Below are 57,671 nucleotides of genomic sequence, written 5' to 3' on the forward strand. Positions count from 1 at the left end.
TTAAGCAACGAGCAGGTGATAATTTCCAAAGCTGAATGGCGCGATATGAATCAGCGGTAGCTGACACAGGCCCTGATTTTGTTTCGTCATCTATATATTGCACTTTTTTTTCAACCGGTGTACCCTACAGCTTCCCAAGTTGAAGGAGCGATACACTATGTTTGGTCTCGGCACACAAGAACTGCTTATCATCCTGGTTCTGGTCATGATCGTCTTTGGAGCGGGGAAACTTCCGCAGGTTGGCAGTGCCCTTGGCAAGGGGTTGCGTAACTTCAAGCAGGGGGTCAAGGATGAACAGGAGACGCTAGAAGATGCCAAGGAAATAAAAGACGATAAAGAGAATAAAGACGTATGAAATAATTTTCAGCTTTGTTCAAAAAACCCGCAACCCTCTGGTGCGGGTTTTTTTATGCGTCCGGCGGGGTGCATGGCGCGCCGACGCCGGGAAGAGTGGTTAGTGGGCAACGGCATTGCACACCTGATTGACCAGCGCGGCCGGCGAGAACGGTTTTTGGATATAACCGTCGGCGCCGGATGATTCGACCAGCCGTTGCAACTCATCGATCGACTTGCTTGACATCAACAAGATCGGGATGTCACGGTTATTTCCCCGCTGCTTGATCAGCTTCACCTTTTTATCCCCTTGCAGCAAAGGCATCATGAACTCGACCAAGATCAGGTCTGGTTTGCGCGAAGAATAAATATGTCGGTTGGCGTCAATGCGCGATTCGGAGGTCAATACTTCACAGCCCGCTCCGCCGAGAATCTCGGAGACATTGCCAACACAACCTCGCTATCGTCGATCACTACCACCCTCTTGGCTTCCATGTGCTTCCCCTGTTGAGCATTTTTCGGTTAAATAATTGCCTGTTTTCACTAATGCTATAACCGTGGTTTCTATTTTATTAAAAACTAATTTTGTGTGCTGTTCGTTGACAACTGACCGCGACCGTGGGTAGAATTCAGCCGAGGTGTGATGATGATTAATCACAGAAAACCAAAGAAGCTTGGTGAGATTTTTGTCGAAAACAAGCTGCTCTCACAGGTTTCTGTTGATCGGGTTTTGAAACAGGCGTTTCACCTCGAACGCAGGTTCGGCGAGGTACTGGAAGACCTCGGCTTGATCACCGGCAGCGAGTTGGCGCATGCCCTGGCGGATCAATACGGCGTCAAGACGATAGATCACCTCGAACATATCGGTATTGATACGCAGTTGCTGCACCTGATTCCGGTGGAGCAGGCGATGCGCTGTATGATTTTTCCACTAAAACGGGACACTGAGCGATTGGCGCTGGCGATGATTGATCCCACCGACACCAGGACCATTGCCGCAGTCGAACACGCGACCGGTCTGCGCGTCGTTCCCTACGTTGCGACCAAGGATGAGATTCGTGCGGAGATCAGCCGCCATTATTTACATCGGGAGCCACATCGTTCCGAGACAAGAACCGTGCTGGTTGTGGATGATGACGAACTCGTCCGGACGATGTTGAAGGATTTCCTTGAGGAGCAGAAATATCGCGTACTTCTGGCCAGCGATGGGATGGAGGCCTTCAAGATTATCATCGCCGATAATCCGCATGTGGTGATTACCGACATGGAAATGCCGAAGCTCAACGGTTACGGATTGCTCAGCGCAGCACTGGCCATCCCCGAACTCAGGCATACGCCAATCATATTGATGATCGGCAAGGTAAAAAGTCCTGAAGAGGAACGAACGGCCTTTGAAAAAGGTTTTTTTGACGTTATTATGAAGCCGTTTTCCAAGGCGACGATTCAATCTCGCGTCAAGCGAGCGTTTCATTTTTACGATCACCAGTATCGACTCTACTGATCGCCCCGTAAAGGTCTTGCCTTGAATTTTCCCGGATTAAATGAAACCTTGATTGCATGTCGTACGCTCTTTGGTGCGGATGTTGTTTTGTCGGCCGACTTTCTCGATTACCTGCAGCCGGGCGGAGCAAAAGCGGCATATCGCCGGTGTGCCCGGGAGACCCACCCGGACATGTTGCCCGTGGCGGACACTGCTGACCGGCAGCGCGCAACGCACCGCTTTCGCCAGGTGAACGAAGCATACCGTCTGCTCGATGCCTATCTTAAAGAGCGTGATCATGGCCAGGCAGCAAAGCTTCCTGCCGCTGAAAGTGCCGCGCAACCTGCGACCGGAACACCCACCCCTGCGCGAACGGGACATTATTATTCCGGGCCGCTGCCGCCAAAGCCGCTGGAATTCGGTCGTTATCTGTTTTATCGGGGCAAGGTCAGTTTTCAGACCCTGCATGAAGCCCTTTTTTTTCAGCGTCGCCAGCGACCGAACTTCGGAAGCATCGCGTTGCGATGGGGGTGGCTGAATGAGGACGCCGCGCAACGTCTGGTCGCGCCGGGGAAAGTTTTTATGCGGATCGGGGAAAGGGCGGTGGGACTTAATCTGCTGAGCCCGCGCCAGGTAAAAACCCTGCTGATGTACCAGCGTTCCCAACAGACCCGTTTGGGGGAGTTGCTGGTCGAACGGGGCTGTTTCTGTCACGCAGAACTGGAGCTGCTATTGGCCGAATATCGGCTGCACAATTGGCAATATCGCACCGCCGACTGACCGCCGCATCCGTAGCGAAGCTACAACTCCTCAAAATCGGCATCCCCTTCGTCCTCGATCCGGTCATCTTCGTCAACGAAATCTTCATCCAGAAATCGATCGAGAAAACGCCGGTTGTCGCGCAATCGACGATCAACCTCCTGCTGGAGTACTTCCAGATCGGCGAAACGTGAGGGCTTCTCTTGATCGCCGCCGGACGGGTTCGGGTCGTTGTCGGGTTGGTCCGTCATCGGTCTCTCCTCAAATTAACCGTTGGTTCGATAATAATTCCCCGCGCTTGCGGAAATAGTACGGGGAGGGCTTGCTCCGTCAGATGACTCGTGGCATAGTGCCGCCATGCCTGAAAAACCCTACCTGCTTTTTTCCGATCACCTTAAAGAAACCTTTGGTGAACGAGTGTACAAGATTTCTGTTGATGCCGGATTCGGTTGCCCGAATCGACGTGCTGGCCGGGATCGGTCCGGCTGTATCTTCTGTGCCCCTGATGGTTCCGGTGCGGTCGGGATCGAGCGTGGCCGGTCGGTACGGGAACAGCTTGAATGCGGCCGCGAGGTGATGCTGGGGCGCAAGACCAAAGCGCGTAAATTTCTGGCCTATTTTCAACCATTTTCCAATACCTGGGCACCACCGGCAGAGCTGCGTGTCCTCTATGATGAGGCCCTCACGGTTGCGGACATTGTCGGACTCGCGGTCGGCACCCGCCCCGATTGCCTTCCTCCCGAAGTTCTTGATCTGCTGGCGGAATATGCCCGGCGCACCTATTTCTGGCTGGAGCTCGGCCTTCAGAGCAGTCATGACAGCTCGCTCGATTTTATCCGTCGCGGACATGACTATGCGACCTTTCTGCGCGCTTATCAAGCAGCAAAAGCACATGGTCTGCGGGTGTGTGTCCATGTGATTCTCGGGCTGCCGGGAGAAAGTCGCGCCGAGATCCTCGCCACCGCCGACGAAATGGCGCGACTCAACGTTGACGGGATCAAGATCCACTTGCTCCATGTATTACGCGGCACGCTCCTGGGTGATCTTTATACGGCGGGGGACATCGAAGTGCTGGCGCAGGAGGCCTATGTACAGCTCGCGGTTGACTTCATCGAACGGCTGCATCCCGCCACCCTGATCCACCGCCTGACTGGCGATGGGCCCCGCGAGTTGTTGCTGGCACCGCTGTGGTCGTTGAATAAATGGGAAGTGATCAACGCCATCAATGCCGAGTTTGTGCGGCGGGATTCACGGCAGGGAGCAGAGTGCCGATTTGCGACCGCCAATTCCGAAGAGGGCTAACGCCGAACAGACGCCTAACCGTGTCAGGAGTTCCGGGCAGAGGGTGTAACGTGCTCGACCGGAGCCGGGAGGAGGACCGGGCTGCTCCACGAAATTAGCACCAGCGCTCCCCAGAGAACTCCGATAATGATCACAGTAAAACGAAACATGGGGCGCAAGGTAGCAGAATCTCTGTCACGTGACAAGCTGGATTAAAATATTTCTGTCACCATTTTGATTCCTTGAGAGCTTTCCTCATTTCTGCTACTCTACGCCGCTCGCTCGATCAAGCACTCGCCAGAGTGAACAGCCCTTTTTACACTAACGGATGATCATGAAGCTCAGTTTACTCAACCCCCAACAGCGTGCCGCTGTGCAGCACACCGAAGGCCCGTTGCTGTTGCTGGCGGGTGCCGGTTCGGGGAAAACCCGCGTTATTACCAGTCGTATTGCTTATCTTCTGCAAGAGCTGAACGTCCCGGCAGAGCACATTCTGGCGGTAACGTTTACCAACAAGGCCTCCCGTGAAATGCAGGAACGGGTTCGTGCGCAGGTCGGTACCAAAGCCTGCAAGGGGGCGATCATCTCCACTTTTCATTCGTTGGGGATGCGTATTTTGCGCGAACACATCGAACGCCTCGGCTACAAAAAAAACTTTTCGATCTATGGTGCGGGGGATCAACGCGCGAAGATTCGTGAACTGGTCAATGCTTCAGTTCACGGGGGGAAGGGGTTTGAGCCGGATCAAATCCAGTGGAAGATTTCCGAAGCGAAGAACAAGCTGGTTCCTCCGGAGCGCCTGCGTGCCCGCAACAACAACGAAAGTGAACTGCTGCTGACCGATGTCTATACCCGTTACCAGCAGGCGCTGAGGGCCTATAACGCCGTCGACTTCGATGATATTCTGATGTTGACCGTGCAGCTGCTGACCGAACACACGGATCTGCGCGACCATTACCGGCAGCGGTTTCGCTATCTGATGGTCGATGAATATCAGGATACCAATACCGCCCAGTACCGTTTACTTCAGTTGCTCTGTGATGCGGGAGGGAATCTCTGTGTCGTTGGCGATGATGACCAGTCGATTTACGGGTGGCGTGGCGCTGAACCGGAAAATATCCTCGATTTCGAAAAAGATTTCCCCACCGCCCGGTTGATCAAACTGGAACAGAATTATCGCTCCAGCGGCACTATTCTCAATGCCGCAAATGCAGTGATCAAACACAATCGCCAGCGCAAGGATAAAGCCCTCTGGACGGCGGACGGGAGTGGCCCGCTGATCGATTACCTGCGTTGCGAGGACGATGAGGATGAAGCGCGGACGATCGTCGAGCGGATCCATGGCGAACGATTCAAGCGCAAGTGCGCCTATAGTGATTTTGCCATTCTCTACCGAACCAACGCCCAGTCACGGGCGTTCGAAGAACAGTTGCGCTACGAAAATATCCCCTATGTATTGATCGGCGGACAACAATTCTTTGACCGCAAGGAAGTCCGTGATGTCCTTGCCTATCTGCAGCTGATCGACAACACCCGTAATGAGGTGGCGTTGCTGCGGATTCTTAACTATCCAAAACGCGGCATCGGCGAAAGCTCCGTCGAAAAACTGATCAGAGCCTCTGCCGAGCGGGGTTGCCCGCTTTGGGATGTGTTGACTGGTGACGGATTGCCAGCGTTGGTCGGGGAGCGCTGTGCCAACGCACTCGCCGAATTTACCGCCATGCAAAAACGCTTCGGGGAACGGTTCGGCAAAAAGGTTGCCCTGACCGACACCCTGCGCGCCCTGCTGAAAGAGTTGCGACTGGAAGAGGAAGTTTATGGTGCTGCGACAGATCGGGCACAGGCACTCAAACGCTGCGAAAATATCGCCGAGGTCATCAATGCGATGGCTGCTTATGAAGAACGTGAAGGGCAGATATCCCTTGCCGATTTTCTTGAAAAGGTGTCACTGGGGGATCGGGACGAACCGCGGCCGAGCGACAAGGAGTCGAAGCTGAAGCAGGACGCGGTGGTGTTAATGAGTCTGCATTCAAGCAAAGGACTCGAATTCCCTATCGTCTTTCTGGCGGGACTCGAAGAAGAATTTCTGCCACACAAAAAGATTATCAGCGACGCTCTCGATGTCGATGAAGAACGACGACTCTGTTATGTCGGCATCACCCGCGCCCAACGGCAACTGATTCTGACCAACACGTTCCGGCGCAAAAAATACGGCAAATTTGAAGAGCGCATCCCGAGCCGTTTCCTTGAAGAAATTCCAGCTGAATTACTGAACGAGGTGTCCAGTGAAACCCCTCCCGAATCGACGGAAGAAGAAAAAAACAAGTTAGCGAACGATTTTTTCTCGGGGATACAAGGGCTTCTTGATTAGAAGTTGCCTCGCGAACGCAATTTCGACAAATTTTCTGGACAATCCCCGAAAAAGTAGTTGTGCGTGATATAATCTAATCAGGGAGTGGGTGTTTTTAAACCTTTGAATCAGCAATGGCACAACGAAGAGGGGCAAGAAAGGAGCATTGTCATGACAGATCGATTCACCGAGGCGACGAGTGAGCTTCAAGAAAAATCGGCGTTTGCGTGTTCGTCCTGTGGAACCGAGCATCGGCTTCACGACCGCTTCAGCGAAGCGTCCGTCGAGCTGCAAGAGCGATCGGCGTTTGTGTGTCGCAGCTGCGGAACCAGGAACACGGTCCATGATCGATTCACCGTGGCAACCGCCGAGCTGCAAGGGAAGTCTGCGTTTGTGTGTGTGTCCTGCGGTGCCAACAACACCGTGCATGACCAATATAGTGAGGCGAGCGCCGAAGAACAGGACAAATCGGCTTTCGTGTGTGTGAGTTGCGGTGCGCCGCACGCCTTGAAGCACTGACAGGTGTAAGCACTTTGGCTGGGTGAGGGCGGGGCGAGTGAAAATCGCCGGGGTGTTTCTGTGTCAAGCGGGGGCTGGTGCATGTGCCACTGGCGGAGGGGGCAGGCTTCAGTTCAAAGTGTATCCTGAGCCAGGGCCCGAGGTAAATTAATTGTTCAGCAAGCCCTGTTTAATCTGCTTCGCCAGAAACCGTTGTCCCCACCGGCTTTAACAACTCCAAAAGGTCCTCGGCACTCATCCCCGGCAACTCCTCCGCCTGATCCCGCGGCTGGAAAACCCCTCTTGCCAAAGCGCCTTTCTTCTCCTGGAGTTGCAAAATCTTCTCTTCAACCGTGCCACTGGCAACCAGCTTGTAGACGAAAACCGGTTTCTCCTGACCGATGCGGTGCGCCCGGTCAGTCGCTTGATTCTCCACCGCCGGATTCCACCAGGGATCGTAATGAATGACCGTATCGGCGGCAGTCAGGTTGAGTCCTACACCGCCGGCCTTGAGGCTGATCAGGAAGAGCGGCACGTCTCCATTCTGAAAGGTGGCAATCGCTGCGTCGCGCTTGCGGGTGCGACCGGTCAGTTTGCTATAGCTGATAGCGCTGGCGTTCAGTTCATCCTCAATCAGCCTGAGCATGGACGTGAACTGGGAGAAGATGAGGATCTTGCGCCCCTCCGCCAGCAGCTCCGTGACCATCTCCATCAACAGCTCCAGCTTGGCGGAATGCTTGACGCTGCGCGCACTTTCGAGCTTCACCAGCCGGGGGTCGCAGCAGACCTGCCGCAATTTTAGCAGGGCGTCGAGAATCTGGATATGACTGCGGTTCATCCCTTGCGTTTGCAGTAATTTGTCGATCCGCACGGTCATGGCGATCCGCAGCGTTTCGTAAAGTTTGGCTTGTGCCCCGTTCAGCTCGACCTCGCGTACTATCAGCGTTTTGGATGGCAATTCCTGTACGACTTCCCCCTTGTCACGGCGCAAGATAAATGGAACCAGGCGCTTTTGCAGCAGCTGTTGCCGTTCATGGTCGCGGTGTTTCTCAATCGGGGTGCGAAAGAGTTTATTGAATTGCTGCTGATCACCAAGGAAACCGGGCATCAGAAAATGAAAGAGCGACCAGAGCTCACCGAGATGGTTCTCCAGCGGGGTGCCGGTGAGGCAGAGGCGATGGCTGGCTTTGATTTCGCACGCGGCCTGAGCGGCTTTCGCATTCGGGTTCTTGATCGCCTGGGCTTCATCGAGGATCAGGCTGTGATAGTCACGCTTGAGGTGTTGTTTCAGATCACGGTTGAGCAGCGTATAACTGGTAATGATCAGATCGTAGTCGTCCAACCGGTCGAAATGCACGTTACGGTTGAGACCGTGCAACGCCAGTGTTTTGAGCTCGGGGGTGAAGCGCGCGGCTTCACGTTGCCAGTTACTGATGACGCTGGTCGGGGCAACGATCAGGGCGGGGCGATCAAGCCGCCCCGCCTCTTTTTCACGTTGCAGATGAGCCAGTGCCTGAATGGTTTTGCCCAGCCCCATATCGTCGGCGAGAATACCATTAAAGCTGTATTCACGTAAAAACTGGAGCCACGAGAGCCCCTGGCGCTGATAGTTGCGTAGCTCGGCATTGAGGCCCACGGGCGGGTCGAGGAGTTCAATTCCTTTAAAATTGCGCATTTTTTCCGCCAGTTGGCGAAGTTTTTTGCCCCCTTGCCAGTCCAGCCGCTGGCCGCCGACCGCCAACATGTCTTCGAGGTCGAGCAAACCGTGGGCCTGGGGGCGGGGGAGTTTCAGCTGTCCGTCGTTATTGAGTTGCGGGTCTTGAAAGAGTTCGACCAACGTGGTGACGACCGGTTCCAGTACCGAGGCGGGAACTTCCAGCCAGTTATTGCCGCCCAGATGGTACATCAGGGACTGTTCCGTTGCATTACTCTCAAGCCACTGTGTCAACAGCGGCAGCAACGGGAATTTTTGACCATTATGCTCAATATTCAAGCCGATCTCGAACCAACCGATGTCACCATCATCGATATCCGCCTGAAGGGTCGACACGGTTTCGAAAGTGAGTTGAAAGCTGTCATCGATCTCGACCTTCCAGCCCTCGTTCTCCAGCACGGGAATATCGTCAATCAGTTGCCGCCAAGCCAGCGCTGACGCTGCCAGGGTTTCCGTGGCGAAATAAAAATCATCTTCGCCCTGCTCACAAAGCAGTGGCGGTGCCGGGCACAGATCATGGCGGACGAGGGTGTCGTACGCATCCTTTTCGATTCGAGGATGACAGGTGATGCTCCAGTCTTCATCCTGATGGCGAATGAGACGGGAACCATTTTCCGCTGACTGCAAGGGGGGGACGCTGATCGGTCCATAAGTGAAGCGCAGCCGGGCCAGATGGTGGCGACCGCCGGTCGGGCCGATCGCGGAGCGCAGGATCAAGGTCGGAACGGGGGGGTGCTCCCAACACTTTATCTTTATTTCAATGGGCAGCGGAATGGTCTCTGGCGGAAGTTTTTCCAGCAGGAAATAACTGAGTCCCCTTAACTGTTCGGCGGCAACCGGGGGGAGCTTGTGCAGTGAATGATAGAGCGCCGCCGGGAGCGGCTGGTCAATGATCCCGCACTGGTGGGTTACGGGATCAAGGTACCAGGGCGGAGTCGTCGGAATCGGTACCCAGGCGTGGCCAATACCGTCAAGGTTGATATCGAGCTGGGTTTTATCCTGATCATTTTTATGCCAGCGAAAAGTGGCGGTCCGGTTGCGGCCACAACGCAAAGGCGGGTTTTCAGTCGATTGAAAAAAGCAGCGGCCACTTTGTAAAAGGCGCTTGAGTACCAGCACTCCGGTATCACCGTGCAGGGTGGGCAATGTCTGCGTAAAGACGTTTTGGGTCAGCAACTGGGCGATTTCAACATCAAGCGGTGCGATTTCAGCGGGAGTGTAGTAATGGTATTGTCTTGCTTGCGCCAGAGGGTAACTGGATGTTTTCCCCCACCCCCCTCTTTTGAGACGACGGCTCTTGAACGTCTGCACGGAAATGGCCTGAGAGGATTCGCGCCCAAGGAGTTGCAGCAGATAAAGCAGGCAAGGTTCGCCCGGTGCAGCATCCTGGGAGGCCTGCTCATTTTGCAGTCGCTGCACGGTTTCTTCTTGCCAGCGTTGTAAAGACGAGTGTCCAGCGTCCGTTTCGGATGCGGGATCAGTGATCTGGTTGCGCAGTTCGAGCCACTCCAGCAAGGCGGCGACCACATGTTTGCAATTGAAGCTGACCGGACAGGAACAATCGCCCACGAACCGGTCGTGATTGGTGGGTGGTGGAAAAAAGATTTCCTGCTGATAAAGATTTCGGCCACTCCCCGCGACTTCGGCAAAGAGGACCTGCCCGATTTCATCCCACTCCAGTGACTCAACCCGGCCTGCCGCTTGATAACTTCGTCCCCGACCGAAATAGGACGCGCCACAGGTGATCAGGATTTCATTTCGTGTTAAATTGAAAGGCATTAAAGATATCCCGGCCGGAAGAGATTAAAGAAAAAGGGGCTACGTCATTAACGTAACCCCCTTGATTCTTATGGTGCCCAGAGACAGAATCGAACTGCCGACACGAGGATTTTCAGTCCTCTGCTCTACCGACTGAGCTATCTGGGCGGAGGACGTTTTATAGCTAAAGCGCCTGTGAGTGTCAAGCAAAAACTTCGTGAAGCGCTGGCGATTGGCGGAAATCTTTGCCGATCCCCAGCGCGGAATTTTCCGTCTTGCCATTTTTGAGTGCTTTTGCTATGTACTAACGACACCAGTGATCCTTGTGGAGCGCACGATCCATGCCCCGTAACGACGCCCGATTTAGCGGATTTACCTTTTTTTGGCGCGGCTTTTATTTTAGGCCGTCTGTCCGAGGTACCGGTATATCGACGTAGGGGCTTGATCACGTCGCATCACCAAAACCATGGGCAGACCGTTTGCGTTTTTCCCATGGTTTTTTCGTTTGGCCGCGCCACGAAATCGACTTTGGGAACAACAGGGTCGGCCATTAAAAACTTGCCGGGCGCGCGCAACGAGGAGTGAAAAATGATTATCGTCATGAAAAAAGGGGCCAGCGACGCACAACTGGCCGAAGTCGAAAAACGGATCAGTGAGCTGGGCTACCAGTCCCATGTGATTCATGGAGAAACACGCAACGTCGTCGGCGCGGTCGGCGACGAACGCGGCAAGGAAATCCTGCAATCGCTCGAAGTCCTCCCCGGCGTCGAGAACGTGGTGCCGATCCTTAAACCGTTCAAACTTGCCAGCCGCGAGATCCGGGCCGAGCCGAGCTGTTTTGAACTGGCACCTGGCGTCATCATCGGCGGCGACAATCTGGTGGTGATGGCCGGACCGTGCGCGGTCGAAAGTGAAGAACAACTCCTGTCCGCCGCCATTGCGGTCAAGGCGGCCGGGGCGACGGTCCTGCGCGGCGGCGCGTTCAAGCCGCGCAGCAGCCCCTACTCCTTTCAGGGGCTCGAAGAAGAAGGGCTCAAGCTGCTCGATCGGGTACGTAGCGCCACCGGCTTGCCGATTGTGACCGAAGTGGTGAATCCGCGCGATGTCGAGCTGGTGGGACGTTATGCCGATATCATGCAGGTTGGTGCGCGCAACGTGCAGAACTTTGCGCTGCTCAAGATGCTCGGTCAGCTCGGTAAACCGGTGCTGCTCAAACGCGGCATGTCGACGACGATTCAGGAATTTCTAATGAGTGCCGAATATATCCTCTCCGAGGGGAACCAGCGGGTGGTGCTCTGCGAGCGCGGCATCCGCACCTTTGAGACCGCCACCCGCAACACCCTCGATATTTCTGCCGTGCCGGTCCTCAAGGAGCTGTCGCACCTGCCGGTGATCATCGATCCATCCCATGCCACCGGCCACGCCAGCCTGGTTGCACCGATGTCCTATGCCGCCGTCGCCGCCGGGGCCGACGGGTTGATTATCGAAGTCCACCCCCATCCGGAGCTGGCCTCGTGTGATGGCCCGCAATCGTTGCGGCCGGAGGATTTTGCCCTGGTGATGGCGAAGCTGCGCGAATACGCCGTGGTCGCCGGACGCAAACTTTAACGACCGGGACGCTACAGAACACAGCCACACCGGCTGGGCCGCTAAATCATCTGCAACTGATCAAATAGCCGGTCGCTGGCGACCGGACAGGGAGAGAGCCAATGGTCTTTGAAAAGATTGCCCTCCAGGCACCGCACATTCTGCTGCCGCGCAACGGGATTGATCTGAATCGCTGGGCGGTGATTGCCTGTGACCAATATACCTCACAGCCGGAATATTGGGACAAGGTCGCTCGCCATATCGGTGATGCACCGTCAACGCTGGAACTGATTTTCCCCGAAGTCTATCTCGAAGATGACGACGGTGAGCTGCGGGTGCAGCGAATCAATGCCGCAATGCGGCGTTATCTTGATGAAAAGATTCTTCTTGATCAGGGGGCCGGGTTCATTCTGGTCGACCGGGCGACAACCCAGGTGCCGTCACGCAAGGGGCTGATGGTGGCACTCGACCTGGAACAATACGACTATAACGCGGGGGCAACCACCCTGATTCGGGCAACGGAGGGGACGATTGTCGATCGTCTGCCGCCGCGCATCAAGGTGCGCGAAAATGCACCGATTGAGCTGCCCCATATCATGGTGCTGATCGACGATCCGCAGCTGACGGTGATCGAACCGCTCTTCGCCAAGGAGCTGGAAGAGGTTTATGATGTTGAGCTGATGGCCGACGGTGGTCGGGTGCGCGGCTGGCGCGTCTCGGCTGCTGCGGATATTGAGCAGGTTGCCGCACGGCTTGCCGCATTGGCGACGCCAGCGGCATTCAATGCCCGTTACGGGGTCAGCGACAAACCGGTGATGCTCTACGCCATGGGAGACGGCAACCACTCCTTTGCTACCGCCAAGGCGATCTGGGAGCGGCTCAAGGCGCAGGTGTCCGATCTTGCTGCGATCATGAACCACCCGGCCCGCTATGCCCTGGTCGAGCTGGTCAACGTTCACGATCCCGGCCTCGAATTCGAGGCGATTCACCGGGTACTGTTCAATGTGGACGGCAATGATCTGTTGGCGGCGATGGAGCGTTACTATGCCGACCGCTGTGAAGACTTTGCTCTGCGTCAGGTGGCTGATGTGCAAAAGGAGCTCGCGTTGCCGCCGAGCGCCGGGGTACATCGTATCCCCTTTGTGATCGGAGCACAGCAGGGCGTCATTGAAATCAGCGCACCGCGTTTCAATCTGGTGGTCGCGACCTTGCAAGGGTTTCTCGACGTCTATCTGCCTGCCACCAAGGCGCGGATCGATTATATTCATGGCGATGAGACCGTCGCCGAACTCGGCGGTAAGACCGGCAATGCGGGGTTCTGGCTGCCGGCGATTTCGAAGCACGAGCTCTTTAAAACCATCGTCCTCGATGGCGCGTTGCCGCGCAAAACCTTTTCCATGGGGGAAGCGGATGAGAAGCGCTTTTATCTCGAATGCCGGGCGATTGTCTGCGGCGGGGAATCCGTTGACATCGATCAGTAAAAGGTGTAAAAACGCTCTGTTGACCCGTCTCACGATGAACTCGCATTGATGGTGAGCAGCATGTCCTTTCGCCATTGAACCGCCTGGTCGACGGTAACCGTCCAGGCGGTTTTTTATTTGTCGTACTTACTGGTGTATTAAATACAGTTAACGAGGAGGTTTTGCCATGTACAAGATCATGACCCGCAACCAGATCTCGGTGAAGGGGCTTGACCGTTTTCCGCGCGATAAATACGAAATCGCCAGCGAGATCGGTACGCCCGATGCGATCATGCTGCGTAGCCACGTCCTGGCAGCGGAGGATATCGGTGCGTCGATCAAGGCGATTGGCCGGGCTGGTGCCGGGGTCAACAATATCCCGGTTGAAAACTGCTCCGCGCGCGGCATTGTCGTCTTCAATGCGCCCGGTGCCAACGCCAACGCGGTCAAGGAACTGGCCATCGCCACGATGCTCCTCGCCGCGCGCGACATTGTCGGGGCGATCGAGTTTGTTCGGCGTGAGGGGCCAGGGAAGGGTGCCGAGGAGCTGCACAAGCTGGTCGAAGGGGGCAAAAAAACCTATGGCGGAACAGAGCTCAAAGGGAAAACCCTCGGCGTTGTCGGGCTCGGCGCGATCGGTTCACTGGTGGCGGAAACCGGGCTGATGCTCGGTATGAATGTCCTCGGTTACGATCCGGCGCTGTCGGTCGAAGCGGCCTGGCGGCTGTCACGCGATGTGCAGCGGATGGAGAACATGCAGTCGCTCCTTGCCAAATCCGATTTTGTGACCCTTCACCTGCCGGTGCTGGAAGCGACGCGCAACCTGATCAACAAGGAGTTGATCGACAGTTTCAAAAACGGCGCGGTGCTGATCAATCTGTCGCGGGAAAAGGTTGTCGATGCCGAAGCGATTCTCGCCGGGCTGGAGAGCGGCAGGATCAGCCAGTATCTGACCGACTTCCCGATGGTTGAGCTGATCGGGCACCCCAAGGTGGTGCTGATCCCTCATCTTGGCGCCAGCACCGAAGAGGCGGAGGAAAATTGTGCGATCATGATCGCTGACCAGCTCAGCGATTTTCTTGAAAATGGCAACATCCGCAATTCGGTCAATTTCCCCAATACGATGCTGGAGCGTAATGGCCAGTATCGTCTGGCGATTAGCAACAGGCATGTTCCAAAAATGCTCGGGCAGGTGCTGTCGGTTCTTGCTGACCAAAGTATCAATGTGCTCGATATGATTAATAAAAGTCGCGGCGATATTGCTTATAACCTGATCGATATTGAAGTCCCTGCCTCGGCAGAGGTGGTGAAAAAGCTGACCGCGATAGCAGGCGTTATTAACGTTCGTGCGCTGTAAATACATCAATTTTGACTGAGGAGGATTTGATCCGATGGCTAATCAGGTATTCAATTTCGGTGCGGGTCCGGCGATGTTGCCGGTTCCGGTGATGGAGAAGATTCAGACGGAGTTTCTCAACTACAACGGCATGGGCGTGTCGGCGATCGAAATCAGCCACCGTTCCAAGGAATTCGTCGCCATTCTCGAAGCGGCGCAGGCGACTTTCCGGGAGCTGAGCGGAGTGCCGGACAACTACAAGATTCTCTTTGTTCACGGGGGCGCACGGATGCAGTTCGCCGCAATTCCGCTCAACCTCGCGGGGCGTACGGCGACCAAAAAGTGCCTCTATTTCGAGACCGGCAACTTTGCCAAGCTGGCGCACAAGGATGCCGTGCCGTTCTGCAACGTCAAGGTGGTGGCCAGCGGTGCTGCCACCAACCATGACCGGTTGCCCCCCTATTCTCCCGCCGATATCGATCAGGATGCCGCCTACTGTCACATCACCAGCAACAACACCGTTTACGGCAGCCAGTGGCAGACTTTCCCCGACACCGGCGCGGTGCCGTTGATCGCTGACCAGACCTCGGAAATCCTTTCCCGCGAGATCGATTACAGCAAGTTCGGTTGCATCTATGCCGGCATGCAAAAGAACCTCGGACCGTCAGGGATGGCGATGGTGGTTATTCGTGAAGATCTGCTCGGCTTTGCTTCCGAGCAAACCCCGTTGCTGCTCAATTACACACAACTGGATAAGGATAATTCGCTGACCAACACCACCAACACCTTTGCCATTTACGTTGTCAAGCTGATGCTCGACTGGCTCAAGGCCGAAGGGGGGGTCAAGGTGATCGAAGCGCGCAACCGTGCCAAGGCCGCGCACCTTTACGCGCTGCTCGACGGAAGCGGTTTTTACAAGGGGTTTGTCCAGCCGGAATTCCGTTCGATGATGAACGTGACGTTCAATCTGGCGAGTGAAGAACTCGAAGCCAAATTCCTCAAGGAAGCCGGTGCCGCCGGTCTCTATGCCCTCAAGGGGCACCGGGCGGTCAACGGTATTCGCGCCTCGATCTACAACCCGATGCCGATGGCGGGGGTTGAGGCGCTGGCGAGCTTTATGGAAGAGTTCGAGCGCAAGAACGGCTGATCTACGACGAACGGCAACGCGCCCCCCTGGCGAACCGGTCGGGGGCGCGCGTTGCTCCTGTCGTAAAAAACGGAAACTATCCGCCCCAAAATATCGATTCGCTGCTGTTTTAATCGCTGTCGTAGATAGACGTTCTACGCTGAGCAGACGTTGATCGTTGCTATGCCCCTACGCCTTGCCGCAGGATAGAGATGTTATTCACTGCCCGGAATTTTCAGTCAAGTCCGACACGCTGCGCGCTATGGTTGATCGCTTTTGCGGGGTGGACAATCCTGATCCTGCTGCTGGCGTGGCATCAACAGAGTTCCGACAGAAGAGCTTTTCTCGATATTGCTTCCGCCGAGGCAGGGGCGAGTTATGACAAGGATCTGCTCTACCGGCGGTGGGCGGCACGGCACGGCGGTGTGTATGTTCCGGTGACGGAAGAAACCCCGCCGAGTCCCTATCTCAAAAACATCCCTGAACGCGATATCGTCACCCCGTCCGGCAAAAAACTCACCCTGATCAATCCTGCCTATATGACGCGCCAGGTCTTCACCCTTGCCGAGGAAGCTGCTGGTGTCCGCGGGCACATTACCAGCCTGAATCCGATTCGCTCGGGAAATAGCCCCGACCGGTGGGAAAAAGAAACGTTGCTGCGTTTTGCCGCGGGCGCGACGCACGCCTCAACGGTTGCTGAAATCAACGGGGAAAAGTTTCTCCGCAAAATGTTTCCGATGGTGACGGAAGCAAGCTGCCTGAAATGTCATCAACAGCAAGGGTATGCTGTCGGGGAGATCCGTGGCGGGATCAGTGTCTCCGTGCCGCTGGCACCGTATAGAGAGGTTTCTGAAACGTTAGCAGAACAACACTTCATAACCTATCTCGTGATTTGGGTCGTAGGGATGCTCTTTCTTTTTACCACGCGGGAAAAAATCGAGTTACAGATGGGTCAGGTCAGCGCGGCCTTGGCTCACGCCCGCCAGGTGCAGGGCGAACTGCAAATATCGGAGGCCAATTACCGGATTCTCTTTGACGAAGCCGCCTACGGCATTGCCGTGGCGGATATCAAAACGGGGGAGCTGCTGGCGGTTAACGCGGCCCTTTGTCAGCTGGTTGAACGCGACAGGGATGAGTTGCTTGGCAAGTCCCAGGCCATCCTGCATCCGCCTGAATTAAAGGCTTCCGGCGCTGTGGACGTCTCCCGGTGCTTTGAAGATTACCGCGCAGGGGTAAGCTCCGACCTGCATGTGTCCCGGATTATAACCCGGGCAGGACAACTCCGCGATGTCGAAATCAAGGCCGCCAGGGTGGTCTACAACGGACACGAAGCATTGCAGGGACTTTTTTATGATCTGACGGAAAGAACGTCTTTGCAGCATCAGGCGATTCGCGCCTCGCATCTGGCGGCCATCGGCGAGTTGTCGGCGGGGGTGGCGCATGAGATCAACAACCCGATCGGCGGGGTGATCAACTATGCGGATATCCTCAAGTCACGGACAACAGACGAAAAGAGCAGGGAGCTTCTTGAGCGTATTATCAAGGAGGGGGAACGTGTTGCCGCCATCGTCAAAAGTCTCTTGTCTTTTTCGAGGGATGATAAAGGAGAACACAAATTTTACGATATCCAGGTATTGCTTGAGGAGCCGCTCTCGCTGGTGCATTCGCAGCTGAAAAAAGATGGCATTACCTTGCAAACCTCGATTGCCGCTGATCTTGGTCGGATCAAATGCAATGCCCATCAGATCGAGCAGGTTTTCCTGAATCTTCTCAGTAACTCAAGGTATGCCCTCAACGAAAAGTTTCCCGACCACGATGATAACAAGAAAATAGTATTGTCGGCGCGGCGCATTGAAAGAGATCACCACGCCTTGCTGAGCGTTGAAGTCACCGACTTCGGCAGCGGCATCCCGCAACAGGTGCTGCCCAATGTGCTCAAATCATTTTACACCACCAAGAAGGCCGGAGTGGGGACGGGGCTGGGGTTGAGTATCTGTGCCGATATCATCCGTCTGCATCAGGGAGATATCGCGATTGACAGTGTTGCCGGAGAATACACCCGCGTCAGCATTGAACTGCCCCTGATGTCGTGATCTGATACGGTGCAAGTGCAGTAACCAGCGCATATCGTGCATCTTTTTCTCGCCCGGATCGACCTGCGCCAGATGGACAAAAAATCTTTACACGCCCTGGCCATTCATGTATTCTACGCATCCTCGCGGAGAGGTGACCGAGAGGCCGAAGGTGCATGATTGGAAATCATGTGTACTGCAAGGTACCGGGGGTTCGAATCCCCCCCTCTCCGCCATTTATTTATTGATCTGATCACACTGGAAGATTACCGGCGGAAGTGACGGCCGGGTCCCGCGCAACGACGGGTCGTGAACTCCGTCAGGCCCGGAAGGGAGCAGCGGCAGCGATCTTGTTCGTGTGCCGCGGGAGTGCCCGGTCGTCTCTTCCGCCGGTAATCCCGGTGATCCCCCTGAACAGGAGCCCGCGACCCATGTCTTACCTGGTATTGGCGCGCAAATGGCGTCCGCAACTGTTTGAGGATCTGGTTGGCCAGGAGCACGTCAGTCGCACCCTCGGCAACTCCATTCGCTCCGGTCGTGTCCATCATGCCTTTCTCTTTACCGGTGCGCGCGGGGTGGGGAAAACCTCTGCCGCGCGCATCCTTGCCAAAGCGCTCAACTGTGAGCAGGGGCCAACGGCAACCCCGTGTAATGTCTGCCCTGCGTGTCTGGAAATTACCGCCGGTCAGGGGGTAGATGTTTTCGAGATCGACGGCGCTTCGAATACCGGGGTCGACGATATACGTGACCTGCGCGAAAATATCCGTTATCTCCCCGCAAAATCCCACTATAAAATCTTCATCATTGATGAAGTCCACATGTTGTCGATCAACGCCTTTAATGCGTTGTTGAAAACCCTTGAAGAGCCCCCCGCGCACGCCAAATTTATCTTTGCGACGACTGAGCCGCACAAAATCCCGATCACCATTCTGTCACGCTGTCAGCGTTTCGATTTTCGCAAAATCGGCATCAACAAGCTGGTTGATCGGTTGCGCGAGATCGTCACCGCCGAAGGGATGGGGATGTCCGACCGGGCATTGATGTTGATTGCCCGGCGCGGTGAGGGAAGTATGCGCGATGCGCTGTCGACCCTCGATCAGGTGATTGCTTTTTGCGGCGACCAGGTCGGTGACGAGGACGTTCAGGCGTTGCTCGGGCTGGTCGACCGACGCCTGCTCTTCGCTGCCGCTGAAGGGGTGCTGCGCCGTGACGCCCGCGCGTGCCTCGACGTGGTGTGTAAAATCGACGAACTTGGCCATTCTTTTCGCCAGTTCTGCCAGGAGCTGGTTGAGCTCTTTCGCGGGCTGGTTCTCTGCCATGTACTTGATGAACCGGGCGATCTGTTGCAGATGACAACAGACGAGATCACCGAACTGCGCACCCTGGCGGCGACGGTCGAGCCCGAGGAATTGCACCGTGCGGTGACGGCGTTGATTCACGTCGAAAGCGATCTGGCTCAGGCGACTTTCCCGCGGTTGGCGCTGGAAATGGCGCTGATTCGCCTTGCCACATTACCGCCGGGGCGCGATATCGCGATGCTCCTGCACAAACTGGAACAGCTGGAACGTCGGCTGGGCAGTGGCGGCGTAACGACGCTGCCGCGTTCATCACCCCCCCCTCTGCCGGTTGCTCCAGAGGCTGCGCCGCCGCCGGGAGGGTCGCCGCCAAAAAAGGCTGAAGCTTCGCCGTCGGCGACGGACTCCGCGAGAAGCTGGGTTGGGCTGGTGGAGCATGTTAAAAGCCGTCGCCGTCCGCTGATTGCTTCGCTCCTTGAGCATGCCAGCCCGATGTCGCTGCCGCCGGAGGTGCTCGAAGTCGGTCTGGCAAGCGGTTCATTCCAGCTGGCCCAGCTCCAGGATGAGGACAACCGCAACGCCCTTGCCGAATTGGCCAACGAATATTTTGGCATGGCGGTGCAGGTCAAGGTGACAGCGCGGAACAAGGATGTGGCCGCGCCACTGTCGTTAAATGAGGAACGCCACACGCGGGAAACAGATCGCAAGAAGCGCTTGCGTGATGATGCGTTGGAACACCCGATGGTGAAAAAGGCCCTGGATATTTTCGCGGGCAAAGTCGAGAGTGTGAAGGCGATCGATAAAGGCTTTGTTTGATGCGTTGCGCACTGGCGGGCAACGCACTTTCTGTAATGACGACAACGTGCGGTTCAGCCGCGACCGAAGGAGATATGCTCATGGCAAAAGGTTTTGGCAACATGATGAAGCAAGCGCAACTGATGCAACAGAAAATGGCGCGGATGCAGGAAGAACTGGTGAACAAAGAAGTTACGGCCAGCTCGGGTGGCGGCGTGGTGACAGCTGTTGTCAACGGTAAGCAGCAGTTGCTGTCGTTGAAGATTGAACGTGATGTTGTTGATCCGGAGGATGTCGAAATGTTGCAGGATCTGGTGATGACCGCGATCAACGAAGCGTTGAAACAGAGTCAGGAGCTGGCGCAGAGCGAGATGGGGAAAATTACCGGCGGACTGAATATCCCCGGTCTGGTTTGATGATTGAGCTGAAACGGCAGAAAATACTTGCCTTGAGTTTGAATTGCATGGTAAGTACAATGAGTGGTCAGACCACTTATTGGTGAAATTTTAACATTATTGTAATTTTGGCGGTTAATTTTGACCGAACGTAAAAAAAATAAAACAGTATTTTAAAATGTTGAATTTCCTGGCGCCATCATGTTAAGCTCCATCCCGTCTTTCGCCCGTTTGGTGGCAGAGTTGGCGAAGTTTCCGGGGGTTGGTCGCAAGACCGCCGCACGGCTGGCTTTCTTCATTTTGCGTCAACCGAACTCCGAGGCCGAGGCGTTGGCCGGGGCGATTCGCGAGCTGAAAGCACGGGTCGGATTCTGCTCGCTGTGTTTTCATATTACCGAAGACGATCCCTGTGCGATCTGCACCGATCCCGAACGTGAAGCACGATTACTGTGTGTGGTCGAGCAACCGCAAGATCTGCTGGCGATCGAACGCAGCCGGTCGTTTCGGGGGCGTTATCATGTTTTGCAAGGTGCGCTGTCGCCCCTTGACGGTATCGGGCCTGACCGCCTGAAGATTCGTGAACTGCTCGAACGGCTGCGCAGCGAAGTGGTTGAAGAGGTGCTGCTGGCAACCAACTTTGATGTCGACGGCGAGGCTACAGCGCTCTACCTGGCGCGGCTGATCGCGCCGCTCGGTATCCGTGTCTCCCGGCTGGCACACGGCATTCCGCTTGGCAGCGACCTTGAATATGTGGATGCTGCGACAGTGTTGCACGCCGTTGAAGGACGCCGTCAATTGATCCAATGAGTAGTGTCGCTGCGCGTCAGCTGCTGAAATACTATATAGTGTTAAGCTCGATATACCGCTTGATGATCGATTGAAAGCATCATTTATCCCAAGCTAAAGGAGAATCAACATGTCTGGACGTAAAATGGTTACCATCGACGGGAGTACCGCCGCGGCGCATGTTGCGCACGCGATCAACGAGGTTATCGCGATCTATCCGATTACCCCGTCTTCGGTGATGGGGGAGATTTCCGACGCAAAGAGCGCAGTTGGTGAGAAAAATATTTGGGGAACGGTCCCCAAGGTCGTTGAAATGCAGTCGGAAGGCGGCGCATCCGGTGCCGTTCACGGTGCTTTGCAGACCGGTGCCCTGACCACCACGTTCACTGCGTCACAAGGTTTACTGCTGATGATCCCGAACATGTTCAAGATCGCCGGAGAGTTGACTTCGACGGTCTTTCATGTTTCGGCCCGCTCCATTGCCGCTCAGGCGCTGTCCATTTTTGGTGATCACTCTGACGTCATGGCCTGCCGCCCGACCGGCTGGGCCTTTCTCTGTTCCAATAACGTTCAGGAAGTCATGGACTTTGCCCTGATTGCTCAGGCGGCAACCCTGGAGTCGCGCATTCCTTTCCTGCATTTCTTTGACGGTTTCCGTACCTCGCACGAAGTGCAGAAGGTCGAGGAACTGACGCGGGAAGACATGAAAAGCATGATCAACGATGAGCTGGTTCGCGCTCACCGTCTGCGCGGCCTGTCGCCGGATCATCCGGTGATGCGCGGCACCGCCCAGAATCCCGATGTCTACTTTCAGGGGCGTGAGACGGTTACCACCTACTACGACAAGCTTCCCGCTATTGTTCAAGCCCAGATGGATAAATTTGCCCAACTGACCGGGCGCCAATACAATCTGTTCGATTACATCGGTGCCGCCGATGCCGAGCGCATTATCGTCATGATGGGCTCGGGGTGTGACACGGCCCATGAACTGGTAGAACACCTGAACGCACAGGGCGAAAAGGTTGGTCTGCTCAAGGTTCGTTTCTTCCACCCCTTTGTTGTCGAGGCCTTCGCCCAGGCGCTGCCGAAGACGGTAAAGAAGATTGCTGTTCTCGACCGTACCAAGGAGCCGGGCTCTCTCGGCGAGCCGCTCTACCACAATGTCCGCACCGCCCTTGGCGAAGCGATGGCGGATGGCCTGGTCACGTTTGACGGTTATCCGGTCATTGTTGGCGGTCGTTACGGACTCGGTTCCTTTGAGTTCACCCCGGCAATGGTCAAGGCGGTATACGACAACCTGGCCGCTGCCAAGCCGATGAACCATTTTGTTGTCGGGATCAAGGATGATGTCACCGGACGCAGTCTTGATTTTGATCCAGCCTACAAGGTTCCGAACAACGCCTACGCGGCAATGTTTTTCGGTCTTGGTTCTGATGGTACCGTCGGTGCCAACAAGAACTCGATCAAGATCATCGGCGAGACGACCGACAACAACGCCCAGGCGTATTTTGTCTACGATTCGAAGAAGGCGGGGAGCATGACCACCTCGCATCTGCGTTTCGGCAAGGACGTGATTCGTTCCCCCTATCTGATCGATTCGGCTGATTTCGTTGCCTGCCACAATTTTTCTTTCCTTGCCCGGTACGACTTGCTGGGCAAAGCGAAGAAAGGCGCAACCTTTCTGATCAATTCACCCTTCAGTGCTGAAGAAACCTGGGATCATCTGCCGCTGGAAACGCAACAGCAGATTATCGATAAACAAATGAAGGTTTATGTTATTGACGGGGTGCGGCTTGGTAATGAGATCGGACTCGGTCCCCGTATCAACGTGATCATGCAGACCGCTTTTTTCAAAATCTCCAACATCATTGACTTTGCCCTGGCCGAGAAAGAGATCAAGGACGCTATCGTCAAGTCTTACGGCAAGGCCGGCGAAAAAGTGGTCAAGATGAATTTCGAGGCGGTCGATGCCGGTGCCAATAACTTTACCGAACTGGCTGTTCCGGCACAGCCCACCACCAAGGTCAAGATCGCCTCGGCGATCCAGAGTGACGCGCCTGCGTTTATTCGCCAGACCACCGGCCCGATCATCGACGCCAAGGGCGATCTGTTGCCGATTTCGGCGATGCCGGCCGATGGAACCTTCCCGACCGGCACCGCCAAGTACGAGAAACGCAATATCGCGGTCAATATCCCGGTCTGGGACGAGTCACTCTGCATCCAGTGCGGCATCTGTTCATTTGTCTGTCCGCACGCGACCATTCGTATGAAGATTGTTGAAGAAGCCGATCTCAAGGGGGCTCCAGCCACTTTTAAAACGAGTGATGCCAAAGGGAAAGATGTGGCCGGCAAGAAATTTGCGTTGCAGGTCGCGCCCGAAGATTGCACCGGCTGCGGTGCCTGCGTACACAATTGCCCGGCCAAGAGCAAGACCGACGCAAATCACAAGGCGATCAATATGACCTTCCAGGAGCCACTGCGCGAGCAGGAGGCGATCAACTGGGATTTCTTCCTGTCGCTGCCTGACACTGACCCGGCGTTGATCAATCGCAACAGTCTCAAAGGGAGCCAGCTGTTGCCGCCGATGTTCGAGTTCTCCGGTGCCTGTGCCGGTTGTGGTGAAACTCCGTTTGTCAAGCTCTGCTCGCAACTGTTCGGTGATCGCATGGTCGTCGCGAATGCCACCGGCTGCTCGTCGATCTACGGTGGCAACCTGCCAACCACACCGTGGACCACTGGCAAGAACGGTCTTGGCCCGGCGTGGAGCAATTCACTCTTCGAGGACAACGCCGAGTTCGGTTTTGGTTACCGTCTCACCATCGACAAGTTCAATGAATATGCGCTTGAACTGCTCGACAGACTTGCAAACTGCGACTGCAAGGGGTGCAAGGATGTTGTCGGATTGATGGAAGAAATTAAAACCGCCGACCAGAGCACTCAGGAAGGGATCGTGGCGCAGCGCGCGCGCGTGGCCACGCTCAAGACTGCGTTGGCCGAATGCTCCGACGCCGAAAGCAAGAACCTGCTCTCGGTCGCCGATTATCTGGTCAAGAAATCGGTCTGGATCCATGGTGGTGATGGCTGGGCCTACGATATCGGCTACGGTGGTCTCGACCACGTGCTTGCCTCGGGTGCGAACGTCAACGTTCTGGTGCTGGACACCGAGGTCTACTCCAATACCGGTGGCCAGGCGTCGAAATCAACCCCCCTGGCGGCCGTTGCCCAGTTCGCTGCCGGTGGCAAGCGGATGCCGAAGAAGGATCTCGGGATGATTGCCATGACCTATGGCAATATCTACGTCGCCAAAGTCTCAATGGCGAATCCGGGGCATGTGGTCAAGGCAATGATCGAAGCGGACGCCTACGATGGTCCGTCACTGATCATTGCTTACAGCCACTGTATCGCTCACGGCATCGACATGACCACCGCTGTGGACGAGGGCAAGAACGCTGTGGCCTGCGGCCACTGGCCGCTGTTCCGCTACGACCCGCGCCTGGCCGACGAAGGGAAAAACCCGCTGCAACTCGACAGCAAGGCACCGACCATCTCCTTCTCCGAATATGCTTACGGCGAGAATCGCTACCGGGTACTGAAGAAGATTCAGCCAGAAATAGCCGAGCAACTGATGAAGGAACAGAGTAAAGAAACGGCCACGCGCTTTGACTTGTACCAGAAATTGGCTGAAATGCAGGCAGACTGCGGCAAGTAAACCAGTCATTGTTCAATAGAAAGAGCCCGTCGACCTGGTGTCGGCGGGCTCTTTCCTGTTTTTACCCCTTGCGCCGATCAAGACTGCGATACTGAATCGCCTCCGCGAGGTGTGACTGATCGATCTGCTCACAGGCGGCGAGATCGGCAATGGTGCGGGCGACTTTGAGGATGCGCGTGTAGGTGCGGGCGGAAAAGCCGAGCCGGTCGGTGACCATTTCCAGCAACTTGTCCCCAGCCGCGTCGACTTTGCAAAATTTGGTGATGTGGCGTGTCTGCATCTGGGCGTTGGCGTGCAGACCAAAGGCCTTCAGGCGCTCGCGTTGCACCGCCCGCGCCTGATCGACGCGGGCGCGAATCGTCTCACTGCTCTCGCCGCCGCTCGGCGTCGCCAGGTCGCGATACTGGACGCGGGGCACTTCAACATGCAGGTCAATGCGATCGAGGAGTGGGCCAGAGAGGCGGGTGTTGTAGCGCTGGGTCATCAACGGCGTGCAGTTGCAGTTGTGTTGCGGATCACCGAGATAGCCACAGGGGCACGGGTTCATTGCCGCGATCAGCATGAACATCGCCGGATAGGTCAGACTGGTCGCGGCGCGGCTGATCGTCACCTGACCATCTTCGAGGGGCTGGCGCAGCATCTCCAGAACATTCTTTTTGAACTCCGGCAGTTCGTCGAGAAACAGCACCCCGTTGTGCGCCAGGGACACCTCGCCGGGGCGGGGGATGGTGCCGCCGCCGATCAAACCGGCATCGGAGACGGTGTGATGAGGGGAACGGAAGGCACGCCGGGCGATCAGCGCGTTACGCTGTGGCAGCTGACCGAGAACAGAGTGGATCTTGGTGCATTCGAGCGCTTCCTCAAAACTCTGCGCTGGCAGAATCGTTGGCAGGCGTCGGGCGAGCATCGTCTTGCCACTGCCGGGAGGGCCGATCATCAACAGATTGTGTCCGCCGGCGGCAGCGATCTCAAGGGCGCGTTTGGCATTCTCCTGCCCGCGTACCTCGGCAAAATCTTCGGCGTGTTGCGCGGCCTGATTGAACAGCGCGGCGGTGTCGACCTGACAGGCAGTCAAAAGATTCACACCGTTGAGAAAATCGACCAGCTCTCCCAGGGTACTGACCCCATAGACCGGCAGACCATCGACCAGTGCCCCCTCGGCGGCGTTTTCCGCCGGCACGATCAGGCCGTCGAGTTCCCAGTGGCGGGCACCGACGGCAATCGGCAACACCCCTTTCACCGGTTTGACCCGACCGTCCAACGACAGTTCACCGAGGATCAGGAACCGCTTGTCGTTGATATTGCGGATCACATCGGTGGCGGCGAGCAGGCCGACGGCAATCGGCAAATCGAAGGCGGCACCGTCTTTGCGGATATCGGCGGGGGCGAGATTGATGGTGATGCGGCGGGCGGGAAATTCGTAGCCGGAGTTTTTGATCGCCGATTTGACGCGGTCCTTGCTCTCCTTGACCGCTCCTTCGGGGAGTCCAACGGTGGCAAACTGGGGGAGGCCCATGGCGATATCGACTTCGACCTCGACGGCGTAAGCGTCGAGTCCCAAAAGTGCGCCGGACCGGATGGCTGCAAGCATGATGTCCCCTCCTTGAGAATTTTTTCGGTGGCTGCAAGCACGGTGCTTGCACAGCAAAAACACTGGACGCGTCGCGCGTGACGTTGCTGACGCTGAATATACATAGCACAGCGACGAAGAAAAAGAAACGCCGCGATGGAACCCTTGATTTTAAAGCGTGGCAAGATTACAATCGCAACATTTTTCATACGCAGCGGTCAGTCGCTTGACCGGCTGGCGGGATAACGGAATATTTGAGCATTATGAAGAAAAATCTGTTCAGCATCCTCGTGTGGGGAGTGATTTTTTTGGCGGCCTTGATCGGGGTTGACCGGTGGTTGATGACAACGCGGGTCAAGCTCCCGGTGCTGACTGATGTACAGCATTTTTATCTCGATTTTCGTGGCCGACTCTCGGCACTGGTCGAGGGTGACGACGATCCGGTCAGTGATGTTATCGCCCCCCCGAAAAATATCGTCAAGTCGATTCAGACGGTGGCGGAAAAGGTTGAAAAGAAGATCTCCCCCGAGCCATCAACGTTACCTGGCAAAGACACCTTGAAGTATCTATATGTCGATGGTCAGGGACAACTGAATTTTACCAGTAGCTTCAGTGAGATCCCCGCGGAATTTAAAAAGAGCGCCGAATTGCTCAAGGACTAACCTTCTCGCCGCGCAACTTTTAAAAGGATAAATATTTTGCCTAAATTGAAACGCGAACTTCTACTCGTCATGCTGAGCCTGGGACTGGTCGCGACCATTGCCGGGCTGGTGCCGGACAAGTTGGGGGCAAGTCTTTCCTCTGCCGGGGTAAAGCGCACCGAACGGTTCGCAACACTCAACGGGGACGGTGAGCTGCACCTCTATAATCTGAAAACCAAAGAGCAGTTGCAGGTGACTTATCGCGACAGTGAGGGGACGTATGACCACGCGGTGCTGAGTGAGTTGAATCGCCTGTTACGCTGTTCATGGGATAACCAGACCACCCTGATTGATCTGGAACTGGTCGAACTTCTGGACGATATCGAGGATCATTTCGGCGCCGAACGTCTCGATATCGTTTCCGGTTATCGCTCCCCGGCCTACAATGAGCATCTGGCAGCGCTGGGCCGCAATGTGGCGAAGCAGAGTTTCCACATGAAGGGGCTGGCTTCAGATATCCAGCTGCCGGGCATACCGGTTGCCGCACTCCATGACTATGTTCGCGAATTGCGCCTCGGCGGCGTGGGATATTATCCCGATGATGGTTTTGTGCATGTCGATGTCGGCCCGGTGCGGAGCTGGTGAGAGTCTTGGCGTTTGGGTAAGGGTTGAGTGTCAAGCACCTCAGCGATACAAACTGTGCAGCAGTTTTTTGGCGAGCAGGGGATCGACGCTGACGAGGTGGAAACCATGGTCGAAATAGGGGGCATATAACGCCGCATCGATCTCTTCGAGGCTCTCGCTGCCGGTCAGTGCGACGCTGCCGATCACTTCCGTTTCAAAAACAGTCACCCAGGAGATGAGAAAAGGGAGCCCTTCAATCATCGAATCCCAGAACAATTTATTTTTCAAACGAGAGTAGGGCGCTTTGAAAAAAGGGATTTCGATCTGCGGGTGATCGAGAAAATACGATTTATAGCGGCTCTTGCGACAGATGATCTTCACCTTATGCCCTTGCAGCAGGTGGTTTTGAAAGGTCATGATTGTCTGCGGCTTGTGCACGACGCGCCCCTCGGGGAAGAAGAGCAGGGGCCGACCAGCCCCGGCATCCAGCCGCCGGTGAAATCCCTCACGCCCTTCTTTGGTATCAAGCGCCAAGCCCTCCTCCAGTGCCCGGCTGCACACCCCCGAGTTGATCAGCAACCTCCCGAAAAAGGACGTTTTGGCCGCCGCCCGGTACGTCGCATCGGCCTGGTGCAGATTAGCGAGCAACATCGCATCGAAACGGCTGTGATGGTTGGTGACGATGAGTGTAGAACCGTCATCGTTTGCCTCAGCAGCGGCAGGGCCTTTGGTGCGGAGATAGACACCCAGGCAGAGAAAATAAATCAGCTTGATGATGCGTGGATAATTTTCCAGACGGATGGCCAGGTATTTTTTAAGGCAGATTCCCCCCGCGAAGGCGACAACGAGCGCGACGACACGCACGATGGCCAGCGGGACGGTGAGCGGCAGACACAGGGTAAAGAGCAGGGCCGTCTGCGGCCGCTTGAAGAGATTGAAACACTTGAAGCGTGACAGGTAGGCAATGCCCTGCGCTGTGAGTTTGCCGTCGTGCAGATAATCTTTCTCGGTGAACGCGCTGTGCGGGGGAGCAAGCGCCAGCTCCGACAATAGTTTGGCCGGCGTATTGGTTGTTAAAAAGTCGACGCCCAACTCCTGGTAGCGCCGGGCATTCTCCAGCGTATCGTCCCTGGCGTAACTCCAGATGGTGATTTTCAATCCCGCAGCATGGATTTTTTTCACCCATTCCGCGCTGATGACGGGGGAGCTTTCCATGTCGAGACCATCGATGTTGTTAGCCAGCGCCGCCGCGATATATTTCTCCAGCTCCCCCCCGCTTCTGACCTCCGGCCAGTTGCCGCGAAACCTCGCGTAGCTGGTCAAATAACTGGCGTTGTAACGCGGCAGACGTTTTTTGAGTCGGTTGAGAAAGGTGTGATCGAAGCAGATGAAGGTGATTTTCCCCGCCGCAACCCGCTCTTCGGTCAGCAGGGCTTCAAGGGTATCGAGGACCCGCGCATCTGCCCCGAGGTTGGTACTGCCGCTCTTGATCTCAATAAAGAGATGCTTGCCCTCCGGGATGGCACGCAGCACCTCGGCCAACCGCGGAATTTTAACCCCTTGCCATGCCGGGTCTTTCCAGCCACCGACATCAAGATCCTTGAGATCGTTCCACGCCGTATCCTCGACGCGCAGATCCTCTCCATGCAGTGCGGTGCGTCTGGTCGAATCGTCGTGCATCAGGATCAGCTCACCGTCAGCGGTGCGCACAACATCGCACTCCGCCGCATAGGCCCCCTGATCCCACGCCAGCCGCAACGCTTCGAGCGTATTTTCCGGGGCCTCTTCCGACGCCCCCCTGTGACCGATGATTTTCATACTTTTCCCCTGTGAATGCCGGACCAAAGAACTGCCAAACAGATTAAAACGCATCATTCCCGCCTTGCAAGCAAAAGTCAAAATACGTTCAGATTAGTATCAATCTTCCGCTCGGGTCACTTTCCTCTGCGCCTTGCTCCTCCCCTTGGGTTAAGGGGAGGCCGGGAGGGGTTACGTCTGGCAGGAACTGCCATGCGGTTCAGGACACCCAACGAACGCTAACTCCCCCCAGCCCACTCTTAATCTACATCTTGCTCTACGTTGGAGAGTTTAGCCAGACTTAGCGGAAGATCAGTCTGCGGCGATTTCTTTTCGACAAAAGGCTGAGAAGGTTCTTTTGCGCCTCCGCGACCATCCCGAATCTGGGCGGACCCTCCCGGAGTTTCCAGACATCCACTTTCGCGAGGTTATTGTTACACCCTATCGGTTTTTCTACCGGGGTAAAGATAATGCGGTCTGGATTGTGGCAGTATGGCACGATGCACAAACCCCCGAAGAGCCATCAGCTGAATCGGCTAACATTTAACCAGGCGGACAGTGTGGGTATCTGCAATGATTTTCCGAGGCAGGAGGGTCGGTAATCTCTCCTTCACGGTGGCGTTCGGAGTGGTTGCCACGGTGGCAACGGCGCTGTTCAGCGTCGCAGTCGCGGCGTTGCTGATCGGCAAGGGATATCGGTTGCGCAAGTGAGGCGTTTTTTTCTTCATATGTTGTGCCGGATACGTCTACTGTATGGTAGTCTGGAGTTCCTTGAAATTTACAATTGACGTTTGTTACGGCAACGCAGTCAACATTCTCGGTGTTTAACTGAAACTGAGGCTGTCAACCCTCTGTTGGGAGCGGCGCTGCCATTGATTTTTTTTGCCTGGGAAGAAGGAGGAGTTAGGTATGAATTATTTTAAACTGGAGTTATTGGTTGGGATTGCATTGTTGTGCCTGACCCTGACGGCGACGGCCGCTGAACCTGAGGGCACCTCGCCGGGATCGGCCCCCTCGGGGCAAGAGCTGGCAACCACCGTGCAATCTGATCGAGAGGCGCCTGTCGCTCCTTCGCTGCCGATTGCTGACGCGACTCCCGTTGAGAAGCCGACACCGGTGACCCCGCCGCGTGTTCAGGTCGCCCCTGTTGTCGTCCCGAGTCTGCCTCCAACACCTCGCAGCGACCCGCAAGATAAAGAAAAAAAGCGTCTGGCGTCGAGCATGCTTGACTTCTTTGAGACCGAATGCAGTCCTCTGACCCGGGGCCAAAAAGAGTCAGGGATGTTCGATATCTTCTCCGACGACAAAAATCCCGTTTTGTCCAAGTGTCTCGATGACCTGACCGCCTATGTTCAGAGCTTCTGGGGACTCCCTGATACGGCGCGCGCACTCAATCTGATTGCCGCCCTGAACAAGGCACAGGCGAATGCTCCTGCCGAAGTTGTGGCGCTGGGCAAGCTGATCTATGTTTTCGATGACTCGGAATGGCGTTCCAAGGCGGAGAGCAGGTTGCTCGGTCTGTCCATCAAGGAACTTAAAGAGGAGCGTCCGTTGCTGAAGCAACTGGCAAAGGGGAGTGATTTAGCTGACCGCGGTGAGCGACACTTTCAGTTTATTCAGGACCTGGCCAAATTTAACGGGACCCCCTTCATGACCTTGTTGCGGCAGGAATGCGATTCTTTTTTTGAGCGTTTTCCCGGACATCCCAAAACCGAAATGGTCCTGGAGATCAAGGCGGAGAGCCTGCTCCGCGAAAAGCGTTTCGTGGAGGCGTTCTCCGGCTATCGCCAGTTAGTGGGTATCTACCCCGCCAGTCCCCTCCGTTCCGCTCGATTGCTGGTTTTGGGTGGGGGGTACAACGATCAGCTTAAACACTATGAACGGGCGGTGGGGATCTTCGAACAGATCATCGCGGAGTATCCGGAACACGGTGCAGCCTTGACCGCCTATCAGCGGGCGGCACGTACCTACGAGAAGAACCTTGGGCGATATCCGAAGGCGGTTGAAACCCTCGATCAGATCGTCCAGCGTTACCCAGAAAATGAAGCAGCGCTGCAAGCGCTTCAGGATCAGGCGCGGATTTATACCGCGAATATTGGCAACTTCTATGCGGCGATAAAAACCTATCAGCGGTTGGCTGATAGGTTCCCCGGTGATGCCGCAGTGACCGCGCTGGTTCGTGCTGCCGAGCTGGCACGAAAAAACATTGAGGATTTCGATTTACAGATTGAACTTCAGCAGCGCCTGGGCTCCGAGTACCCCGGCCGCGAAGAGTCGATTGTCGCTCTCTACAGCAGTGCTGAAACATTTGAAGAAAAGTTGCGTGATCCGGCTCAGGCGATTGACGCTTATCAGTTGCTGATTGACACCTACCCGGACCACAAGTTGGTGAATAATGCCAAGAAACGCATCCAGAAGCTCACCGCGAAGAGATAGGTGGTTTGTGGGGTAACTTCGTTCCTGGCAGGGGACGCGTTAACAGCCTGATTCGGTGGCGGAGGCAAACATCTTACATGAAACCGAACTTTTTCATGCGATAGCGAAAGGCATCGATGCCAAGAGTCAGTTTCTTTGCCGCTTTCGACTGATTCCCTTCAGATGACTCCAGGGCCTGACGGATCAGCTCCCGTTCAACATCTTCAATATCGATCCCCTCCGGCGGCAGGCGAAAATTCACCAGATTGCCTCCGCCGCCGGAGGTTTTGGCGATAATTTCCTGGGGCAGATGCTCCAGCATCAGCGTTTCATCACTCTCCAGAATAATGGCCCGCTCAATGATGTTTTTCAATTCACGGACATTCCCCGGCCAGGCATACTCGACCAGAAACTTTTCGGCCATTTTGGAGACACCTTTGACACTCTTGCCGAACTCATGATTATAGTAATCGATGAAATGTTTCACCAGGGTCAGGATGTCTTCCTTGCGTTCACGCAACGGCGGCAGATAGATCGGGATAACTTGCAAACGGTAATAGAGGTCGTTACGAAATGTTTTTTCTTCGATAGCCTTGAGCAGGTCTTTGTTGGTCGCTGAAACGATACGCACATCGATCTGAATATCCTTGACTCCGCCGACGCGCCGAAAGGCTCTCTCTTCGAGAACCCGCAATAATTTGGCCTGCATCCCCAACTCCATGTCGCCAATTTCGTCGAGGAAGATGGTGCCACCGTCACTGATCTCAAAGAGCCCTTTTTTCTGATTCCGGGCGTCGGTAAAGGCCCCTTTTTCGTGCCCCATCAATTCACTTTCCAGAAGTGTTTCGGGGACTGCGGCACAATTGATCGCCATGAACGGTCTGTCGGCGCGCGCACTTTCGTAGTGAATCGCCTTGGCGATCAATTCCTTGCCGGTTCCGCTCTCCCCTTGAATCAGCACGGTACTGGCATCACTTTTGGCAACCTTGTCAACCATCGACATCACGTTCTGCATATGCCGACTCGTGCCGACCAGATTGTTTTTGCCGTAACGTTTGGTTTGCTCGGAGCGCAGGTGGGCGACTTCCCGTTTCAATTCGCCGGTTTCAAGGGCTTTCTTGATAACAATCGCCAGCTCGTCAAGGTTAAACGGTTTGTTGACATAGTCATACGCCCCCAGACGCATCGCCTTGACGGCGGTTTCCACCACCCCCAGCGCTGTCACCATGATCACCAGCACGTCGGTTTCCAGCTCCTTGACCTTTTCAAGAACCTCGATACCGTTCATGCCGGGCAGCTGGATATCGAGCAACATCAGGTCTGGAGGATCTTCACGCACCATTTTCAAGGCTTCTTCGCCGCTGGCTGCGGTGGTTACCTCGTACCCCTGTTTTTTCAGATTCTGTTCCAGTGACCAGCGAATCAACTGTTCGTCATCAACAACCAGAATTTTCTGTCCGCGCACGGTTTATTCCTCTTCCTTAAACGTCAGCGTCCCGGAATTAGCGGGCAGCTCAAGAATGAATGTCGTCCCCTCACCCACCTTGCTGTCAGCCCAGATTGCACCGTCGTGTTGTTCGAGTAACTGGCGGCAAATGGGCAAGCCAAGCCCCGTCCCTTGCGTCTTGGATGTATAGAATGGGGTAAATATTTTGTCAAGTTGACCTGCCGCGATCCCGCTGCCGGTATCCTCGATTTCAATCCGCACCACCTTGCCGCTTGTCGATTCAGCCAACAACGTTCGCACACTCAAGGTGCCACCGTTCGGCATCGCCTGAATGCCGTTAATCAGGACGTTGAACAACACTTGCTGAATCTGTTTTTCATCGATCAGCAGCGGCGGCAGACCGTGAGCCAGGTCCTTGAGACGATGAACCTTGTGGGTGCCGGGGTGCTGGTTCAAAAAGAACATGGTGTTGTTGACCAGTTCATTGATATTCACATGCGTCAACTCCGGCTTCCCCGGCTTGCCGAAGTAAAGCAGATCGGTGACTGTTTTGTTCAGTCGGTCGATCTGCTCAAGAACCTGGCGAACGATCTCCCGCCGTGGGTCGTCAGCTGCAAAGTCATCTGCCAATACCGACACCGCGCCGCTGATACCGGCGAGCGGGTTCCTGATTTCGTGCGCCAGCCCGGTCGCCATTTCCCCGACCGAAGCCAGACGATCGGCGCGTGCCATCTGTTTGTAGTGGTACTGTTCCAGTTCGTGCTGCACCCGTTCGAGGTTAATCACCATCGAATTGAAGCTGCGCATCAGGCTGCCCATCTCGTCGGAATATTTCGGTTTCATACGCACGCCAAGATCACCTGCCTCGACCTTGGCCATGTTGTCGGCAATCAGCTGCATCGGGCGTCTGACAAAACGCAACAGAATAAAGGAAACCCCTACCGACAGGAGGATAACGACCAGAGCGGTTGACAGGAGCAGATATTGTGACGACTCACGAAGCTTGCTGGTGGTGTCGGCGAGCGAAAAGTTGAGATTGAGCACCCCGACAACTTTGCGCCCCGGACCGTGGCACTGATAACAGCGCATATCGGTGTAGATGGGCTTGATAATGCCGAGAATATCTTCGCCATCGACATGAAAGATCCCCTCGGTGCGTCCATTGTGGAACAGGGAGAAAGCATTGGCATCGACCCGCGAGCCGATCTCCCAGGGGCGCGATGATTTGAGAATTGTCCCGTCGGGGTGAAAAATCTTGATCCCGGCAAGACGGTGGTTGCGGCCAACCATCTCCAGCACGGTTTGCACATCGTCGCTGTTGCCGAGGCGCATGGAATTGAAAATCGACTTTTCAACTGTCGACAGCAACAGTTCGGTATTCTCTTTGGTGGCCGCGACCAGATGCACCTGCTCACGACGGACCTGAAAAAGAGTAAAGGCTCCGATAACTGTCGACAAGAGCAATATGTTAAGAATAATAATGCGACTGATCAGGCTGTTGAAAAACAATATTTCCGCCTTTGTGGGCCGGTTGCAGAGAAGCTGTTACTTACGTTTCATGACGCGCTCGGCCGCTTCAACCAGATGTGCTGCGGTTAAACCGTAGTGCAACAGCAATTCATCTCCAGTGCCCGACTGGCCGAAAACATCGCGCAAACCGACCCGTTCGACCGGCACCGGACAGCTCTCGGCGAGGGTCTCGCAAACCACCCCGCCGAGCCCGCCGATGACCGAATGTTCTTCCGCTGTCACCACGGCTTTGGTCTCCCGCGCGGCCTGGAGTGCCAGTACGCTATCGAATGGTTTGAGCGAGGCAAAGTGGAGCACTCGCGCCGAGATATTTTCAGCCGCAAGAATTTCAGCGGCAGCCAGTGCCCGCGCCGTCATCAAGCCGGTGGCCATGAAGGTCAGATCGGTACCGTCGCGCAGGGTGACACCGCGACCGATGGCGAACGTGGCGGTGGCGGGGAAGATCGTCGGCACCTTCGAGCGCCCGAGACGCATATAGATCGGCCCCTGGCAAGCAGCAGCAGCGCGAATCGCGGCCGCGGTTTCGGGCCCGTCAGCCGGACACAAAACGGTCATGTTCGGCAGCGCGCGCATGATCGCCAGATCTTCTATCGACTGGTGGGAACCGCCATCTTCGCCGACCGTAATCCCGCCGTGCGTCGCCACAATCTTGACATTCATTTTTGGATAGGCGACCGATTGACGAATTTGTTCGAAGGCGCGACCGGCGGCAAAAACCGCAAAAGTAGAAGCAAAAGGAATCATTCCCCCGGCGGACAATCCAGCCGCCATCCCCACCATATTGGCTTCGGCAATCCCGGCATTAAAGAATCGCGCGGGGAACTCCCTGGCAAATCCCGCCGTCTTGGTCGAGCCGGAAAGATCGGCATCGAGGACAACGATCCGTTCGTTCTCCCTGCCTAGTTCCAGTAAGGTTTTACCGTAGGCATCTCGCGTTGCGATCTGTTCACTCACTGTATTTTGTCCTTATCCTGAATATCCAACTGCATGTAACGCTCATCACCTTCAGGCGTGGCCAAGATGCTCAAGCGCCCGTTCAAGCTCGTCATCGGACGGCGTGACGCCATGGTAGCTGGCCTTGTGCTCAAAAAACGGCACGCCTTTCCCCTTGACTGTCCGCGCGACAATCATGGTTGGCTGACCGGCGGTCTGTTCCGCTGCGTCGAATGCCTGTATAAGCGCGGCAAAATCATGTCCGTCAACCTCCACAACGTGCCAGTTGAAGGCGAGAAATTTCGCGCCGAGCGGCGCGATGTTCATCACGTCAGCGACATTGCCGTCGATCTGCAAACCATTTTGATCGACAATCGCACAGAGGTTGTCGAGCCGATAATGCGCGGCGGCCAGCGCGGCCTCCCAGACCTGACCTTCCTGCATTTCGCCATCCCCGAGCAGCACATAGGTGCGCGAGTTGCGCCCGGCAAGACGGTTTGCGAGTGCCAGCCCAACCGCCTGGGAGATCCCCTGCCCCAGCGAACCGGTACAGACATCAACGCCAGGAGTCTTGTTCATGTCGGGATGCCCTTGCAGATGGCTGCCGAGGCGGCGCAACGTTTGCAGATCCTCACGCGGGAAATATCCGGCGGCGGCCAGACAGGCATAGAGGGCTGGAGCAGCGTGCCCTTTGGAGAGCACAAAGCGATCCCGCTCAGGCCATGCGGGGTTGGTCGGATCGTGTCGCAGCCGCTGGAAATAGAGCGCCGTCAGCACATCAATGGCCGACAGACTGCCGCCGGTGTGTCCCGACCCGGCGGTGTTCAACATCTTTAAAATTTCAACCCTCAAACTACGGGCCTGCTCTTCCAGCGTGCGCAACAGCGCGTCGTCGCTCATCTTTGATTCATTCCTCGGTTTGCGTCCCCGCCACAGCGGTGGACGATTATCGAACGGTTATTTATCCTCACCGACCAGATAGGAGAGGATGAGGTCATCGAGACTGGGAGCTTTTGCCCGGTTCACTCCGGGCGAGGCGCCAAGAGCTGGCGGCGGCACGGGTGCGGAAACGACAACCCGGGGGGGCAGCGGCTCGTCCGGGAGTGGTGCGCCGGGCGTTTCGGGTGCCTCCGCCACAGCGGATGCTTCAACGTCAACGGCGGGCAATCCGCCACCGTAGCGCTTGGCGATCACGGCGTCAAATTCGCCCCCCTTGAGTCGGCGCAGCATCTCCTTATGTTGTTCCTTCATCAGGTCCTCAACGACCTGTTCCAGCCTGTCGACCTTGATGATATCGGCGTAGCTGGTCTTTTTGGACGCCAGAATATTTCCACCACGGTACAACAGGGTAATAATATGTGGAGTGGCGCGTCCACTATCCTCGGTCTGAATATGGTAGACCGCGCCCTTGTAACTGAAATTGTGATTAAACCCGACAACCATCCGCGACAATCACCCCGGCAAAATTAAGTTAATAGCGCATTTTGGCACAGAGCCATCTTCGGTGCAAGACTTCTTGCGCCCTCAGCCCCGATGTTCCAGCAGTTTTTTTACCTTGGCAACCGCCTCAAGGGCATCGCGGGCATACAGATCGGCGCCGATCCGCTCTGCATAATCCTGGGAAACAACCGCCCCGCCGATCATGGTGAACACCTCGACCCCGGCAGCCCGTAACCGCTCAACCACCACGTCCATCTGCGCAATCGTCGTGGTCATCAGGGCGGAGAGACCAACCGCATCGACAGCGTGCTCCTGTGCCGCGGCAACAATCCGGTCGGCAGCAACGTTCTTCCCCAGATCGATCACCTCGAAGCCGTGATTTTCGAGCAAAGTACACACAATATTCTTGCCGATGTCATGGATATCCCCTTCAACCGTTGCCATCAGGATGCGTCCGCGGCTGGGCATGTCCTCACCCTGCATTGCTTCCTTGATGCGCGCAAAGGCGCGGTGCATGGTCTCTGCGGAACGCATCACCTGGGGCAGAAACACCTGGCCGCTGCCAAACCGCCGTCCCACCTCTTCGAGACCGGGGAGCAACCCTTCATTGCTGATTTCAAGCGGCTTCAACCCGTCCCCAAGAGCCTGCTCGACCAGCGCGACAATCCCCTCTTCATCACCGCCGATGATGGCCTGCGCCAGTTGTTCACGAATCGCTGCCGGGGCATCACCCAGGTTTGTCGGCGGCGCGACAAGGGCATCAGCATAGTGGGCAATATAGGCGCTGGAATCGATATCCTTGCCGAGCAGCACCATCGCCGCGCGAAAGGCATCCATCATGCGTGCATCTTTCGGGTTGATGATTGCGGCATCAAGTCCCGCCTCCAGTGCCATGGCAAAAAAACTCGCCGAAAGGATCGGTCGCGCGGGAAGGCCGAAGGAAATATTACTCACCCCCAGAACCGTCGACAAATCAAGCTCGGCACGCACCCGGCGAATAGCCTTTAACGTTTCCACCGCCCGCTTCTGTTCCGCGGAAACGGTCAGGGTCAAGCAATCGATGACGATATCCGCGGCGGGAATACCTTCGGCCAGCGCCCGTTCCTTGATCTTGCGGGCTACCGCCAGACGACCGGCGGCGGTCTCCGGAATCCCCTGCTCATCAAGCGCCAGGCCGATGATTGCGGCACCGTATTTGCGCGCCAGCGGCAGAATTTTCGCGAGACTTTTCTCTTCACCACTCACGGAATTGATCAGCACCTTGCCATCGGCGGCCTGCAAGCCCCGTTCGAGCGCCGTCGGGTCGGAAGAATCAAGGACCAGCGGGGTCGCCACTGCGCCGCCCAGCGCAAAGACCGCGCGCTCCAACGCCAGCGGTTCATCAACCCCCGGCGCACCGCAATTGACATCGAGCAGGGTTGCCCCGCAGGCGCTCTGTTCCTTCCCTTCACGCCGCACGTAGGCAGTTTTTCCTTCGTGCAACTCGGCACTGTACCCTTTTTTTCCGGTCGGGTTGATCCGCTCACCGATGATCGCGCAGGGCGCCGCCGCACCGAGTGCTGTCACGGCGGTCCGGCTGGACAGGTAGCAGGTTGTGCGCGGCGGCGCAACCCAGTGCTGGTCAAGAGGGGTCAAAGCAATTTTGATGGCGCGAATATGGTCCGGAGTGGTTCCGCAGCAACCGCCGATAACCCGTACCCCCAGGGCGATCATGCGCTGGTGATAGACCGTCATCTCTTCCGGCGAGGCCGGGAAAATTGTTTCGCCATCGCGAAGTACAGGCAACCCCGCGTTCGCCTGCGAGATCAACGGACGTGCACTGACGGTGCGCATCTTGCTGAGTACGTCATAAATTCCGTCCGGCCCGAGGCCGCAGTTCGAGCCGATGACGTCCGCACCGAGAGCATCGAGGGTGACAATGGCCGCCTCCGGTGAGGTGCCGAGTACCGACCGGCCATTATCCTCAAACGTCATCATCGCAACGACTGGCAGGGTCGAGTATTCCTTACACGCGACCAGGGCGGCCTTCAGCTCACGGATATCAAGAAACGTTTCGAGGCTGATCAGATCGGCTCCCGCCGCGGCAAAAGCGCGCACCTGCTCGGCAAAGATCTCGACCATCGCAGTAAAGGCGGTCTCGCCGACCGGCGCGACGAAGAGCCCGGTCGGACCGATCGAAGCCCCCACCAGCACCCCTTCACCCCCCGCGCGGCGGGCAATCTCCACTCCGGCGCGATTGATCTCGGCGACCCGGTCGTCCAGCCCGTAATGGGCCAGCTTCACCCGACTGCCACCAAAGGTATTCGTTACCAGAATATCCGCACCGGCTGCGGCATACAGGCTGTGGACCGCGGCAACGACCTCCGGTCTGGTCAGGTTCAGTTCCTCGGGGCTCTGACCGGGTTCCAGACCACGGGCCTGCAACATCGTTCCCATCGCGCCATCGAGGACCAGAACCCGTTCTGCCATTGCTTCCAGAAATCGGCTCATCGCGTTTCTCCTCCGCCGTGTTTTTCGATTAATTCGCCAACCGCGTCGGTAGAAACGGCGTCGGCGGAATTTTCAACATAGCTGAAATCGACCGCAATCGGCCGCCGCAGGTCAACATGCCCCTTAATTGTTTCAACATCATTCCCTTCAACCAGAATACGGATCTGGCGAACATAGGGAAAATTGACCGCCAATGAATCAACCAGGGCATAAACCGTCAACAGTTCACTGACCGACCCCCCGGGATGCGCGGCGATAAACTCCCGGCTGAAATCGAGCATGGCCACACTCTCGTGCAGTTCCAGCTGGAGCAGACGGGCGCTTTCCGGCAGCACGCGTAACAACTCCGGATTCACCGGACCGGCAATCAGCGCCGCGACGACGCCGCACAGGTTCACGCTATCATTCACATCTTGCGGTAACAGCCGGGGTTCAGCGCTCAGCCTCCCTGCGGGGGTAGCAAAATAGAGGATTAATTCATGTTCGGGCAGTGCCTTGACGGTGTCAACCGGAGGTACCGGCGGGGCAGCGGGCGGAGACAGGCGGAGCCACCCCCAGAGTGCGAGCGCGGCAATGGCGAGGATGACGATCAAGAACGGTCCATTACGCCGCCGGGAGGTGAGCAGAGACCGCAATGGTGTTTTTTCTTTGGCCATAAGCTACTCCGTTATTTCGCTTTTGTCATCGAGATGAGCCAGTTCGACATGGGTCACATTGGCCAGCCCGGCGCCAAAGAACGCGCCACCGACGCGCTGAAAACGCTCCGGGGTATCGGTAACGCAAAACCGCGTGGTCCCCGTCCCCGGCGTGGTCCGCAGCTGCTTGTTGGCCGCCAGGATTGCCGCGACCCGGCGTGCAGTTTCTTGCGCCGAATCGACCAGGGTGATCTTCTCCCCGACCACCTCTTGCAGGGTCTTTTTTAATAACGGGTAGTGGGTGCAACCGAGAACCAGCGTATCGACACCATCACCACACAGCGGTGCCAGATATTCCACTGCCGTCATGCGGGTCACCGGGTGAGTGGTCCAGCCCTCTTCCGCCAGCGGCACAAAGAGCGGACAGGCGACACTGTAAACGATCAGTGCCTCATCCAAAGATTTGAGGGTCTGTTCGTAAGCGCCACTGCGGATCGTTCCCTCCGTCCCGATCACCGCAACCTTGCGGGTGCGGCTGACCTCACAGGCACGCCGCGCGCCCGGCTCGATCACCCCGACGACCGGGAGATGAAAGCGGTCCACCAGCGCTGGCAGGGCCACTGACGAGGCCGTATTGCAGGCCACCACGAGCATTTTCACCCCGTGTCGATGGAGAAAATCACCAGCTTCCAGCGAATATTGCAACACCCGGTGCGCGCTTTTGGACCCGTAGGGAACGCGGGCGGTATCACCGAGGTAGATCAGGTCTTCCTGCGGCAGCAGTTGCCGGATCGCCTTGAGGACCGTCAACCCTCCGACCCCTGAATCAAAAACTCCGACCGCCCGCTTTGCCATCGTAAAGGCCTTATCTGTCCGCAATGTACAAGCTGCTCGTTAAACGAGTGATGATAGGAAATCACGGCAATCAATGTCAATCTTTTCCGCAGCGAAACCCGTTTTTTGTGTTTTTTGTTTATCATCAAAGAAAGATGGGCTACAATACGCCGTGCTGGTTCTTGCAATTCACACCAGCCATTATTCCGTCACCGGAGTTCATCAATGAACACTGAGAGCTTTATCGAACTATTACAAAACTTCAAGAGTGACCGCATCATCGAAACCCTGGAGCAGCTCAACCTTGACGAGTGGATTCATAACCCCTGGTTTCTCGGTGGCGTTGGCGTTTTTGCACTGACCGCGCTGTTCATGAAGTGGCGCTTGCTGCTGGCGACGGTTGTCGGCATCGTCGGCATGGCCGGTCTTTTACAGTACACGCTTGAGCAGGGGACCGAGCTCACTTCGCTGGGCAACCAGAGCCTCATCATTTTTATCGGTGGTGGTCTCTTGATCACCATCATCTTCATCTACCTGGTTGTCATCAAGTCAGACTGACTTTGTCACCACCGGCATCTTTTCATTCAGTCATCCGGAGGCATTCATGTCCATAAAAAAACGCGACTGGCTTTTTGTCGCCCTGATCATCATCGTCGTCGGTTTTTTCATCGCCATCTCCGGCGAAGAAAAAACCACCAAAGTTCCCCGCGATGAAACGCACCTCAAATTCCAGTCAATGGTTGAACAGGACGGAAAAAAAGCCACCGAAAAATTCTGCAAAGAGTGCCACAACCCTGACCAGATCGCTCTCTCGGCGGCACATCCGCCACCATTTCGCTGCCTTTTCTGTCACAAGTTCTGAGTCGTTGCGCAGCCTCATCGCTCTTAGCTGACGCCCGGTTACCGTAGCCACCATCCATCCACATAGGGCGACTGTGTATCACCACAGTCACCCTATGTGATCCAGTTCGCAGTGCCATCATTATCCCGAACATCCCCCCCTCTGCGCAACTCAAGCCGCGCCGTTAAAATTTGATGAAAATCCATTCTTCTGGATAAATGATGCAAATTCAAACACTTGGACAAAAACCCATGAATCGGAATTTTGGCACTTATATTGCTTTCTGCCGGACCGGAACAACAATTATCTTCTTCAGGAGGTTTTTTGACTGATGCGGCACGACACAAATGAAAAAAACAGCGTGGTGGGAAAAATTGATTACCTGCTCTATCTGCTCGCCGGTGGGGTTCTGGTCATCATGAGTTTTTCATTCTTACTCTGGTTGCGCTTCTAACCATTAACCATCGCACCTGGAGCCCGTCACATACCGTACTGTCTGCCCTTGGGCCACATTGCGGCGCAGCGGTAACTTCCGCGGCTTTTATAAACCGCGAAGTAACACCTCCGCAGCATAGGGTTCCGCCCGTTGCGCCAACTCCTGAAGCCGCGCGGCCGGATACGCCGCGACAGCATGCCACTGCGCATCGAGCGCGTGTTCCGGTACAAATTGCTGCAACGCCCAGCGCCGTGCCCCGTTGATTGTTTTACCGAGGGTGTCAATTGTCTCTGCATCGATCCAGCCGGGAACACAGGTGGTGCGAAATTCATAATCGACCCCGGACGCCATCAGCATTGTTACCCCTCCCGCAAAGGACTGAATGTCACCCCCCTCACCACCAAGTTCGCCATAACGCTCGGGGAGCGTTTTCAGATCGACGGCGACATAGTCCAGCAACCCTTCCGCCAGCGCCGCTTTCAGCACCGCCGGGCGCAAGCCGTTGGTGTCGAGCTTGATCTGCAACCCCAACGCACGAATTTCGCGCAACAGTGGCAACAGACCTGGCGCCAGCGTTGGCTCCCCACCGGAAATGACAACCCCGTCAATAAACTTGCGCCGCCGGCGCAAATTGTTCAGCAGCTCATCCTCGGGGTAGTCGGGGAGTTCATCCGGCGCATCAATCAGTTGTGGATTATGGCAGTAAGGACAACGCAGATTGCACCCGCCATAAAAAACCAGCGCGGCAATCCGCCCCGGAAAGTCGAGCAGACTGGTGCCTTGAAAACCTTTGATTGTCAACCGTTACTCCCGTTCCGCACTGACCGTGAACTCCTTGCGCTCTTTGAACTCTTCTTTTTTCCCCTTGTTCCACTGCTGCACCGGCCTGAAAAAACCGCAGACCCGCGAGTAAACTTCCGTTTTTTCCTTACATTTGGTGGGCATTTAAACGTCTCCTTTGAGCGTTGCAGATAGTCACGCCGCCTCCCCCGCATGGGGATGTGGGCAGGCAAAATGTTCCCCCGGAATATAACCGTGCTCCGGACAAATTGTGAACGTGGGACTGAGCGTAAAGTAGGGTAGCCGGAAATTCTCGGCAATGCGCCGCACCAGCAGGCGGGCGCCGCGCCAGTCGTCAATGCGCTCGCCGAGGAAGCCGTGAAAGACCGTCCCGCCAGTGTAGCGGGTTTGCAGATCGTCCTGGTGACTCAACGCCTCAAAAATATCGTCAGTGCAGCCGACCGGCAGTTGCGATGAGTTGGTATAGTAGGGCGTTTCACCACCGGCGGTGATGATGTCGGCATAGCGATCACGATCCAGTCGCGCCAGACGGTAACTGGTCCCCTCTCCCGGCGTTGCTTCCAGATTGTAGAGCTGCCCCGATTCTTCCTGATAGCGCAGCAACTCGTTGCGCATCCGGTCGAGCGTTTCGGTCGCCAGTGCCTTGCCAGCGACGCCGTCGATCCCCTCACCGACCAGCGCCCGGCACGCCTCGTTCATGCCGATCAGGCCGATGGTCGAAAAGTGATTGTCCCAGAAACGTCCACTGCGGGCGAAGATACCAGCGAGATAGAATTTGCTGTACGGGTACAGCCCCTGCGCGGTAAAACGCTCCAGCTGCTTACGCTTGATCTCCAGCGATTCGCGTGCCCACCCCATCAATGTGGAAATGCGCGCGAAGAACGCCTCCCGGTTTTCCGCCTCGTAGGCAGCACGCGGCAGATTGAGCGTCACCACTCCGATTGACCCGGTCAACGGATTCGAGCCAAAGAGGCCGCCACCGCGCCGCCGCAATTCCCGATTGTCAAGCCGTAACCGGCAACACATCGAGCGCGCATCTTCCGGATCCATATCGGAATTGATAAAGTTGGAAAAATAGGGGATGCCATACTTCGCGGTCATCTCCCAGATTGGCCGGTAACGCTCGTCCTCCCAGTCAAAATCCCGGGAGATATTATAGGTCGGGATCGGGAAGGAGAAGATCCGTCCGGAGGCATCCCCCGCCATCATCACTTCACAAAAAGCCTGGTTGAACAGATCCATCTCGGCCTGATAATCGGCGTAGGTGGTATCCTGCAACTCCCCGCCGATCACCACCGCCTCATCGCGCATATTCGAGGGGGGTGCCATATCGAGGGTGATATTGGTAAAGGGGGTTTGAAAACCAACCCGCGTCGGCACATTCATGTTGAAGATGAACTCCTGCAACGACTGTTTGACCTCTGCGTAACTCAGCCCGTCATTGCGAATGAAGGGGGCGAGGAGCGTATCGAAATTGGCAAACGCCTGGGCCCCCGCCGCCTCTCCCTGCAAGGTGTAAAAGAAGTTGACCACCTGCCCGAGGGCGGTACGAAAACGTCGCGCCGGGGCGCTCTGCACTTTACCGAAGGCCCCGGTAAACCCTTTCATCAGCAGATCTTTCAGATCCCAGCCGCAGCAGTAAACGGACAGCATCCCCAGATCATGGACATGAAAATCGCCGTCGCGGTGCGCCTTGCCGATGTAGTCAGGATAGATTTTGTTCAGCCAGTAGTTGCTGGTAATATTGGCCGCGATGTGATTATTCAGCCCCTGCAGCGAGTACCCCATATTGGCATTTTCATTGACCCGCCAGTCCTCCTGGGAGAGGTAGGAATCGACCGCCTCGATCGACTCCTTGATAAATTCTTCGGTACTCCGCAACGCCTCATGCTGCTTGCGGTAAAGGATATAGCCCTTGGCGACCTTGGCGTGGCCGTTTTCGATGAGAATCTTTTCCAGCAGATCCTGCACATTTTCGACCGTCGGCACGCGATCGCCCTTGTAGAGAACATCGAGAATGCCGCACACCTGGCCGCAGATTATCTCGACTTTCGCCATATCGGCACCACCAACGGCACGTACAGCTTTTTTAAGTGCGGCGGAAATCTTCTCGCGCTCGAACGGCACCAGGCGACCATCTCTTTTGCGAATAAATTCAATCATCAACATCCTCCACGACAGACACGTAAACCAGCCAGAAATCTATCATAGAGGAATCTGGAGTCAAGTTAAAAAACACAATATATAGTGCAACTATTCACACAAGTGGTACCACATCTTGTTTTTACTGTGGGAAACCGGTGGACAAGTGCGTGACGGACTGTGGATATCTTGACCGCTTGCAGAGCCTGTGTTAAAGATTACGCTGACTTACAAAGACAAGGAGTCTACCGATGAGTGATCTGGCCCGCTTCGGGATATCGATCGACGAACAACTGCTTCAGCGTTTTGACGCACTGATCAGCAACAAGGGCTACGACAATCGTTCCGAGGCGATCCGTGATCTGATTCGTGCCACGCTGGTTGAAGAGCAATGGGCACGGGACGACCAGGAAACGGTCGGCACCGTTACCCTGGTCTACGCTCATCACACTCGCGACCTCGCTGACAAACTCACTGAACACCAGCACTCTCACCACGATGCCATCATCTCGGTGCTGCACGTCCACCTCGATGCGCACCATTGTCTCGAAGTCGTGGTGGTCAAAAGTACCGCGAAGATGGTCAGAAAAATCGCCGACGAACTGATCGGTGCCAAAGGGGTCAAGCACGGCAAGCTGGTCACCTCGACCACCGGCAAGGATCTGGGCTGACCGCCCCCCACCCGCTCAAGAATCACGGATCTATTGGATGACCAACCGCTGGCGACCATACCGCGACCGTGACGCCCTCAAAATACTGATCGGCGGGATGCTCGGACTGGTCGTGGCGATGGGGATCGGGCGCTTTGTCTTTACCCCGATTCTGCCCCTGATGCAACGCGACCTGGCGATGAGCAATACCGTGGCCGGCTGGCTGGCGGGGCTCAACTATCTCGGCTATCTCGTTGGCGCCGTCGCCTGCACTGTCGCCCCGCAGCTGCTGCGCTCGCGCCTGATCACTGGCGGGGCACTGCTGACCAGCATTGCCACCACCTTCTGGATGGGGTACACGCTGACGGTTTTCTGGTGGGGAACATTGCGCCTGTTTGGCGGTCTCGCCAGCGCCATCCTGTTTATCGTCATCAGCGTCGAAGTCAGCGAAGCCCTTACCCGGCGCAATTACGGCCACTGGGTCGGCAGTCTCTATGGCGGCGTCGGACTCGGCATTGTCCTGTGCGGACTGATGGTTCCGCAACTGGATCAGTTAGGCGGCTGGGATGCCACCTGGGTCGGCAGCGGCATCATCGCCGCGCTGCTATCAGCACTCGGCATCATGCTCGGCCGCAGACGCGAACTGATCGAGCCAATTCATGTCTCCAGACCTGCGGCGAGCGGCACCTTGCGCGGGCTCACCCTGCTGGCCGCCGCCTACTTTTGCGAAGGGCTGGGCTACGTCGTCACCGCGACCTTCATTGTCGCCATCATTACCCACACGCCGGGGCTCGAAAGTTTTGCGCCCTACAGCTGGGTCGCGGTCGGCTGCGCCGCGATTCCGTCGACCATCCTCTGGCCCTGCCTTGCCCGGCACGTCGGCAATCGCCCGGCGCTGCTCACGGCCTACAGCGTCCAGGCCGCAGGCATCCTGGTCAGCATCGGCGCCACCTCGGTTGTCGCCGTCATCTTCAGCGCCCTGACCTTCGGCGGCACCTTTATGGGGATCGTGGCGATGACGCTGGGGGAAGGGAACCGCCGGATGGGAGCGGGCGGGCGGCGGGCAGCGGCATTACTGACCGCCGCTTTCAGCGTTGGTCAGATGCTCGGCCCGATCCTTGCCGGGGTGCTGGCCGACCGGCAGGCGGGGTTCACTCTGCCGCTGCTGCTGGCGGCGGGATGCGTCAGCGGCGGAGCATTACTGGTGGCACTCGATCGCGGTTATCGGCATTGAAAATTTTGCTGGCAGGCTTGATGCTATTCCGTGTTATCGGGGGCGGAGCCGCCCCCGGCATTGATTTTCTCGTAGAGTTCGATCTGCTCGGCCATGCTCAGCTTGCGCCGGCAACCGGTTGACGCACGCAGACACAGCCGACAGCGGTCGTCACCGCACCACTGGCACATTTTACAATCAGGGCAGGGATGTTTCTTGTCCATAGCTAATCCTCTGCCTTCAGTCTAACGCCAGGGGAAGATCGCGCGCAAGGGACAAAATCTTGACTTCTTATGCAAGGAAAGCCCCTGCAACCATATCATCAGCGCAGCCAGCCCTGTGGGAGTGGCTTTCTTTTGTGGGAGCGGCTTTCAGCTGCGAAGCCTTTGGCTGAAGCTGGAAGCCTCTTCGCGGCTGAAAGCCGCTCCCACAGTAAACCCGATATCCGTGTAACGAATGCGCCCCACAGGAACAAGGATTTTGCGTACGCCGGCGGCAAGTCGTCCAGAATAATATCATCTAAACATTATTTATTTTGTTGATTTATATTATCTGCATGTTATAAGAATAGGTAGAATGTAACAATATAAGGGTTATCTATGCAGTCAAAACATCGTCGCACCATGCGCGACCAGCTCGATAAGTCATTTTCACAACTGGGCAGCCTCAAAACCCTGCAACCACCCGTCAAGGGCTGGTTGCGCTCGATTCGTGAGGCTTTGGGCATGTCCGGCAAACAGCTGGGCGAACGTTTGCAGGTCAGTCAGCCGCGCATCGTGCAGCTGGAGAAGGATGAGCTTGCAGGTGCCCTGACCTTGAAGACCCTGCGCCTGGCCGCTGAAGCGATGGACTGTGTCTTTGTCTATGCCGTGGTTCCACGGACCAGCCTCAAAGAGACCCTTCGGCAGCACGCCAGGATCGTTGCCGCAAAGCGTCTTTCCCGAACATCACATACCATGCTCCTGGAAGACCAGGGGGTGTCGAATGATGAACAGCAAAAAATGTTCGAGGATAAGGTGGAAGATCTGATGCGCGACATTCCCAGCGATTTCTGGTCTGACAAAGGATGAATTTTGATTACCCCGCAGGGGCCACACCGATTGATCTTGATGAGGCTCAAGGGCTTTTGATTCCGCACATCCGTACGCGAGCAGAGCTTGACCGATGGGAGCAGGAGAATATTTCCGAAGCAGAAGATGCCGTACTCAGGCGCAAGCAAAAAAATATTCTGACCGATAAATACGCGCGCAATCTGCACAAGAAAATGTTCGGCACCGTCTGGCGCTGGGCGGGGGACTTTCGTCGCAGTCAAAAAAATATCGGCATTGAATGGATGCAGGTGCCGGTCGCGCTGCATCAGCTGTTTCAGGATGTCAAAGGCTGGCTGGAGTATAGTTCCTATCCTCCGGATGAAATAGCTGCCAGGTTCCATCATCGTCTGGTCGCCATTCATGCCTTTGCGAATGGTAATGGCCGCCATGCCCGGCTGATGACCGATGTACTGCTGGTACATCTGCTCGGGCAAAAACGTTTCAGCTGGGGGCAGGAGAATCTGACCACTGCTGGTGAGTGCCGCCGCAGATACATTGCAGCCCTGCAAGCCGCAGATCGTCATGACTATGGCCCATTGCTGGCCTTTGTTCGTTCGTGAATTTATTCACACTTTCGGCACATTGATGACGATATCAGGCTGTCCATCGCGTAGCACGAAGACGATCAGCCCCGCATCCGCCAGTCTGACGGCTCAACAGGTCGCCAATCACCCCAGCGTTCGCCGCATCCTCTCCATGTAGGCTTCGAACATAAAATCATTCTGTTCCCGCATTCGGCGTCGCACCCGCACCAGTTCACGATCATTGCGAAACGCGGTGCGCAGGTACTCGGCATAGCGTAAATCATCGAACCAGAGCCGGGCTACTGGCTGGCTGTGGGCGGCGTGAGCGTCGTCGAGGGCCTGAACAAAAGCGGCGCGATCGGTCACAATGTCCTGCAAGGGCAGCGCGAACTCTCCCTGCAGCCAGCCCCAGACCGGCAGCCAGGCGGGCAGAGCCTCGGCGCTGAAGTCGTGCTCCTCGTTTTCCAAAGAGCCGAGCAGATCTTGAATCAACGGGCTGAGCTGCGACTCGAAGTCAACCTCTTGTGGCCCTTCGATGAAAGCGGCAAGATAAGCGCTCTGCGCCAGATTCAGATCACCCTGACGGGTCAGGGCAGCGCCGCGCCAGGCCAGAAAGCGCCCACGCTCGCTGATTCCAGCATCCAGCGCGCGGCCAAACCAATACGCGGCTTCGGCGCATCGACCAGCGTCCAGCAGCAGCGTGCCCAAATGGAACTGCGGGGGGCGATAGATCAGCTCGGGGGACGGCAAGCGGCACAAATTGTCAACCAGCAGATGGAGCAAAGAAACCGCGAGGGCAGGCGGTGTTTCCGGCGTCAGATTCAGCCACAGGCTATGGATCCCCTCGACACTGGAGACCGCAGTATGAAAGAGACTCAGCCTCTCGTGCCAGGCCGCGACCTGCTGCCGCAAGGCGAGCAGCTCGGCATCATCCGGCTCATCGATCAGCAGCGCGGCATAGACGGCAAGGGCGTCCTCCAGACGCAGGGCGCGCAGCAGCTCGTCGGCGTCGTTAAGGCGGATCGTGCGACGGTTGTCACAAAAGAGATCAAGTTGCATCGACTTGTTCCAGCAGGAAAGGGTTCTGTCAATTATTGTCGCCAGCTCGGGAAATAGTGGTCATTGCTCCCTCCTGTTCTTTTTCAAAACGGTATATCATCCGGACTGGACTCCTTGAACGTTTCGGGCGTTTCAGTTTCTTCGTCCATGTCGCGCTCGTAGAGCACCTCCCACATTTCATTCTGATGCAACCAGAGGGGGTCGGCATTCCTGCAGATAAACTCATCGGCATCCATCCCTTCGACAGTGGGTGGTCGCTTGACGCGTTTCTGCGTCCCGCCGATGAAGATGGTCATGTACTCCTTTTGCCGTCGCTTCTTCGCCGTCTTTTCGGCGGCAGTGCGTTTTCTTTTCGGTATTTCATCTCAAACCCATCTCTACTACCGCTGCTCGATCAGCACCTTCGCGGCGAGCACAGGTTTTTTGTCCATCGGTACACCTCTTTATAGGAATTTATACTGCTTTATACGGCGTTATTCATTGCCATTCGAATAATTTCTTATAAAACCTGGTGGGCTACTGCTGAAAGAGAAGAACAGGGCATATATTCTCACAAAAAACAGTCGACCTCATCACCAATCGCCCCAGCTTCCAGCATCCCACCCTGACCCATAACGCGTTTGTCTTTCCAGAGAACAACCCACGCTCATCCTCCCGATGAAAAGGGCCTGCTTGACGCATTGACGAACACATCACCCCGGAACGACCTGACGCTTCGCTGACATATTTTCGCCACCAGCACAAACACTTGTCGCCAGATGCTGTCAAACCTGTACAACAAAATTACCAGAAAACCGCCATTTCCGCGAGAAAATGGCCATTGGCACCTTTCTTGGATGGGTAACGAGACGGATAATGATGACCAGTAAAAAGAGTCTGTCAACATTCTGTTCCCTGTCATAAAGGATGTGCCATGCCCCGCAAAGCCCTGATCGCTGATGATGAACCGCGTTATCGCGATCTGCTCAAACGTATTTTGGAAAAGAATGGCTATGTCGTCGACCTCGCGGCCTGTGGTGAAACAGCGACGACCCTGTTGCTCGATAATCGTTACAACCTGGTGGTGACCGACCTTGACATGCCCGGTCTCAACGGATTCGACGTGATCGAACTGGTCAAACGCCTGCCGAACACCCCGCCGGTGCTGATGGTTACGGCGCAAAAAACGATGCTTGATGAAGGGTGGAAGCGCCTCGGTGATGTCCAGTGCTTACTCAAACCTTTTTCACTGGAAGATTTTCGGGCCAAAGTCGACATATTGACAAACTCATGGCAACCCTTTGTGAAGTCCGAGTGAAGGACCATCATCCTGGAATACGAAAAAAAATGACTTGCCCGCTTGACAAACAAAACTGATTAAGTTATATTTCAAGCCAACAGGAAAGAGAACCTTCTTCATACCAAACCTCCTTCCACCTTTAGCGCGCTTCGCCGCCCTCCCGGCAAGCGCGCATTTTTTTGTTCTGCCTCCGGAGCCTGTCCGAGAATAAGGGCCGAAGCGAAAATCCAGAAGTTTGATGAGGGCAGATTTTGGCTCGTTTGCAGCCTCATAGCCATAGCTATGGGGCAAAAAGGAGCTGAAATATGAGTCAAACAGCTGGGTTTGCAGCCGGTCATTTATTCTCGGACAGGCTCCTGGTCAGATATATTTGACCAACTTGCGCAGCGTCCCGACCCAGGAGCAACCGCAGCAGTGTACGGCGGAAAAATCTCGCCCCGCAAGGTCAGCGGCGGACGTTTCAGTCGGGAACGGGACGCCAGAAAAATCGACGTGAAAGTAGACTTTATCCCCCTGTTCATCGACGATGAAGAACCGGGCGACGCCGCATTGTGGGCAAAGCAGATATTTTGGTCCGGACATTATCATCTCACCGTGAGCCTCACCCTCAGATGATCTTGTTGAGCGGGTATTCAACAATCCCCTCGGCACCGAGTTTGATCAACTCGGGAACAATCGAACGAACCTGGTTCTCGGGCAGAATTGTTTCGATCGACACCCAGTCCGATTGATAGAGGTGCGCGACAGTTGGTCGATTGAGGCTCGGCAGAATCGCGGTAATCGCTGCGACCTTGTCGCACGGAGCGTTCAGCTTCATCCCCACCATCCCCTCGGCGGCCAGTGCGGCATTGAGCAATATCGCAATCTGTTCGATTTTGGTGCGTTTCCAGGGATCGTTCCACGCATCTTTGTTGGCGATCAGCACCGGTACCGATTCCATCAGCTCGCAGACGATGCGCAGGTTGTTGGCGCGGATTGTCGAGCCGGTCTCGGTCACTTCAACGATCGCGTCACACAACCCGGCCAGAATCTTTGCCTCGGTGGCTCCCCACGAGAACTCAACATCAACCGCGATTTTCTGTTGTGCAAAGTAGCGCTTGGTGAAACCGACCAGTTCCGTCGAGATCGTTGCCCCGGCAAGATCCGCAGGCTTCTGCACCGGCGAATCCTGCGCCACCACCAGCACCCAGCGGGCCGGGCGGCGCGACACCTTGGAGTAGACCATTGCACAGACTTCGACCACATCGGAGTCGTTTTCCCGCACCCAGTCGCGCCCGGCAATGCCGACGTCAAGCTTGCCGCGTTCGAGCACGCCAGCCATCTCTTGCGGACGCACCAGGCTGCATTTCATTTCGTCATCGTCGCAAGTCGGAAAATAACTCCGCGAACTGGTCTTGATCTTCCACCCCGCCTTGTCGAACAGCTCAACGGTCGCTTGCTCCAGGCTCCCTTTCGGGATACCGACTTTCAATTCGTTGCTCATATCATCCTCTTCAGTTGATTGGCCACCGGGGGCTGGAAAACAATTATTTCTTCTTGTAAACCTCGTCCGGATCGAACAGCGGGTTGGAGTGCTCGACCCACTGGCCGTCTTCCCATTTGACATAGAAACAGCTGCGATTGCCGGTGTGGCACGCGGCGGGACCGTTTTGCTTGACCTTGATAACGACGGTATCGGCATCGCAGTCGGTGTAGATTTCCTTGACCTCCTGCGTGTTCCCCGATTCCTCTCCTTTCATCCAGTACTTGTTGCGGGTGCGGCTGAAGAACCAGGTCTTGCCGTCGCGCAAGGTGTTCTCCAGCGTTTTTTTATCCATGAAGGCCACCATCAACACTTCATTGTTCTCGTAGTCCTGAATAATCGCCGGAATCAGGCCACCCATTTTGTCAAAATCGATTTCTATCACGCGCTACCTCCTGTTTATTTGATAAGAAAACCTTTAATACAACGCACCCGAAACGGTGTCAACTTTTTGCTCGCGCCCGGCAGCGAAACTGCTATGATGGCGACTATGCAATCCTTAACGATTCACCCTGACGAAACCGGACTCACCACCCTTGAATTCCTGCAACGGCGCATCCCCGCGGCACCCGCCGCATATCTGCGTCAACTGCTGAAAAACGGCAAGATCAGCGGCGACCAGGGGCCATTGCGGGCGACCGATCGCCTGCGCGCCGCGACAACGGTGCAGCTGCCAGCCAGTGGCCGACTGCAAGAACTCCTCGCCGTCCCCGCACCGCCGCCGACCGCCGTCGAGATTCTGTTTGAAACGCGGGAGATTCTGGTCGTGGCCAAACCGGCGGGGCTGGCGATGCACGCCGGAGTCGGCCACGAGGACGATCATCTCAGCGGGCGGGTCAACGCCCTGCTCAAGGCGCGTGGCGACCGTTTCATGGTCGCGCCGGTACAACGGCTTGACCTGGACACTTCAGGGCCGGTACTCTTCGGCAAGGGGAAAAGCGCCTGTGCCGAACTGGGTCGCCTCTTCATGCGCCATGATGTCGAAAAAGACTATCTGGCGCTGGTTTCCGGTCAATTGCGCGGCGAACTTTACACTGGCCAGACTCTCACTTCAGTGATTCCGGCCAAAGGCAAAACCAAGGAGGCAACAACCTCCTTTCGCGTTCTCGGTCGCTCCCCTGCCGCCACGCTTCTGGAGCTGCGCATCCATAGCGGTCGCCAGCACCAGATTCGCCGCCAGCTGGCCGATCTCGGGCACCCACTCTACGGTGACCGCCGTTATCGCGGACCTTGTCCGGAAGGGTTACCGCGCCTCTTTCTGCACTGTCGGCGACTGGCGTTCAACGACCCCTTCAACGGGGCACCGCTCGACTTCACCCAACCCTTGCCCGCTGATCTGAAAATATTTCTGGACACCATCGTCCCCGCAGCGGCCTTGCCCTGAACCGTGTCACGTCGCCGGTGCGGAAAATCTGGTTTTGCGGAAAACCTTTTCATCGCACCATTTTCAGGCTAGAATAGCAGCTGTTATTCCTCTGACGACCCTGAGCGATTGTCCCGACTATGACTCCACGACGTCTGCTACTCAGTATTGCCCTCCTGGTTGGCCTGATCATCGGGGTGGCTTGCGCCGTCTTCATCAGCACGTTTGACATTAACGATTATCGCGCCACGCTCGAAAAATCGCTCAGCGAAGCTCTGGCGCAGCCGGTCAAGCTCGGCGCGGGGCACATGGCACCGGGGTTCGGCCTGGCCATCACTTACGATGGGATTGTCATCGGGGATGACGCAACAGAGCCGCTGCTGACCGCCAGGCAATTGATGTTCAAGGTGCGCTTGCTGTCTCTTTTGACGTTGCGCGTTGATTTTTCGCACGTCTCGCTGCTGCAACCGGTGCTGCGTCTGAACACAGTCGAAAACAGTTTGACGAACGGCTCAGGGGTGACCCTGGGAGCGCAAAACACCCTGCAGACCTTGATTCATTCGCTGGACATCCGCGACGGCAAGATCATCTGGAACGGAGGTTCCGCGCAACAACCACGCAGCGTGGTCCTCGACCAGCTGAATGCCGCGGTCTCCAACCTGGCGTTCGATCGACCGATCAAGCTCCAGCTGCAAACCCGTATCAACAGTCATGGCGACACAATCCCTTTGCAGGCGGTCGGCAAGATCACCCTCCCGCGTCAGGCTGACTGGCGCCAGATTGTGACCGATCTGGAAATCCGCGCCGAGGCGCTGCCCGCTGCGATGTTTAATCAATTCCTCCCCCCCGACATCACCCTGGCCGCCGCCGGCCCGTTCACGCTGCGGCTGGAACTCGACGGTTCCCCCCAATCCGGTCTGCGCACGGCAGCACAACTGAAAGCTAAAAAACCGCGCCTCATCCTGCCGAATCAGGAAACTCTCCCGCTGACCGAGCTGGCACTGGCAGGGGTCTGGACGACAGGGAAAGAACAACGTATCGACCAGCTGCGCCTGACGACGGGTGCGGCGGTCGTCGCCGGGGAAATCGTTCTCTCTGGACCGGCGGAGAACCGCTATTGTGCCGGACGGCTGAGCGGAACGATCCCTGAACTGAATCGTTTTCAGGCTGCACTGCAAAACTGGTTCCCCGCTGCGGGGGTTGCCTCCGGGTCGTTTGGCGGTCAGCTGCAATGTTCTGAATTTTCCTTTGCCGGAGCGCTTTCCGCCTGGCAGGGGCCGTGGCGCGAGCTGCCGATCAAAAGCGCCGCACTCCGCCTGTCAAATCTTGCCGTCCCTCTCCCTGACGGCCTGTCATTCACCGCTGGCGAGGTCAATATCGATTTCAGGAACGACATCCTGACCTTCAGCGATGGTCACGGGCGACTGGCCAAACAGCCGCTGAGCTTCTCGGGCACCGTGACCCATCCGGCAACAGATGGTGCCCTTGACCTGTTCCTCGACACAACGGTGTCATCTGCCGTCTTGACCCCTTTGCCCTTCAACCTTCCCGCAGCCTTGGCCCTCAGCGGGAATATTCCGCTCACCGCGCGCCTTGGCGGGCAACTGACCTCACCCGAGATCCGGCTCGTTGCCGACCTGACACCGTTCGCTGTCAGCCGGGACGCTCATCCGCTGAAAAGAGTGGACGAGCCCGGACGTTTCACCGCCATGCTGACGGCAACCGATCCTGAACGGTGGCGCGGCGACGCCCTCCTTGAAATACCGCTGATCACTCTTGCCATCGACGGGACCAGGCAACGCGGCGGTGATCAAACCTTTCAGCTGAACATTGCAGCCCCTGCCACACCGTTGTCCCGCTTCACGACGCTCCTGCCAGAGCTGGCCACACTCCGTCCCGCCGGAACAATCAGCGGGAATTATCAGCTCAGCGGCGCCGCAGGACAACCGACCCGCCATGCCGGAACGCTGCAATTAAACGCTGTCGGCGTCTCGCTGCACGGCGTTGTCGCCGATATTTCCGCGCTCAACGGAGTGATCAACATCACCCACGAGCAACTTGACGGTACCGGCTTGACCGCAGTGATCGGTGCATCCCCCGCAGCCTTTGATCTGCATGTTGCTGACTTGACCGCACCGGTCGTCGACATCGCCTTGCGCGTTCCACAAATGCGTGCCGATGAGTTGATTTTTTATTCCCCCACCCGCACCCTGCACGATCTTGACGCCCGGTTACGCATCGGCGCTGAGCATATCGAATTCAGTCGGGTCAATGTTCGTCTGCCTGCGGGGACCTCGGCGACGGTGACCGGGTACGCCGACTGGCACGATCAGGTCAAAGTCAAGCTGGATATTGCCGGAAAGTGGGCTGATGTCGATGAAATCATCGGTTTATGGAGTGACCCGCACGTGCCGCACGCCGCCCCCACCGACGCGCTGCCAGCGGCCCCCCAGAGGCAGAATAATCACGATGTTTTCGTCGATATTGCTGTCAAGGCCGACAACGGGGTGATCAAAAACTTTACCTTTCGCGACGCCGAAGCGCGCATCGTCTGGCGCGATGATAAATTGATCATTCATCCGCTGACCTTCTCTGGAGACCCCGGATTTTGCACTGGGCAGGTGATTTTTGAAAGCCATCCGGGTGCACGTTCCCGGCTGCGGATTTCCGGTTACGGCAGTGATTTTGCGGCAGCGACCGTTTATGAGCGCCTGCTGCAAAAAAAAGCACCTCTTAGCGGCAACATGATCAGCGGTTTTTATCTCGACGGGTTGCTCAACGGCACATTCATCGACACGCTCAATGGCGGGGTCAGTCTGCACATCAAAGACGGTGTACTGCGCCGTTTCAAGATTTTGTCCAAAGTTTTTTCCATTTTAAATGTCTCGCAGATCTTCCAGTTTCAGTTGCCTGACATGGCGCGGGAGGGGATGCCGTTTGAGCGACTTGACGCCTCGTTCAAAATCACCGACGGGGTGTTGCACACCGAGGATCTTTTTATCAAGAGTAACGCCATGAACCTGTCGCTGATCGGCGATATCAACCTCGCCAACGAAACCCTCAATCTGGTCATGGGGGTCAAGCCGCTGCGCACGGTCGATCGCATTATAACCCAGATTCCTTTGGCTGGCTGGATTCTGACCGGGGAGGAAAAAGCGTTGATTACCGCACAGTTCAAGGTAACCGGGGCGCGTGATGACCCCAAGGTTGAGGCCATTCCCATCACCTCGTTGTCCGACACGGTATTCGGTATTTTTAAACGTATTTTCGGCCTCCCCGCGAAGGTCGTGACCGATGTCGGGGAGTTTATCAAACAATAGTGATGGCGTCGCAAAAAGTCCGCCCTACGGCGTTACACTGATTTTTCAGGACCTCGACCTACCTGATGTAGGCCTTCGCCCCTGCAAAACCACCAAGCCTTGGAGGACGAAATTTTTGCTTAGCCATCTCATTATTTTTTGCGAGTGCATCAACAATAGTGGTGAGCGGGTATTGGCGAACGTCGGCACCCGGCATCTGCCAGCTTGCGTAGAATCGTCCGTGAATTTAGCGGTTCGGTTGAATTTTTCTGTCAATCAACTATTCTTTTCTTGGCATGCATCAGGCGGATACTTCCGCATCCTTTTGATGATGACCCTCCCTGAAAAAACACACCATACT

At 56.2% G+C, this 57,671-nt stretch carries 50 protein-coding genes, 2 tRNA genes, 1 other RNA gene and 1 pseudogene; 31 read left to right on the forward strand and 23 right to left on the reverse strand.

From position 1 onward, the window contains the following. Positions 1-157 precede the first annotated feature (157 nt). Complete coding sequence (locus K0A93_07585; GenBank protein MBW6511963.1) at positions 158-355, forward strand: twin-arginine translocase TatA/TatE family subunit; 198 nt, start codon at positions 158-160, stop codon at positions 353-355. Between the two features lie 99 nt (positions 356-454). On the opposite strand, the pseudogene K0A93_07590 reads toward K0A93_07585, so the two are convergent. Then, positions 455-828: pseudogene (locus tag K0A93_07590) on the reverse strand (response regulator). 151 nt (positions 829-979) lie between these two features. On the opposite strand from K0A93_07590, the gene K0A93_07595 reads away from it, so the two are divergent. Both K0A93_07595 and K0A93_07600 read left to right on the forward strand, forming a co-directional pair. Further along, positions 980-1,834, forward strand: a complete 855-nt coding sequence (locus tag K0A93_07595) for a response regulator (protein ID MBW6511964.1) — start codon at positions 980-982, stop codon at positions 1,832-1,834. A 48-nt stretch (positions 1,835-1,882) separates the two neighbouring features. Further along, positions 1,883-2,593: a J domain-containing protein gene (locus tag K0A93_07600; GenBank protein ID MBW6511965.1), complete on the forward strand. Its 711-nt coding sequence runs from the start codon at positions 1,883-1,885 to the stop codon at positions 2,591-2,593. 20 nt (positions 2,594-2,613) lie between these two features. Here K0A93_07600 and K0A93_07605 read toward each other — a convergent pair whose 3' ends face one another. Beyond that, on the reverse strand, positions 2,614-2,823 hold the full coding sequence (locus tag K0A93_07605) for a hypothetical protein (protein ID MBW6511966.1): 210 nt from the start codon (positions 2,821-2,823) through the stop codon (positions 2,614-2,616). A 106-nt stretch (positions 2,824-2,929) separates the two neighbouring features. Between K0A93_07605 and K0A93_07610 the strand changes: the two genes are divergently transcribed. The 3 genes from K0A93_07610 (at position 2,930) to K0A93_07620 (ending at position 6,722) form a co-directional block, all read left to right on the forward strand. Then, entirely contained in the window at positions 2,930-3,874 is a 945-nt protein-coding gene (locus K0A93_07610) for a TIGR01212 family radical SAM protein (GenBank protein MBW6511967.1), read from the forward strand. A gap of 310 nt (positions 3,875-4,184) precedes the next feature. After that, positions 4,185-6,224: a UvrD-helicase domain-containing protein gene (locus K0A93_07615; protein MBW6511968.1), complete on the forward strand. Its 2,040-nt coding sequence runs from the start codon at positions 4,185-4,187 to the stop codon at positions 6,222-6,224. Between the two features lie 150 nt (positions 6,225-6,374). Then, the gene (locus tag K0A93_07620) at positions 6,375-6,722 is read left to right on the forward strand and encodes a hypothetical protein (GenBank protein ID MBW6511969.1); all 348 of its coding nucleotides are present in this window, start codon (positions 6,375-6,377) and stop codon (positions 6,720-6,722) included. A gap of 169 nt (positions 6,723-6,891) precedes the next feature. Here the strand turns inward: K0A93_07620 and K0A93_07625 are convergent, their stop codons facing one another. Together K0A93_07625 and K0A93_07630 are read right to left on the reverse strand one after the other, a co-directional pair. After that, positions 6,892-10,194, reverse strand: coding sequence for a DEAD/DEAH box helicase (locus tag K0A93_07625; GenBank protein ID MBW6511970.1), 3,303 nt, complete (start codon positions 10,192-10,194; stop codon positions 6,892-6,894). 71 nt (positions 10,195-10,265) lie between these two features. Beyond that, positions 10,266-10,341: transfer RNA gene (locus K0A93_07630), tRNA-Phe, on the reverse strand. A gap of 420 nt (positions 10,342-10,761) precedes the next feature. On the opposite strand from K0A93_07630, the gene aroF reads away from it, so the two are divergent. The 11 genes from aroF (at position 10,762) to nifJ (ending at position 24,734) form a co-directional block, all read left to right on the forward strand. Continuing rightward, on the forward strand, positions 10,762-11,781 hold the full coding sequence (gene aroF, locus K0A93_07635; protein MBW6511971.1) for a 3-deoxy-7-phosphoheptulonate synthase: 1,020 nt from the start codon (positions 10,762-10,764) through the stop codon (positions 11,779-11,781). A gap of 101 nt (positions 11,782-11,882) precedes the next feature. After that, positions 11,883-13,241 (forward strand): DUF1015 domain-containing protein, encoded by a 1,359-nt coding sequence (locus K0A93_07640; GenBank protein MBW6511972.1) that lies wholly within the window; start codon positions 11,883-11,885, stop codon positions 13,239-13,241. A 166-nt stretch (positions 13,242-13,407) separates the two neighbouring features. Further along, the gene (locus tag K0A93_07645) at positions 13,408-14,577 is read left to right on the forward strand and encodes a phosphoglycerate dehydrogenase (protein ID MBW6511973.1); all 1,170 of its coding nucleotides are present in this window, start codon (positions 13,408-13,410) and stop codon (positions 14,575-14,577) included. A 34-nt stretch (positions 14,578-14,611) separates the two neighbouring features. Further along, positions 14,612-15,703, forward strand: a complete 1,092-nt coding sequence (serC, locus tag K0A93_07650) for a 3-phosphoserine/phosphohydroxythreonine transaminase (GenBank protein ID MBW6511974.1) — start codon at positions 14,612-14,614, stop codon at positions 15,701-15,703. Positions 15,704-15,894: 191 nt separating this feature from the next. Next, the gene (locus tag K0A93_07655; GenBank protein MBW6511975.1) at positions 15,895-17,775 is read left to right on the forward strand and encodes a DUF3365 domain-containing protein; all 1,881 of its coding nucleotides are present in this window, start codon (positions 15,895-15,897) and stop codon (positions 17,773-17,775) included. Between the two features lie 127 nt (positions 17,776-17,902). After that, positions 17,903-17,990 (forward strand) — tRNA-Ser (locus K0A93_07660). 47 nt (positions 17,991-18,037) lie between these two features. Then, an RNA gene (gene ffs, locus K0A93_07665) (signal recognition particle sRNA small type) lies at positions 18,038-18,136 on the forward strand. A 49-nt stretch (positions 18,137-18,185) separates the two neighbouring features. Beyond that, the gene (gene dnaX, locus K0A93_07670) at positions 18,186-19,865 is read left to right on the forward strand and encodes a DNA polymerase III subunit gamma/tau (GenBank protein ID MBW6511976.1); all 1,680 of its coding nucleotides are present in this window, start codon (positions 18,186-18,188) and stop codon (positions 19,863-19,865) included. An 80-nt stretch (positions 19,866-19,945) separates the two neighbouring features. Beyond that, a complete protein-coding gene (locus K0A93_07675; GenBank protein MBW6511977.1) occupies positions 19,946-20,260 on the forward strand; it encodes a YbaB/EbfC family nucleoid-associated protein in 315 nt (104 codons plus the stop codon). A gap of 180 nt (positions 20,261-20,440) precedes the next feature. Next, positions 20,441-21,046: a recombination mediator RecR gene (gene recR / locus K0A93_07680; GenBank protein MBW6511978.1), complete on the forward strand. Its 606-nt coding sequence runs from the start codon at positions 20,441-20,443 to the stop codon at positions 21,044-21,046. 124 nt (positions 21,047-21,170) lie between these two features. Then, positions 21,171-24,734: a pyruvate:ferredoxin (flavodoxin) oxidoreductase gene (nifJ, locus tag K0A93_07685; GenBank protein MBW6511979.1), complete on the forward strand. Its 3,564-nt coding sequence runs from the start codon at positions 21,171-21,173 to the stop codon at positions 24,732-24,734. A 61-nt stretch (positions 24,735-24,795) separates the two neighbouring features. Here nifJ and K0A93_07690 read toward each other — a convergent pair whose 3' ends face one another. Continuing rightward, entirely contained in the window at positions 24,796-26,325 is a 1,530-nt protein-coding gene (locus K0A93_07690) for a YifB family Mg chelatase-like AAA ATPase (GenBank protein ID MBW6511980.1), read from the reverse strand. A 242-nt stretch (positions 26,326-26,567) separates the two neighbouring features. On the opposite strand from K0A93_07690, the gene K0A93_07695 reads away from it, so the two are divergent. Then, on the forward strand, positions 26,568-26,966 hold the full coding sequence (locus K0A93_07695) for a hypothetical protein (GenBank protein ID MBW6511981.1): 399 nt from the start codon (positions 26,568-26,570) through the stop codon (positions 26,964-26,966). Positions 26,967-27,002: 36 nt separating this feature from the next. After that, on the forward strand, positions 27,003-27,590 hold the full coding sequence (locus tag K0A93_07700) for a DUF882 domain-containing protein (GenBank protein ID MBW6511982.1): 588 nt from the start codon (positions 27,003-27,005) through the stop codon (positions 27,588-27,590). Between the two features lie 39 nt (positions 27,591-27,629). Here the strand turns inward: K0A93_07700 and K0A93_07705 are convergent, their stop codons facing one another. Beyond that, on the reverse strand, positions 27,630-29,387 hold the full coding sequence (locus K0A93_07705; protein ID MBW6511983.1) for a hypothetical protein: 1,758 nt from the start codon (positions 29,385-29,387) through the stop codon (positions 27,630-27,632). A 304-nt stretch (positions 29,388-29,691) separates the two neighbouring features. Between K0A93_07705 and K0A93_07710 the strand changes: the two genes are divergently transcribed. From K0A93_07710 to K0A93_07720, 3 genes are all read left to right on the forward strand, one after another. Continuing rightward, positions 29,692-29,913, forward strand: a complete 222-nt coding sequence (locus K0A93_07710) for a type II toxin-antitoxin system RelE/ParE family toxin (protein MBW6511984.1) — start codon at positions 29,692-29,694, stop codon at positions 29,911-29,913. Between the two features lie 26 nt (positions 29,914-29,939). After that, entirely contained in the window at positions 29,940-30,077 is a 138-nt protein-coding gene (locus K0A93_07715; GenBank protein MBW6511985.1) for a hypothetical protein, read from the forward strand. Positions 30,078-30,275: 198 nt separating this feature from the next. Continuing rightward, the gene (locus K0A93_07720) at positions 30,276-31,802 is read left to right on the forward strand and encodes a tetratricopeptide repeat protein (GenBank protein ID MBW6511986.1); all 1,527 of its coding nucleotides are present in this window, start codon (positions 30,276-30,278) and stop codon (positions 31,800-31,802) included. A 73-nt stretch (positions 31,803-31,875) separates the two neighbouring features. Here the strand turns inward: K0A93_07720 and K0A93_07725 are convergent, their stop codons facing one another. From K0A93_07725 to murI, 8 genes are all read right to left on the reverse strand, one after another. Beyond that, positions 31,876-33,246, reverse strand: a complete 1,371-nt coding sequence (locus K0A93_07725) for a sigma-54 dependent transcriptional regulator (protein ID MBW6511987.1) — start codon at positions 33,244-33,246, stop codon at positions 31,876-31,878. A gap of 3 nt (positions 33,247-33,249) precedes the next feature. After that, positions 33,250-34,737 carry a HAMP domain-containing protein gene (locus K0A93_07730; protein MBW6511988.1) on the reverse strand — a complete coding sequence of 496 codons (1,488 nt, stop codon included), beginning with the start codon at positions 34,735-34,737 and terminating at the stop codon, positions 33,250-33,252. A 36-nt stretch (positions 34,738-34,773) separates the two neighbouring features. Further along, the gene (locus tag K0A93_07735) at positions 34,774-35,712 is read right to left on the reverse strand and encodes a transketolase family protein (GenBank protein MBW6511989.1); all 939 of its coding nucleotides are present in this window, start codon (positions 35,710-35,712) and stop codon (positions 34,774-34,776) included. Positions 35,713-35,763: 51 nt separating this feature from the next. Then, entirely contained in the window at positions 35,764-36,591 is an 828-nt protein-coding gene (locus tag K0A93_07740) for a transketolase (protein ID MBW6511990.1), read from the reverse strand. Between the two features lie 57 nt (positions 36,592-36,648). Next, positions 36,649-37,134, reverse strand: a complete 486-nt coding sequence (locus K0A93_07745) for a hypothetical protein (GenBank protein MBW6511991.1) — start codon at positions 37,132-37,134, stop codon at positions 36,649-36,651. A gap of 81 nt (positions 37,135-37,215) precedes the next feature. Then, positions 37,216-39,621 (reverse strand): homocysteine S-methyltransferase family protein, encoded by a 2,406-nt coding sequence (locus K0A93_07750; protein ID MBW6511992.1) that lies wholly within the window; start codon positions 39,619-39,621, stop codon positions 37,216-37,218. Beyond that, positions 39,618-40,277 (reverse strand): GerMN domain-containing protein, encoded by a 660-nt coding sequence (locus K0A93_07755; GenBank protein MBW6511993.1) that lies wholly within the window; start codon positions 40,275-40,277, stop codon positions 39,618-39,620. The genes K0A93_07750 and K0A93_07755 overlap by 4 nt, the downstream gene beginning before the upstream one ends. A 3-nt stretch (positions 40,278-40,280) precedes the next feature. After that, the gene (murI, locus tag K0A93_07760) at positions 40,281-41,111 is read right to left on the reverse strand and encodes a glutamate racemase (protein ID MBW6511994.1); all 831 of its coding nucleotides are present in this window, start codon (positions 41,109-41,111) and stop codon (positions 40,281-40,283) included. 204 nt (positions 41,112-41,315) lie between these two features. Between murI and K0A93_07765 the strand changes: the two genes are divergently transcribed. Further along, complete coding sequence (locus K0A93_07765) at positions 41,316-41,648, forward strand: hypothetical protein (protein ID MBW6511995.1); 333 nt, start codon at positions 41,316-41,318, stop codon at positions 41,646-41,648. 46 nt (positions 41,649-41,694) lie between these two features. Beyond that, complete coding sequence (locus K0A93_07770; GenBank protein ID MBW6511996.1) at positions 41,695-41,952, forward strand: cytochrome c; 258 nt, start codon at positions 41,695-41,697, stop codon at positions 41,950-41,952. A gap of 520 nt (positions 41,953-42,472) precedes the next feature. Here K0A93_07770 and K0A93_07775 read toward each other — a convergent pair. The 3 genes from K0A93_07775 to K0A93_07785 are packed head-to-tail and all read right to left on the reverse strand — an operon-like array spanning position 42,473 to position 45,331. Beyond that, a complete protein-coding gene (locus K0A93_07775; GenBank protein MBW6511997.1) occupies positions 42,473-43,168 on the reverse strand; it encodes an anaerobic ribonucleoside-triphosphate reductase activating protein in 696 nt (231 codons plus the stop codon). Between the two features lie 3 nt (positions 43,169-43,171). Continuing rightward, positions 43,172-43,312 (reverse strand): anaerobic ribonucleoside-triphosphate reductase, encoded by a 141-nt coding sequence (locus K0A93_07780; GenBank protein MBW6511998.1) that lies wholly within the window; start codon positions 43,310-43,312, stop codon positions 43,172-43,174. Positions 43,313-43,342: 30 nt separating this feature from the next. After that, positions 43,343-45,331: a ribonucleoside triphosphate reductase gene (locus tag K0A93_07785; protein MBW6511999.1), complete on the reverse strand. Its 1,989-nt coding sequence runs from the start codon at positions 45,329-45,331 to the stop codon at positions 43,343-43,345. Positions 45,332-45,561: 230 nt separating this feature from the next. On the opposite strand from K0A93_07785, the gene nikR reads away from it, so the two are divergent. Together nikR and K0A93_07795 are read left to right on the forward strand one after the other, a co-directional pair. Next, positions 45,562-45,981: a nickel-responsive transcriptional regulator NikR gene (gene nikR, locus K0A93_07790; protein ID MBW6512000.1), complete on the forward strand. Its 420-nt coding sequence runs from the start codon at positions 45,562-45,564 to the stop codon at positions 45,979-45,981. 37 nt (positions 45,982-46,018) lie between these two features. Then, complete coding sequence (locus tag K0A93_07795; protein ID MBW6512001.1) at positions 46,019-47,194, forward strand: YbfB/YjiJ family MFS transporter; 1,176 nt, start codon at positions 46,019-46,021, stop codon at positions 47,192-47,194. A gap of 23 nt (positions 47,195-47,217) precedes the next feature. Here the strand turns inward: K0A93_07795 and K0A93_07800 are convergent, their stop codons facing one another. Further along, positions 47,218-47,397 (reverse strand): hypothetical protein, encoded by a 180-nt coding sequence (locus tag K0A93_07800; GenBank protein ID MBW6512002.1) that lies wholly within the window; start codon positions 47,395-47,397, stop codon positions 47,218-47,220. 375 nt (positions 47,398-47,772) lie between these two features. Here K0A93_07800 and K0A93_07805 point away from each other — a divergent pair, with 375 nt between their 5' ends. Both K0A93_07805 and K0A93_07810 read left to right on the forward strand, forming a co-directional pair. Beyond that, positions 47,773-48,243 carry a mobile mystery protein A gene (locus K0A93_07805; protein ID MBW6512003.1) on the forward strand — a complete coding sequence of 157 codons (471 nt, stop codon included), beginning with the start codon at positions 47,773-47,775 and terminating at the stop codon, positions 48,241-48,243. After that, on the forward strand, positions 48,240-48,824 hold the full coding sequence (locus K0A93_07810) for a mobile mystery protein B (GenBank protein MBW6512004.1): 585 nt from the start codon (positions 48,240-48,242) through the stop codon (positions 48,822-48,824). Before K0A93_07805 ends, K0A93_07810 begins: the two co-directional genes overlap by 4 nt. Before the next feature lie 108 nt (positions 48,825-48,932). Here the strand turns inward: K0A93_07810 and K0A93_07815 are convergent, their stop codons facing one another. Further along, positions 48,933-49,847, reverse strand: a complete 915-nt coding sequence (locus tag K0A93_07815) for a hypothetical protein (GenBank protein ID MBW6512005.1) — start codon at positions 49,845-49,847, stop codon at positions 48,933-48,935. Positions 49,848-49,930: 83 nt separating this feature from the next. After that, entirely contained in the window at positions 49,931-50,143 is a 213-nt protein-coding gene (locus tag K0A93_07820) for a hypothetical protein (protein ID MBW6512006.1), read from the reverse strand. 617 nt (positions 50,144-50,760) lie between these two features. Between K0A93_07820 and K0A93_07825 the strand changes: the two genes are divergently transcribed. Next, positions 50,761-51,144 (forward strand): response regulator, encoded by a 384-nt coding sequence (locus tag K0A93_07825; protein MBW6512007.1) that lies wholly within the window; start codon positions 50,761-50,763, stop codon positions 51,142-51,144. 342 nt (positions 51,145-51,486) lie between these two features. Here the strand turns inward: K0A93_07825 and K0A93_07830 are convergent, their stop codons facing one another. The 3 genes from K0A93_07830 to hisI are packed head-to-tail and all read right to left on the reverse strand — an operon-like array spanning position 51,487 to position 53,033. Continuing rightward, positions 51,487-51,708, reverse strand: a complete 222-nt coding sequence (locus tag K0A93_07830; GenBank protein MBW6512008.1) for a hypothetical protein — start codon at positions 51,706-51,708, stop codon at positions 51,487-51,489. A 25-nt stretch (positions 51,709-51,733) separates the two neighbouring features. Further along, positions 51,734-52,609, reverse strand: a complete 876-nt coding sequence (gene hisG, locus K0A93_07835; protein MBW6512009.1) for an ATP phosphoribosyltransferase — start codon at positions 52,607-52,609, stop codon at positions 51,734-51,736. A gap of 43 nt (positions 52,610-52,652) precedes the next feature. Further along, positions 52,653-53,033 (reverse strand): phosphoribosyl-AMP cyclohydrolase, encoded by a 381-nt coding sequence (gene hisI, locus K0A93_07840; protein MBW6512010.1) that lies wholly within the window; start codon positions 53,031-53,033, stop codon positions 52,653-52,655. Between the two features lie 105 nt (positions 53,034-53,138). Here hisI and K0A93_07845 point away from each other — a divergent pair, with 105 nt between their 5' ends. Then, on the forward strand, positions 53,139-54,032 hold the full coding sequence (locus K0A93_07845; GenBank protein MBW6512011.1) for an RluA family pseudouridine synthase: 894 nt from the start codon (positions 53,139-53,141) through the stop codon (positions 54,030-54,032). Positions 54,033-54,151: 119 nt separating this feature from the next. Continuing rightward, complete coding sequence (locus tag K0A93_07850; protein MBW6512012.1) at positions 54,152-57,331, forward strand: AsmA-like C-terminal domain-containing protein; 3,180 nt, start codon at positions 54,152-54,154, stop codon at positions 57,329-57,331. The last annotated feature ends 340 nt before the right edge of the window (positions 57,332-57,671 follow it).

This window comes from Desulfuromonadaceae bacterium, assembly GCA_019429445.1.
Classification (GTDB): domain Bacteria; phylum Desulfobacterota; class Desulfuromonadia; order Desulfuromonadales; family JAHYIW01; genus JAHYIW01.

What these genes read in the sequence shown, in the direction of transcription:
- K0A93_07585 (MBW6511963.1), top strand. Translation starts at nt 158, where the DNA reads ATGTTTGGTCTCGGCACACAAGAACTGCTTATCATCCTGGTTCTGGTC.
- K0A93_07595 (MBW6511964.1), top strand. Translation starts at nt 980, where the DNA reads ATGATTAATCACAGAAAACCAAAGAAGCTTGGTGAGATTTTTGTCGAA.
- K0A93_07605 (MBW6511966.1), bottom strand. Translation starts at nt 2,823, where the DNA reads ATGACGGACCAACCCGACAACGACCCGAACCCGTCCGGCGGCGATCAA.
- K0A93_07610 (MBW6511967.1), top strand. Translation starts at nt 2,930, where the DNA reads ATGCCTGAAAAACCCTACCTGCTTTTTTCCGATCACCTTAAAGAAACC.
- K0A93_07620 (MBW6511969.1), top strand. Translation starts at nt 6,375, where the DNA reads ATGACAGATCGATTCACCGAGGCGACGAGTGAGCTTCAAGAAAAATCG.
- K0A93_07625 (MBW6511970.1), bottom strand. Translation starts at nt 10,194, where the DNA reads ATGCCTTTCAATTTAACACGAAATGAAATCCTGATCACCTGTGGCGCG.
- aroF (MBW6511971.1), top strand. Translation starts at nt 10,762, where the DNA reads ATGATTATCGTCATGAAAAAAGGGGCCAGCGACGCACAACTGGCCGAA.
- K0A93_07640 (MBW6511972.1), top strand. Translation starts at nt 11,883, where the DNA reads ATGGTCTTTGAAAAGATTGCCCTCCAGGCACCGCACATTCTGCTGCCG.
- K0A93_07645 (MBW6511973.1), top strand. Translation starts at nt 13,408, where the DNA reads ATGTACAAGATCATGACCCGCAACCAGATCTCGGTGAAGGGGCTTGAC.
- serC (MBW6511974.1), top strand. Translation starts at nt 14,612, where the DNA reads ATGGCTAATCAGGTATTCAATTTCGGTGCGGGTCCGGCGATGTTGCCG.
- K0A93_07655 (MBW6511975.1), top strand. Translation starts at nt 15,895, where the DNA reads ATGTTATTCACTGCCCGGAATTTTCAGTCAAGTCCGACACGCTGCGCG.
- dnaX (MBW6511976.1), top strand. Translation starts at nt 18,186, where the DNA reads ATGTCTTACCTGGTATTGGCGCGCAAATGGCGTCCGCAACTGTTTGAG.
- K0A93_07675 (MBW6511977.1), top strand. Translation starts at nt 19,946, where the DNA reads ATGGCAAAAGGTTTTGGCAACATGATGAAGCAAGCGCAACTGATGCAA.
- recR (MBW6511978.1), top strand. Translation starts at nt 20,441, where the DNA reads ATGTTAAGCTCCATCCCGTCTTTCGCCCGTTTGGTGGCAGAGTTGGCG.
- nifJ (MBW6511979.1), top strand. Translation starts at nt 21,171, where the DNA reads ATGGTTACCATCGACGGGAGTACCGCCGCGGCGCATGTTGCGCACGCG.
- K0A93_07690 (MBW6511980.1), bottom strand. Translation starts at nt 26,325, where the DNA reads ATGCTTGCAGCCATCCGGTCCGGCGCACTTTTGGGACTCGACGCTTAC.
- K0A93_07695 (MBW6511981.1), top strand. Translation starts at nt 26,568, where the DNA reads ATGAAGAAAAATCTGTTCAGCATCCTCGTGTGGGGAGTGATTTTTTTG.
- K0A93_07705 (MBW6511983.1), bottom strand. Translation starts at nt 29,387, where the DNA reads ATGAAAATCATCGGTCACAGGGGGGCGTCGGAAGAGGCCCCGGAAAAT.
- K0A93_07715 (MBW6511985.1), top strand. Translation starts at nt 29,940, where the DNA reads ATGATTTTCCGAGGCAGGAGGGTCGGTAATCTCTCCTTCACGGTGGCG.
- K0A93_07720 (MBW6511986.1), top strand. Translation starts at nt 30,276, where the DNA reads ATGAATTATTTTAAACTGGAGTTATTGGTTGGGATTGCATTGTTGTGC.
- K0A93_07740 (MBW6511990.1), bottom strand. Translation starts at nt 36,591, where the DNA reads ATGAGCGACGACGCGCTGTTGCGCACGCTGGAAGAGCAGGCCCGTAGT.
- K0A93_07745 (MBW6511991.1), bottom strand. Translation starts at nt 37,134, where the DNA reads ATGGTTGTCGGGTTTAATCACAATTTCAGTTACAAGGGCGCGGTCTAC.
- K0A93_07750 (MBW6511992.1), bottom strand. Translation starts at nt 39,621, where the DNA reads ATGAGCCGATTTCTGGAAGCAATGGCAGAACGGGTTCTGGTCCTCGAT.
- K0A93_07755 (MBW6511993.1), bottom strand. Translation starts at nt 40,277, where the DNA reads ATGGCCAAAGAAAAAACACCATTGCGGTCTCTGCTCACCTCCCGGCGG.
- murI (MBW6511994.1), bottom strand. Translation starts at nt 41,111, where the DNA reads ATGGCAAAGCGGGCGGTCGGAGTTTTTGATTCAGGGGTCGGAGGGTTG.
- K0A93_07765 (MBW6511995.1), top strand. Translation starts at nt 41,316, where the DNA reads ATGAACACTGAGAGCTTTATCGAACTATTACAAAACTTCAAGAGTGAC.
- K0A93_07770 (MBW6511996.1), top strand. Translation starts at nt 41,695, where the DNA reads ATGTCCATAAAAAAACGCGACTGGCTTTTTGTCGCCCTGATCATCATC.
- K0A93_07780 (MBW6511998.1), bottom strand. Translation starts at nt 43,312, where the DNA reads ATGCCCACCAAATGTAAGGAAAAAACGGAAGTTTACTCGCGGGTCTGC.
- K0A93_07785 (MBW6511999.1), bottom strand. Translation starts at nt 45,331, where the DNA reads ATGATTGAATTTATTCGCAAAAGAGATGGTCGCCTGGTGCCGTTCGAG.
- nikR (MBW6512000.1), top strand. Translation starts at nt 45,562, where the DNA reads ATGAGTGATCTGGCCCGCTTCGGGATATCGATCGACGAACAACTGCTT.
- K0A93_07795 (MBW6512001.1), top strand. Translation starts at nt 46,019, where the DNA reads ATGACCAACCGCTGGCGACCATACCGCGACCGTGACGCCCTCAAAATA.
- K0A93_07800 (MBW6512002.1), bottom strand. Translation starts at nt 47,397, where the DNA reads ATGGACAAGAAACATCCCTGCCCTGATTGTAAAATGTGCCAGTGGTGC.
- K0A93_07805 (MBW6512003.1), top strand. Translation starts at nt 47,773, where the DNA reads ATGCAGTCAAAACATCGTCGCACCATGCGCGACCAGCTCGATAAGTCA.
- K0A93_07810 (MBW6512004.1), top strand. Translation starts at nt 48,240, where the DNA reads ATGAATTTTGATTACCCCGCAGGGGCCACACCGATTGATCTTGATGAG.
- K0A93_07815 (MBW6512005.1), bottom strand. Translation starts at nt 49,847, where the DNA reads ATGCAACTTGATCTCTTTTGTGACAACCGTCGCACGATCCGCCTTAAC.
- K0A93_07820 (MBW6512006.1), bottom strand. Translation starts at nt 50,143, where the DNA reads ATGACCATCTTCATCGGCGGGACGCAGAAACGCGTCAAGCGACCACCC.
- K0A93_07825 (MBW6512007.1), top strand. Translation starts at nt 50,761, where the DNA reads ATGCCCCGCAAAGCCCTGATCGCTGATGATGAACCGCGTTATCGCGAT.
- K0A93_07830 (MBW6512008.1), bottom strand. Translation starts at nt 51,708, where the DNA reads ATGTCCGGACCAAAATATCTGCTTTGCCCACAATGCGGCGTCGCCCGG.
- hisG (MBW6512009.1), bottom strand. Translation starts at nt 52,609, where the DNA reads ATGAGCAACGAATTGAAAGTCGGTATCCCGAAAGGGAGCCTGGAGCAA.
- K0A93_07845 (MBW6512011.1), top strand. Translation starts at nt 53,139, where the DNA reads ATGCAATCCTTAACGATTCACCCTGACGAAACCGGACTCACCACCCTT.
- K0A93_07850 (MBW6512012.1), top strand. Translation starts at nt 54,152, where the DNA reads ATGACTCCACGACGTCTGCTACTCAGTATTGCCCTCCTGGTTGGCCTG.